The organism is Allobosea sp. GW823-FHT02B03 (assembly GCF_058797755.1).
This window is the reverse complement of sequence record NZ_JBXAJY010000002.1, coordinates 1-54,208: the sequence shown is the minus strand read 5'-3', so window position 1 is coordinate 54,208 and position 54,208 is coordinate 1. Positions and strand designations below refer to the sequence as shown.

At 68.1% G+C, this 54,208-nt stretch carries 58 protein-coding genes (1 of these 58 cut by a window edge); 30 read left to right on the top strand and 28 right to left on the bottom strand.

Annotated elements, in window-relative coordinates:
• The 3 genes from AC1REK_RS05035 to AC1REK_RS05025 form a co-directional block, all read left to right on the top strand.
• Positions 1–137: the 3' end of a YqaA family protein gene (locus AC1REK_RS05035; RefSeq protein ID WP_066467276.1), read on the top strand. It extends 445 nt beyond the left edge of the window; only the last 137 of its 582 coding nucleotides appear in the window; its start codon lies beyond the left edge, outside the window; its stop codon occupies positions 135–137.
• Between the two features lie 154 nt (positions 138–291).
• On the top strand, positions 292–1,242 hold the full coding sequence (locus tag AC1REK_RS05030; protein WP_492270456.1) for a hypothetical protein: 951 nt from the start codon (positions 292–294) through the stop codon (positions 1,240–1,242).
• A gap of 76 nt (positions 1,243–1,318) precedes the next feature.
• Positions 1,319–1,933, top strand: a complete 615-nt coding sequence (locus tag AC1REK_RS05025; protein WP_492270457.1) for an SH3 domain-containing protein — start codon at positions 1,319–1,321, stop codon at positions 1,931–1,933.
• Positions 1,934–1,944: 11 nt separating this feature from the next.
• Here AC1REK_RS05025 and AC1REK_RS05020 read toward each other — a convergent pair whose 3' ends face one another.
• Positions 1,945–2,553 carry a DUF938 domain-containing protein gene (locus AC1REK_RS05020; RefSeq protein WP_492270458.1) on the bottom strand — a complete coding sequence of 203 codons (609 nt, stop codon included), beginning with the start codon at positions 2,551–2,553 and terminating at the stop codon, positions 1,945–1,947.
• 226 nt (positions 2,554–2,779) lie between these two features.
• Between AC1REK_RS05020 and AC1REK_RS05015 the strand changes: the two genes are divergently transcribed.
• From AC1REK_RS05015 to AC1REK_RS05000, 4 genes are all read left to right on the top strand, one after another.
• Positions 2,780–4,045, top strand: coding sequence for a hemolysin family protein (locus tag AC1REK_RS05015; RefSeq protein ID WP_316017116.1), 1,266 nt, complete (start codon positions 2,780–2,782; stop codon positions 4,043–4,045).
• Positions 4,046–4,354: 309 nt separating this feature from the next.
• Positions 4,355–5,185: a chromate resistance protein ChrB domain-containing protein gene (locus AC1REK_RS05010; RefSeq protein ID WP_492270459.1), complete on the top strand. Its 831-nt coding sequence runs from the start codon at positions 4,355–4,357 to the stop codon at positions 5,183–5,185.
• Positions 5,182–6,576: a chromate efflux transporter gene (gene chrA / locus AC1REK_RS05005; protein WP_492270460.1), complete on the top strand. Its 1,395-nt coding sequence runs from the start codon at positions 5,182–5,184 to the stop codon at positions 6,574–6,576. Before AC1REK_RS05010 ends, chrA begins: the two co-directional genes overlap by 4 nt.
• Before the next feature lie 95 nt (positions 6,577–6,671).
• Positions 6,672–7,304: a pyridoxamine 5'-phosphate oxidase family protein gene (locus AC1REK_RS05000; protein ID WP_492270461.1), complete on the top strand. Its 633-nt coding sequence runs from the start codon at positions 6,672–6,674 to the stop codon at positions 7,302–7,304.
• 3 nt (positions 7,305–7,307) lie between these two features.
• On the opposite strand, the gene AC1REK_RS04995 is transcribed toward AC1REK_RS05000, so the two are convergent.
• The 4 genes from AC1REK_RS04995 to AC1REK_RS04980 form a co-directional block, all read right to left on the bottom strand.
• Positions 7,308–7,619 carry a hypothetical protein gene (locus tag AC1REK_RS04995; protein WP_316016974.1) on the bottom strand — a complete coding sequence of 104 codons (312 nt, stop codon included), beginning with the start codon at positions 7,617–7,619 and terminating at the stop codon, positions 7,308–7,310.
• Between the two features lie 72 nt (positions 7,620–7,691).
• A complete protein-coding gene (locus AC1REK_RS04990) occupies positions 7,692–8,882 on the bottom strand; it encodes an FAD-dependent monooxygenase (protein ID WP_492270462.1) in 1,191 nt (396 codons plus the stop codon).
• Between the two features lie 45 nt (positions 8,883–8,927).
• Positions 8,928–9,179, bottom strand: coding sequence for a zinc-finger domain-containing protein (locus tag AC1REK_RS04985; RefSeq protein ID WP_066467298.1), 252 nt, complete (start codon positions 9,177–9,179; stop codon positions 8,928–8,930).
• 110 nt (positions 9,180–9,289) lie between these two features.
• Positions 9,290–10,288 carry an acetyltransferase domain-containing protein gene (locus AC1REK_RS04980; RefSeq protein ID WP_492270463.1) on the bottom strand — a complete coding sequence of 333 codons (999 nt, stop codon included), beginning with the start codon at positions 10,286–10,288 and terminating at the stop codon, positions 9,290–9,292.
• Between the two features lie 450 nt (positions 10,289–10,738).
• Here AC1REK_RS04980 and AC1REK_RS04975 point away from each other — a divergent pair, with 450 nt between their 5' ends.
• Complete coding sequence (locus AC1REK_RS04975) at positions 10,739–11,509, top strand: alpha/beta fold hydrolase (protein WP_492270464.1); 771 nt, start codon at positions 10,739–10,741, stop codon at positions 11,507–11,509.
• A 191-nt stretch (positions 11,510–11,700) separates the two neighbouring features.
• Entirely contained in the window at positions 11,701–12,549 is an 849-nt protein-coding gene (cysE, locus tag AC1REK_RS04970) for a serine O-acetyltransferase (protein WP_492270465.1), read from the top strand.
• Between the two features lie 7 nt (positions 12,550–12,556).
• On the opposite strand, the gene AC1REK_RS04965 is transcribed toward cysE, so the two are convergent.
• Complete coding sequence (locus AC1REK_RS04965) at positions 12,557–13,438, bottom strand: LysR substrate-binding domain-containing protein (protein WP_492270466.1); 882 nt, start codon at positions 13,436–13,438, stop codon at positions 12,557–12,559.
• Positions 13,439–13,562: 124 nt separating this feature from the next.
• Between AC1REK_RS04965 and glyA the strand changes: the two genes are divergently transcribed.
• Positions 13,563–14,888: a serine hydroxymethyltransferase gene (glyA, locus tag AC1REK_RS04960; RefSeq protein WP_492270467.1), complete on the top strand. Its 1,326-nt coding sequence runs from the start codon at positions 13,563–13,565 to the stop codon at positions 14,886–14,888.
• Positions 14,889–15,081: 193 nt separating this feature from the next.
• On the opposite strand, the gene AC1REK_RS04955 is transcribed toward glyA, so the two are convergent.
• The 4 genes from AC1REK_RS04955 to dctP all read right to left on the bottom strand — a co-directional run bounded on the left by AC1REK_RS04955 (position 15,082) and on the right by dctP (position 18,575).
• Complete coding sequence (locus tag AC1REK_RS04955) at positions 15,082–15,516, bottom strand: type II 3-dehydroquinate dehydratase (protein ID WP_492270468.1); 435 nt, start codon at positions 15,514–15,516, stop codon at positions 15,082–15,084.
• Positions 15,517–15,551: 35 nt separating this feature from the next.
• Positions 15,552–16,844 carry a TRAP transporter large permease gene (locus AC1REK_RS04950; protein ID WP_492270469.1) on the bottom strand — a complete coding sequence of 431 codons (1,293 nt, stop codon included), beginning with the start codon at positions 16,842–16,844 and terminating at the stop codon, positions 15,552–15,554.
• Positions 16,841–17,359: a TRAP transporter small permease gene (locus AC1REK_RS04945; protein ID WP_492270470.1), complete on the bottom strand. Its 519-nt coding sequence runs from the start codon at positions 17,357–17,359 to the stop codon at positions 16,841–16,843. Before AC1REK_RS04945 ends, AC1REK_RS04950 begins: the two co-directional genes overlap by 4 nt.
• A gap of 226 nt (positions 17,360–17,585) precedes the next feature.
• Complete coding sequence (dctP, locus tag AC1REK_RS04940; RefSeq protein ID WP_316016966.1) at positions 17,586–18,575, bottom strand: TRAP transporter substrate-binding protein DctP; 990 nt, start codon at positions 18,573–18,575, stop codon at positions 17,586–17,588.
• A 219-nt stretch (positions 18,576–18,794) separates the two neighbouring features.
• Here dctP and AC1REK_RS04935 point away from each other — a divergent pair, with 219 nt between their 5' ends.
• Positions 18,795–19,466, top strand: coding sequence for a GntR family transcriptional regulator (locus tag AC1REK_RS04935; protein WP_327524078.1), 672 nt, complete (start codon positions 18,795–18,797; stop codon positions 19,464–19,466).
• 188 nt (positions 19,467–19,654) lie between these two features.
• Here the strand turns inward: AC1REK_RS04935 and AC1REK_RS04930 are convergent, their stop codons facing one another.
• Positions 19,655–21,028, bottom strand: coding sequence for a serine hydrolase domain-containing protein (locus tag AC1REK_RS04930; protein WP_492270471.1), 1,374 nt, complete (start codon positions 21,026–21,028; stop codon positions 19,655–19,657).
• Between the two features lie 177 nt (positions 21,029–21,205).
• Between AC1REK_RS04930 and AC1REK_RS04925 the strand changes: the two genes are divergently transcribed.
• The gene (locus AC1REK_RS04925) at positions 21,206–21,418 is read left to right on the top strand and encodes a DUF3126 family protein (RefSeq protein WP_066469761.1); all 213 of its coding nucleotides are present in this window, start codon (positions 21,206–21,208) and stop codon (positions 21,416–21,418) included.
• 174 nt (positions 21,419–21,592) lie between these two features.
• Here AC1REK_RS04925 and AC1REK_RS04920 read toward each other — a convergent pair whose 3' ends face one another.
• Positions 21,593–22,318: a hypothetical protein gene (locus tag AC1REK_RS04920; protein WP_492270472.1), complete on the bottom strand. Its 726-nt coding sequence runs from the start codon at positions 22,316–22,318 to the stop codon at positions 21,593–21,595.
• 204 nt (positions 22,319–22,522) lie between these two features.
• Between AC1REK_RS04920 and AC1REK_RS04915 the strand changes: the two genes are divergently transcribed.
• Together AC1REK_RS04915 and AC1REK_RS04910 are read left to right on the top strand one after the other, a co-directional pair.
• Positions 22,523–22,852: a DUF6949 family protein gene (locus AC1REK_RS04915; RefSeq protein ID WP_492270473.1), complete on the top strand. Its 330-nt coding sequence runs from the start codon at positions 22,523–22,525 to the stop codon at positions 22,850–22,852.
• Between the two features lie 54 nt (positions 22,853–22,906).
• On the top strand, positions 22,907–23,437 hold the full coding sequence (locus AC1REK_RS04910; RefSeq protein ID WP_316016961.1) for a gamma carbonic anhydrase family protein: 531 nt from the start codon (positions 22,907–22,909) through the stop codon (positions 23,435–23,437).
• A gap of 205 nt (positions 23,438–23,642) precedes the next feature.
• On the opposite strand, the gene AC1REK_RS04905 is transcribed toward AC1REK_RS04910, so the two are convergent.
• The 3 genes from AC1REK_RS04905 to AC1REK_RS04895 all read right to left on the bottom strand — a co-directional run bounded on the left by AC1REK_RS04905 (position 23,643) and on the right by AC1REK_RS04895 (position 25,915).
• Entirely contained in the window at positions 23,643–24,242 is a 600-nt protein-coding gene (locus AC1REK_RS04905; RefSeq protein ID WP_492270474.1) for a transglutaminase-like cysteine peptidase, read from the bottom strand.
• Positions 24,243–24,662: 420 nt separating this feature from the next.
• A complete protein-coding gene (locus AC1REK_RS04900) occupies positions 24,663–25,277 on the bottom strand; it encodes a PilZ domain-containing protein (protein ID WP_316019726.1) in 615 nt (204 codons plus the stop codon).
• Positions 25,278–25,342: 65 nt separating this feature from the next.
• Complete coding sequence (locus tag AC1REK_RS04895; RefSeq protein WP_492270475.1) at positions 25,343–25,915, bottom strand: PAS domain-containing protein; 573 nt, start codon at positions 25,913–25,915, stop codon at positions 25,343–25,345.
• Positions 25,916–26,305: 390 nt separating this feature from the next.
• Between AC1REK_RS04895 and AC1REK_RS04890 the strand changes: the two genes are divergently transcribed.
• Complete coding sequence (locus tag AC1REK_RS04890) at positions 26,306–27,127, top strand: rhomboid family intramembrane serine protease (RefSeq protein ID WP_492270476.1); 822 nt, start codon at positions 26,306–26,308, stop codon at positions 27,125–27,127.
• 184 nt (positions 27,128–27,311) lie between these two features.
• Positions 27,312–27,743, top strand: coding sequence for a CBS domain-containing protein (locus AC1REK_RS04885; RefSeq protein ID WP_316019723.1), 432 nt, complete (start codon positions 27,312–27,314; stop codon positions 27,741–27,743).
• Positions 27,744–27,926: 183 nt separating this feature from the next.
• On the opposite strand, the gene AC1REK_RS04880 is transcribed toward AC1REK_RS04885, so the two are convergent.
• The 3 genes from AC1REK_RS04880 to folE form a co-directional block, all read right to left on the bottom strand.
• On the bottom strand, positions 27,927–28,889 hold the full coding sequence (locus AC1REK_RS04880; protein ID WP_492270477.1) for a patatin-like phospholipase family protein: 963 nt from the start codon (positions 28,887–28,889) through the stop codon (positions 27,927–27,929).
• Between the two features lie 195 nt (positions 28,890–29,084).
• Positions 29,085–29,489: a phosphoribosyl-AMP cyclohydrolase gene (hisI, locus tag AC1REK_RS04875; RefSeq protein ID WP_492270478.1), complete on the bottom strand. Its 405-nt coding sequence runs from the start codon at positions 29,487–29,489 to the stop codon at positions 29,085–29,087.
• A 148-nt stretch (positions 29,490–29,637) separates the two neighbouring features.
• A complete protein-coding gene (folE, locus tag AC1REK_RS04870) occupies positions 29,638–30,279 on the bottom strand; it encodes a GTP cyclohydrolase I FolE (protein WP_492270479.1) in 642 nt (213 codons plus the stop codon).
• Positions 30,280–30,441: 162 nt separating this feature from the next.
• Between folE and AC1REK_RS04865 the strand changes: the two genes are divergently transcribed.
• Positions 30,442–30,891, top strand: coding sequence for an iron-sulfur cluster assembly scaffold protein (locus tag AC1REK_RS04865; RefSeq protein ID WP_316019719.1), 450 nt, complete (start codon positions 30,442–30,444; stop codon positions 30,889–30,891).
• Between the two features lie 5 nt (positions 30,892–30,896).
• On the opposite strand, the gene AC1REK_RS04860 is transcribed toward AC1REK_RS04865, so the two are convergent.
• On the bottom strand, positions 30,897–31,628 hold the full coding sequence (locus AC1REK_RS04860) for a phosphatase PAP2 family protein (RefSeq protein WP_327524087.1): 732 nt from the start codon (positions 31,626–31,628) through the stop codon (positions 30,897–30,899).
• Positions 31,629–31,731: 103 nt separating this feature from the next.
• On the opposite strand from AC1REK_RS04860, the gene yidD reads away from it, so the two are divergent.
• Positions 31,732–32,070: a membrane protein insertion efficiency factor YidD gene (yidD, locus tag AC1REK_RS04855; RefSeq protein ID WP_492270480.1), complete on the top strand. Its 339-nt coding sequence runs from the start codon at positions 31,732–31,734 to the stop codon at positions 32,068–32,070.
• Here yidD and AC1REK_RS04850 read toward each other — a convergent pair.
• The gene (locus AC1REK_RS04850) at positions 32,052–32,294 is read right to left on the bottom strand and encodes a cysteine rich repeat-containing protein (RefSeq protein ID WP_492270481.1); all 243 of its coding nucleotides are present in this window, start codon (positions 32,292–32,294) and stop codon (positions 32,052–32,054) included. The two genes, yidD and AC1REK_RS04850, sit on opposite strands and share 19 nt — an antisense overlap.
• A gap of 238 nt (positions 32,295–32,532) precedes the next feature.
• Here AC1REK_RS04850 and thrS point away from each other — a divergent pair, with 238 nt between their 5' ends.
• The 5 genes from thrS (at position 32,533) to AC1REK_RS04825 (ending at position 38,804) form a co-directional block, all read left to right on the top strand.
• The gene (gene thrS, locus AC1REK_RS04845; protein WP_492270482.1) at positions 32,533–34,530 is read left to right on the top strand and encodes a threonine--tRNA ligase; all 1,998 of its coding nucleotides are present in this window, start codon (positions 32,533–32,535) and stop codon (positions 34,528–34,530) included.
• Between the two features lie 246 nt (positions 34,531–34,776).
• A complete protein-coding gene (locus tag AC1REK_RS04840; RefSeq protein WP_492270483.1) occupies positions 34,777–36,066 on the top strand; it encodes a DUF2157 domain-containing protein in 1,290 nt (429 codons plus the stop codon).
• Positions 36,063–36,686 carry a GDYXXLXY domain-containing protein gene (locus AC1REK_RS04835; RefSeq protein WP_492270484.1) on the top strand — a complete coding sequence of 208 codons (624 nt, stop codon included), beginning with the start codon at positions 36,063–36,065 and terminating at the stop codon, positions 36,684–36,686. Before AC1REK_RS04840 ends, AC1REK_RS04835 begins: the two co-directional genes overlap by 4 nt.
• A 163-nt stretch (positions 36,687–36,849) precedes the next feature.
• Complete coding sequence (locus AC1REK_RS04830) at positions 36,850–38,037, top strand: OpgC family protein (RefSeq protein WP_327523234.1); 1,188 nt, start codon at positions 36,850–36,852, stop codon at positions 38,035–38,037.
• The gene (locus AC1REK_RS04825; RefSeq protein ID WP_492270485.1) at positions 37,974–38,804 is read left to right on the top strand and encodes an SGNH/GDSL hydrolase family protein; all 831 of its coding nucleotides are present in this window, start codon (positions 37,974–37,976) and stop codon (positions 38,802–38,804) included. Before AC1REK_RS04830 ends, AC1REK_RS04825 begins: the two co-directional genes overlap by 64 nt.
• 19 nt (positions 38,805–38,823) lie before the next feature.
• Here AC1REK_RS04825 and AC1REK_RS04820 read toward each other — a convergent pair whose 3' ends face one another.
• Positions 38,824–39,747 (bottom strand): RgsD C-terminal domain-containing protein, encoded by a 924-nt coding sequence (locus tag AC1REK_RS04820; protein ID WP_492270486.1) that lies wholly within the window; start codon positions 39,745–39,747, stop codon positions 38,824–38,826.
• A 129-nt stretch (positions 39,748–39,876) separates the two neighbouring features.
• Here AC1REK_RS04820 and AC1REK_RS04815 point away from each other — a divergent pair, with 129 nt between their 5' ends.
• From AC1REK_RS04815 to AC1REK_RS04805, 3 genes are read left to right on the top strand one after another with little or no spacing between them, the layout of a single operon-like run.
• On the top strand, positions 39,877–40,446 hold the full coding sequence (locus AC1REK_RS04815; protein WP_316019709.1) for a nitroreductase family protein: 570 nt from the start codon (positions 39,877–39,879) through the stop codon (positions 40,444–40,446).
• An 8-nt stretch (positions 40,447–40,454) separates the two neighbouring features.
• Positions 40,455–41,060, top strand: coding sequence for a flavin reductase family protein (locus tag AC1REK_RS04810; RefSeq protein ID WP_492270487.1), 606 nt, complete (start codon positions 40,455–40,457; stop codon positions 41,058–41,060).
• Between the two features lie 6 nt (positions 41,061–41,066).
• A complete protein-coding gene (locus tag AC1REK_RS04805) occupies positions 41,067–41,255 on the top strand; it encodes a hypothetical protein (protein ID WP_492270488.1) in 189 nt (62 codons plus the stop codon).
• Positions 41,256–41,344: 89 nt separating this feature from the next.
• On the opposite strand, the gene AC1REK_RS04800 is transcribed toward AC1REK_RS04805, so the two are convergent.
• Positions 41,345–42,250: a LysR family transcriptional regulator gene (locus AC1REK_RS04800; RefSeq protein WP_492270489.1), complete on the bottom strand. Its 906-nt coding sequence runs from the start codon at positions 42,248–42,250 to the stop codon at positions 41,345–41,347.
• A gap of 127 nt (positions 42,251–42,377) precedes the next feature.
• Here AC1REK_RS04800 and AC1REK_RS04795 point away from each other — a divergent pair, with 127 nt between their 5' ends.
• Complete coding sequence (locus AC1REK_RS04795; protein WP_492270490.1) at positions 42,378–43,946, top strand: MFS transporter; 1,569 nt, start codon at positions 42,378–42,380, stop codon at positions 43,944–43,946.
• A 12-nt stretch (positions 43,947–43,958) separates the two neighbouring features.
• Here the strand turns inward: AC1REK_RS04795 and AC1REK_RS04790 are convergent, their stop codons facing one another.
• Entirely contained in the window at positions 43,959–44,834 is an 876-nt protein-coding gene (locus AC1REK_RS04790) for an HpcH/HpaI aldolase/citrate lyase family protein (protein ID WP_492270491.1), read from the bottom strand.
• Positions 44,834–45,328, bottom strand: coding sequence for a MaoC family dehydratase (locus AC1REK_RS04785; RefSeq protein ID WP_492270492.1), 495 nt, complete (start codon positions 45,326–45,328; stop codon positions 44,834–44,836). The genes AC1REK_RS04790 and AC1REK_RS04785 overlap by 1 nt, the downstream gene beginning before the upstream one ends.
• Before the next feature lie 137 nt (positions 45,329–45,465).
• Here AC1REK_RS04785 and AC1REK_RS04780 point away from each other — a divergent pair, with 137 nt between their 5' ends.
• Both AC1REK_RS04780 and AC1REK_RS04775 read left to right on the top strand, forming a co-directional pair.
• Complete coding sequence (locus AC1REK_RS04780) at positions 45,466–46,599, top strand: transglycosylase SLT domain-containing protein (protein ID WP_492270493.1); 1,134 nt, start codon at positions 45,466–45,468, stop codon at positions 46,597–46,599.
• On the top strand, positions 46,596–47,810 hold the full coding sequence (locus tag AC1REK_RS04775) for a DUF2336 domain-containing protein (protein ID WP_492270494.1): 1,215 nt from the start codon (positions 46,596–46,598) through the stop codon (positions 47,808–47,810). Before AC1REK_RS04780 ends, AC1REK_RS04775 begins: the two co-directional genes overlap by 4 nt.
• Before the next feature lie 123 nt (positions 47,811–47,933).
• Here AC1REK_RS04775 and AC1REK_RS04770 read toward each other — a convergent pair whose 3' ends face one another.
• The 4 genes from AC1REK_RS04770 to AC1REK_RS04755 form a co-directional block, all read right to left on the bottom strand.
• Complete coding sequence (locus AC1REK_RS04770; RefSeq protein WP_492270495.1) at positions 47,934–48,707, bottom strand: NAD kinase; 774 nt, start codon at positions 48,705–48,707, stop codon at positions 47,934–47,936.
• A 197-nt stretch (positions 48,708–48,904) separates the two neighbouring features.
• Positions 48,905–49,891, bottom strand: coding sequence for an MBL fold metallo-hydrolase (locus AC1REK_RS04765; RefSeq protein ID WP_316019699.1), 987 nt, complete (start codon positions 49,889–49,891; stop codon positions 48,905–48,907).
• A gap of 143 nt (positions 49,892–50,034) precedes the next feature.
• On the bottom strand, positions 50,035–50,448 hold the full coding sequence (locus tag AC1REK_RS04760; protein ID WP_316019698.1) for a hypothetical protein: 414 nt from the start codon (positions 50,446–50,448) through the stop codon (positions 50,035–50,037).
• A gap of 160 nt (positions 50,449–50,608) precedes the next feature.
• Positions 50,609–50,812, bottom strand: a complete 204-nt coding sequence (locus AC1REK_RS04755; protein WP_316019697.1) for a hypothetical protein — start codon at positions 50,810–50,812, stop codon at positions 50,609–50,611.
• A 580-nt stretch (positions 50,813–51,392) separates the two neighbouring features.
• Here AC1REK_RS04755 and AC1REK_RS04750 point away from each other — a divergent pair.
• The coding region (locus tag AC1REK_RS04750; RefSeq protein ID WP_492270496.1) for a beta strand repeat-containing protein at positions 51,393–54,208 on the top strand (2,816 nt) is incomplete at its 3' end.

Here is a 54,208-nt window from a genome sequence, read left to right as displayed (position 1 = left end):
TCGCGATGATCGCGGTGGCGCTGCGCTATTACGGCGACGACATCCGCATCTTCATCGAGAAGCACCTGCCGATGACGGCGCTGGCGCTGGTCGTGGTCGTCGTCGGCGGCTTCTTCGTCCTGCCCATGGTGCTGTGACGGCGGCACCGCCGCGAAAGCGCCGCACTAGCCGACAATCCTCCTGAGAAGCTACGCTGGCCGCGCTATCGGCAGCCGGCGTGGCCGACACCGGCCTGCCGTGCGCGGAAGGCCGGCTGCAGTCTTGGCAGCGGAGGCAAGGAGGCGGCGGGCCATGAGCATGCGGCGCCCCGACCTGACCGGTCGTCTCGATTTCGCGACCTTCGCGCGCGAGTTCAACCGTTGCCTCGAACAGGACCGCACGATCGCCGTGCCCTATTGGCAGAGCATCGTCGCGGCGGTTCCGCCAACCCTGCAGGACTTCCTCTGGCGCGTCGTGGAGACGCGGCTCAGCCCGCGCGCCGAGGCCCGGCTACGTGCTCTGCCGGCCGCGCGCGACCTCTACTCCGAGATCCTGAATGTGCGCTTCCGGCGCCCGGCGGGCCTGCGCCCACAGTTCCGGACCCCGAAGCAGGAGTTCGATTCCTACGCGGCGATCTATTGGCGCTTCGCCTCGCCGGCCGCGCGGTTCGACCTCAATTTCGGGCGGCTGGTGATGCTGTCGCTGCGCACCGAGAGCAGCACGCTCGCCCATCGCGGCAAGGGCTCCTATGACGACACGCTGGTGATCATGCGCCGCTGTGGCCGCTTCCGGCATCTCGCGATCTTCCCGATCTGCACCGAGCCCGGCGCGCAATATTCCCAGCGGGCGAGCACCACCACGGACAAGCGCTACCGGGGCGTGAAGTTCAGCAAGACCGAAGGCAACGACATCGACAAGGACGGGATCCGGGATGCCGGACGCCTGACCGAGGGCACCTACCAGTATTTCGAGAAGAGGGGCGGCCATCTCGGCAACCGCGCCTTCATCGTCGGGATCGACCAGATCGTCGAGCGCGACACGGATGGCGATGGCCGCTTCACAGAGCAGGACAGGAAGCGGATCGATCCGAAGGGGGCCGGCAAGACGATGTATATCCATCAGGGTGGCGCCGACACCGTGCTGGAGCCCAACACCTGGTCGGCCGGCTGCCAGACCATCCCGAAGAACCGCTATGCCAACTTCCTGAAGGCGGTCGGCAAGCCGAACTCCTTCTACTATGTGCTCGTCAATGCCGCGGCCTGAGCGTCGCCCCACGGCCGGGAGGCGCCGGGGCATCGCCATTGTCACGCTGGCCCTGGCTGTGGGCGCCGCCGCGCCGGTGCTCGCGCAGTCCGGCGCACTGTCGCCGCCGGCCGGACAGGCGCGCTGCTCTTTCGGCGCCTTCGTCAACGAGACCGACCCAGAGGGCCTCAATGTCCGCGCTGGTCCCGGCGTCGGACACAAGATCATCGGGCGGCTGCCGCCGGTGACGCAGAGCAAGTCCGATCCACCGATCCGGGCGATGGTCGAGGTCGAGGTCACGGCTGGCAGCGATGGCTGGTTCCAGATCCGCAAGGCACGCGACAACGAGGCGCTGACCGAAGCCGCGGCGCGGCCGATGTTCAAGGGCAGCGGCTGGGTGAGCGGCCGCAAGCTCACCGTGAAGTCACAGGCCGATACCGGCCGCGAGCGGCCGGATGCCAAGGCCCCGGTGATCATCGCGGGGCGGGACGGCATGGCCTTCGACAGCGACGTTTTCATCCAGAACGGGCGCCTGCTCGGCTGCAGCGGCAAATGGGTGCTGGTCGAATACGGGCCGCTGCCGGCCAGCAGCGACGTGCTGGAGGCGCTGGAGGTCAAGCCGCCGGCGCGTGCCGGGCTGGAGGCGGGCCGCTTCCGCGCCTGGCTCGACCGGATCTGCGCGGTGCAGGAGACCAGCTGCGACGGCGGTTGAGGACTGTCCTATCAGCGCTTGCGGAACACCACGCTGAGATTGTTCGCGGGCATTGTCGTGACCTCTGGCGGCCCGAAGCTCGCGGCGGCCGCGAGGGCTGCGACCTCGTCGAGCTCGCGCAGGCCCCAGCGCGGGTCACGGCTGCGCAGGCTTTCGTCGAAGGCGGCATTGCTGGGCACGAGCGGCACGTCGCTCTGGCGATAGGGGCCGTAGAGATAGAGCGGTCCGCCAGGCGGAAGCAGCCGCGCCGACTCGGCGATCAAACCTTGCGTCGCCGCCCAGGGCGAGATGTGGATCATGTTGATGCAGATCACCGCATCGGCGCGGGCGAGCGGCCAGCCCGGCGTCGAGGCATCGAGGGCCAGGGCGGGCAGCAGGTTCGGCAGCGCGGCTTCCTTTGCCCAGGCGTCGATGCTGGCGCGCGCCCCGGCATTCGGATCCGACGGCTGGAAGGACAGGCCGGGCAGGGCGGCCGCGAAGTGCACGGCGTGCTCGCCGGAGCCGCTGGCGATCTCGAGCATCAGCCCGCTCGCCGGCAGGGCCTCGCGGAGAACGGCAAGGATCGGATCGCGATTGCGCTGGGCGGAGGGGGCGAACTGACGGGTTTCGGCTTCGGGCAAGTTGCGGTTCTCCCATCGCGTGCGCCGGAGAATGCTTCAAATCATGCCGCATGGGGGCAGAAGCAATCGAGCGCGAGAAACTGTGATCGACTCGCCAAGCTTAGCGCATCGCCCGTGCGAAAAACCGATACATACATTCTCGCGCGATGCTCTATAAGCGCTGGCGAAGCAGGCCGATAACGAGTGCGGCCCTGCAGCCTTCGAGCTGGTGTTGTTAACCGAGATTTTGATCGTCGTCGTCCTCACCGTCATCAACGGTGTGCTCGCCATGTCGGAACTCGCGGTCGTCTCGTCCAGACCAGCAAGGCTCAAGGTTCTCAGCGATCAGGGCAGCCGCGGCGCGGCGACAGCCCAGCGCCTCGCCGACAATCCCGGCCGCTTCCTCTCCACCGTCCAGATCGGCATCACCCTGGTCGGCGTGCTTTCCGGCGCCTTCTCGGGCGCGACGCTCGGCACGCGACTGTCCGACTGGCTGCGTGACGAGCAGGGCTTTTCCAACGCGGTCGCGGATGGCGTCGGCGTCGGCACGGTCGTCGTCGCGATCACCTATCTCTCACTGATCATCGGCGAGCTGGTGCCGAAGCAGATCGCGCTGCGCGACCCCGAGCGCGTCGCCGCCCGCGTCGCTCCGGCGATGGCGCTGCTCGCCAAGATCGGCTCGCCGCTGGTCTGGCTGCTCGACATTTCCGGCAAGACCGTTCTCGCACTGCTCGGCCAGAAGGGCGAGTCGGAGGAGAAGGTCACCGAGGAGGAGGTCCGCACGATCATCGCCGAGGCCGAGACGGCCGGCGTGCTGGAGCGCGACGAGCGCGAGATGATCTCGGGCGTGATGCGCCTCGCCGACCGTTCGGCGCGGGCCTTGATGACGCCCCGGCGCGAGGTCGAGCATCTCGACCTCGCCGACAGCCCGGCAGAGATCAGGGCGCAGTTGCGCGCGACGCGGCGCTCGCGCCTGCCGGTGCAGGATGGCGAGGCCGACTCGATCATCGGCGTCGTCACGGTCAAGGACATGTTCGACGCGTTCTCCGACGGCGATGGCCGCGAATTGCGCAGCATGGTCCAGCAGACCCCGGTGGTGCTCGACACGACCGGCGCGCTCGACGTGCTGCGCGCGATCCGCGCCTCGCCGGTGCACATGGCACTGGTCTTCGACGAGTACGGCCATTTCGAGGGGATCATCACCTCCAGCGACGTGCTGGAGGCGATCACCGGCGCCTTCCAGGAAGAGGACGACAGCGAGCCGGCCGTGGTGACGCGCTCCGACGGCTCCTATCTGGTCGCCGGCTGGATGCAGGTCGACGAGTTCTCGCACGAGCTCGGCATCCATGTGCCGCGCGATGCCGACTACCAGACGGTGGCGGGCTTCATCCTCGCCGAGATGAACCGCCTGCCGAATGTCGGCGAGAGCTTCGAGAAGGGCCATTGGCGCTTCGAGGTGGTCGATCTCGACGGCCGCCGGATCGACAAGATCCTGGTCACCCGCGTCGACTGAGCGGCGGGCAGGGATTTTTCTTCTGGAGCCCCCTCATCCTGAGGAGCCGCGAAGCGGCGTCTCGAAGGATGTTCCAGGAGGCTCCGGAAGCACTTGGTGCATCCTTCGAGACGCCATTCCCAAGGGAATGGCTCCTCAGGATGAGGGGTGAGACGCAGCGTCCCTACGCGCTGCGAAGCTGCGTTCCAGGGGCCGTTGACGCCCACAGGTCGCCATGGTCTAAATTCCGCAGGGGTTCATTCGCGACGACCCCGTGAGGCGTCAGCCCAAGGATCGCGTCCAGTCTCCTAGATTTCCGGGAGGGACGCCATGTCTTCGAACATTCAAATCAGCGCTGCCCAATTGTCTCGGCTCGTCGGACTGCCCGATGCGCCGGTCCTGATCGATGTCCGCAACGATGAGGACTTTGCCGCCGATGCGCGGCTGCTTCCGGCCTCGCAGCGTCGCCGGCATGACGAGGTCGCCGGCTGGGCCGGGGCCTATGCCGGCAGCAAGGTCGTCGTCTCGTGCCAGCGCGGGCTGAAGCTCAGCGAAGGCGTCGCGGCCTGGCTGCGGCATGAAGGGATCCCGGCGGAAGTTCTTGTCGGCGGCTTCGAGGCCTGGCGGGAAGCCAGCCTGCCGCTGGTCGACGCCGGCAAGCTCCCGGCCCGCGACGACGCTGGCCGGACCGTCTGGGTGACGCGGGCGCGGCCGAAGGTCGACCGCATCGCCTGTCCCTGGCTGATCCGCCGCTTCGTCGATCCTGCGGCCGTCTTCCTGTTCGTGACGGCCTCGGAGGTCGAGGCCGTGGCCGAGCGTTTCGGCGCGACAGCCTTCGACATTGACGGCGTGTTCTGGAGCCATCGCGGCGAGCGCTGCAGCTTCGACACCATGATCGAGGAGTTCGGCCTCTCGCTGCCGGCGCTCGACCGGCTCGCGGCGATCGTCAGGGCGGCGGACACCGCCCGGCTCGACGACGTGCCGCAGGCGGCCGGATTCCTGGCGGCGTCGCTGGGATTGTCGCGGATGTTTCGCGACGATCTGGCACAGCTCGAGGCCGGCATGCTGCTCTATGACGCGTTCTATCGCTGGTGCCGCGATGCCACCGAGGAAACCCATAACTGGCCGTCCGTGCCGGCAGGAGCAGGGGGACGGCCATGACGATCGCGACCGATGAGGCAAGCAGGCCCGCTGCTGCCGAAATCCCCTCGCTCGGCGAGGCGACCCGCGTCTGGGCGAAGATCGGGCTGCTCTCCTTCGGCGGCCCGGCCGGCCAGATCGCGCTGATGCACAAGGAGCTGGTCGAGGAACGCCGCTGGATCGGCGAGCGGCGGTTCCTGCATGCGCTCAACTACTGCATGCTGCTGCCCGGCCCCGAGGCGCAGCAGCTTGCCATCTATGTCGGCTGGCTGTTGCATCGCACGCTCGGCGGCCTGATCGCCGGGCTGCTCTTCGTCCTGCCCGGCGCGCTGGTGATGCTGGGGCTCTCGCTGCTCTACGTGCTCTATCGCAGCGTGCCGGTGGTCGATGCGGTGTTCTTCGGCGTCAAGGCCGCGGTGCTCGCCGTGGTGATCGAGGCGGGCCTCAGGATCAGCCGCCGGGCGCTGAAGAACCGGGCGATGATCGCGATCGCGGTCGCCGCCTTCCTCGCGCTCTTTCTGTTGAAGCTGCCGTTCCCGCTGGTGATCCTCTGCGCCGGGCTGACCGGCTGGCTCGGAAGCCTCTACGCGCCGGCGCTGTTCGAGGCCGGCGGTCATGCCGGCAAGGGGGGCGCGCCCGAGTTCAAGGGCGTCGTCGACCTGATGTTCGAGCGCGGCGAGCTGGAGCACGCCAGGCCCTCGACCGGCCGGGCACTGCGGACGCTGGCGCTCTGGCTGCCGCTCTGGCTCGGCCCGGTGGCGCTGCTCTGGCTGCTGGCAGGCGGGAACAATGTCTTCACGCAGATCGGCAGCTTCTTCAGCGCCATGGCAGTCGTCACCTTCGGCGGGGCCTATGCCGTGCTGGCCTATGTCGCGCAGGCGGCGGTCGAGGGCTATGGCTGGCTCGTCGCCGGCGAGATGGTCGACGGGCTCGGCCTCGCCGAAACCACGCCGGGGCCGCTGATCCTGGTGCTGCAATTCGTCGGCTTCCTCGCCGCCTGGCGGGTGCCGGGCGGGCTCGATCCGCTCGTCGCCGGCAGCCTCGGCGCCCTGCTGACGCTCTGGGTCACCTTCGCGCCCTGCTTCCTCTGGATCTTCCTAGGCGCGCCGTATGTCGAGGCGCTGCGCGGCAACCGGGTGCTCTCGGCCTCGCTGACCGCGATCACGGCGGCGGTGGTCGGCGTGATCATGAATCTCGCGCTCTGGTTCGGGCTTCATGTGCTGTTCGGTATCGTCCGGCCGGTCAGCTTCGGGCCGCTCGCACCGGACCTGCCGGTGCTCTCGACGCTGGACTGGCGGGCCGCGCTGCTTTCGGCGGCGGCGATGCTCGCCATGCTGCGCTTCAAGCAGGGGATGATGACGGTGCTCGCCGGCTGCGCGCTCGCCGGCGTTGCCCTGCGCCTGCTGGGATAGCGACTGTTTCGTTCGGCGGAATTCTGAACTGCCCGGCTCGGAAATTGTGCTCAGGCGAGGGAATGATCATTTCTTTGGGTCTGGAGGCTTGCGCCATGACCCATCGTTTTCTCGAGATCGCGACGACGCCTGCCGTCAGGGCGGCGCAGGAGGCGCAAGGCAGCCGCCGCGCCTATGCCAGGCAGGAGGAGGGCGCGCCGCATCACGATCGGCTCGGCGGCAGCGAGGCCGCCTTCATCGGCGCCCGCGACTCCTTCTACATGGCGAGCGTCTCCGAGACCGGCTGGCCCTATCTGCAGCATCGCGGCGGACCGCAGGGCTTCCTGCGGGTGCTCGACGAGACGACGCTCGGCTTCGCCGACCTGCGCGGCAACCGGCAATATCTCAGCCTGGGCAATCTCAGCACCGATGACCGGCTCTGCCTGTTCCTGATGGACTATGGCAACCAGGCCCGGCTGAAGATCTTTGGGCGCGCCCGCTTCCACGATCTCGCGGCGGAACCGGAACTGGCGCGCCGCCTGATCGTGCCGGGCTACCGCGCCGTGCCGGAGCGCGGCATGACGATCAAGGTCGAGGCCTTCGACTGGAACTGCCCGCAGCACATCACCCAGCGCTTCAGCGAGGCGGAGCTGGCGCCGGCGCTCGCGCCGGTGCGGCAGCGGCTGGAGGAGCTTGAAGCCGAGAATGCCCGGCTGCGGGCCGAGCTGGCCGTGCGCGTCCAGAGCTAGAGGTCAGCGCCGCTCGTTCGTCTCGATGACGCGATATTCGGCGTCGACGATCTCGCCCTGCGCGGCGCCTTGCTGCGGCTGGCCGAAGGGGTTCTGCGGATCGATGCCGGCGGCGCGCATGCGCCGGCGCATCTGCCAGGCGGCGACGGCGCCGCCGATCAGCACGACCGGGATCAGGATCAAGGCGAGGCTGGCCGCCACCAGGAAAAGCAGGACGCCGAGAGCAAAAGCCCCGGCCATGATGAGATAGCTCGCCCAGCGTGGCAGGCGGCCCGTACTCTGGTTGAGGCGGCTGTTCAGGTCGATGCGGATCATGGCTCGTCGTTCGTTCGGTTGGCGCTAATCTAGGAAGCCAATGCGGCGTTGACGAGGGCGGCAGGCGTAATTTCAGCCGGGCAGGGGCCAGTCATAGACCCAGGCATAGCGCTGGCGCAGGCCTTCGGGGCCGAGCCGGCGCAGCACGATGTCGCGGGCATAACTCCAGGGCCGGCCGAGATGGTAGGAGCGGGCATTGTCGCGGCTCGCCTGCTGGACGCGCGTCGCCCGGCCCTGCCGCGCCGCGGCATAAGCGGCGAAGGCGGCGGGAACCGAGGCGGTGCCGTCGGCCTGCAAGGCGCTCGCGAGTTCATGTGCCAGCACGGCCGCATCCTCGATGGCGAGCGCTGCACCCTGGGCCAGGAAGGGCAGGACCGGGTGGGCGGCGTCGCCGAGCAGCGCGATACGGCCCTTCGCCATCGCCGCCGGCTCGCGGTCATAGAGCGACCAGACCTGCCAGGCGGGCGCAGCCTCGACCAGATGGCGCAGCGAAATCGGGGCGCCATTGGCGATGCCGGCGATGTCGCTTGCATTACCCTCGCGCGACCAGCCCGGGCGGGCCTCGCGCGCGGCGCGGATCAGGACGAGATTGATCTCCTTGCCGCCGGCCACGGGGTAATGGACGGCATGGCGGGCGCTGCCGAGGCGCAGCGAAACCGTGGGCTGGCGCAGTTCGGACGGCACTTCCGCCGAGGGAATCAGCGTCCGCCACGCCTCCCAGCCGGTGAAACGCGGCTCGCGGCTGTCGCCGGTGAGCTGGCGGGCCTGCGACCAGAGCCCGTCGGCGCCGATCAGACCCATGGCCTCGACCGTCTCGGTCTGGCCGTTCTCGGCGACGAGCGTCGCGGTGATGCCGGATTCGGTCTCGGCGCAGGCGAGCAGGCCGCGGCCGATCAGCCAGCGGATGTTCGGCAAGGTACGGGCGCCATCGAGCAGGATCTGGTGGAGATCGGCCCGCTTCAGCGCCCGGGAGGGCGTCGCGCCCGGCGCAGGCGGCGCATAGGGCATCTCGAGCAGCGGCGTCTCGCTCCGCCAGCGGCTGATCGCGAGCGATTCTGGCCGGACGGCGGCACGGCGCAGAGCGATGCCGAGATCGAGCGCCTCAAGCACGCGGCCGGCATTGGGCGAGATCTGGATACCGGCGCCGGCCTCGGCGAAGCGGGTGCGCTTCTCGGCGATGGCGACGGGAATGCCGCGGCGCGCCAGCGCAATGGCAGCGGTGAGGCCGCCAATGCCGGCGCCGGCGATCAGGATCGGAGACATCGCTTCAGCCGTTCACGTCCCGCCGCGCCCCCGGCGGGAAGCGCCTCAAGCCGCCTTGGGGGCGTCGTGGTACTCGCATTCGGCCGGCTTGCCGTGACCGGCGCCGAGCGAAGGCTCGTATTTGAACAGCGTCGAGCAATAGGGGCAGATGATCTCGTCATCCGACCCCATGTCGAGGAAGACATGCGGATGGTCGAAGGGCGGCTTGGCGCCGATGCACATCAGCTCGCGCGCGCCGACATGGATGACGGCGACGCCGGGATCGTTGTGGAAATGCGGTGTGCCGTGGTCGGCCATGGTCGCTCTCTGTCGTCTCGATTTGCGGCGCACGATAATCGTTCGCCCGCGGGCGCGCCAGTGCGCGGGGGCGAAATCACGGGCCCGCGGCTTGCGGCGTCCTGTCCCGGTCAGCGGGCCCGGGCGCAGGCGAGGCCGATCTCGCGGGCGCGCTCGGTCTGCTCCGGGGTGAGGGCGTCGGCGAGCACGCGGCTCCAGAGCTCATCACGCTTCAGCCCCTCCATCGAGCAGGAGCAGACGCGCTCGCAGGCCTCCTTCGGCGTACCCGTCGCGACGCAGCTGCGCTGGCAGGCGGCGAGGAAGGGCACGGCGTCGGCGTCCGGCAGCTTGGGGCCGGAGAGCTGCATGAAGAGCATGAGCGCGCCGATGAAGAGCGGCTGGTGGACGAGATAGACGAACAGGCTGTTGCGGCCGCCGAGCGCGACGAGGCGGGCCGGGGCCGATCTGGCGCGCCAGAGCGTCCAGCCGCCTTCGGGCGCCTTGGCCAGGGCGAGCTTGCCCAGCGCCATGCCGGCGAGGACACAGGCGAACCAGGGGAAGAGCGGCACGAAATCGGCGGTGTAGGGCCAGGGGCCGAAGCCGAGCCATGACAGCCATTCGCTCTCGAAGACCTCGCCGCCGAGGATGAAGGGCAGGGCGAACCAGACCGCCGCGATCAACGCCAGAGCGAGGGCTGGCAGCCGCAGGAAGGGCAGCGCCAGCAGGCTCGCCAGCGCGATGTGGTGCAGGATGCCGAAGAAGATGAAGTTCTGCGGGATCGCGAACCAGGTCCCGACCGTGACCAGCAGCGCGGCGCCGGCGACCATGGCGAAGCGCTTCGCATAGGCCTGCCGGTTCAGGCCGTTCCGCGTCGCCAGGATCAGGCTGAAGCCGACGATCGTCAGGAAGGAGCCGGCGATCAGGCGGGCGAAGAGGCGCCAGCCGGGATCGGAGACGACATCGACGCGGATCAGCCGGAAGAAGGAGAGGTCGTAGGCGAAATGGTAGACGAACATGGCGAGCAGGGCGATGCCGCGCGCCAGGTCGAGCAGTTCGATGCGGCCTCGGGCCGGGGTGGAGGTCTTTGCCGGGGTGGAGGTCTTGGCCGAGGCCGTGGCTTGCTCGCTCATGGGGTGAACTCTTAGGCGGTGAGCAGGGGCTGGGGAAGGGGCGTGTACCTGCGGCGCCTAGCTTGTTCAGGTCGTCCCGGTCGGAGCGGAGCGCAGAGCCGGGACCCATGCCGGGACGGTTCAGGCATGGGTCCCGGGTCTCCCTCCGGTCGCCCGGGACGACCGGAGCTTTCCCGCAAGCAAGAGTCGTTCGAGCCCTCATCCTGAGGAGCCGCGTCAGCGGCGTCTCGAAGGATGTTCCAGGAGGCTCCGGAGACCGCTGGACCATCCTTCGAGACGCAGCCTTCGGCTGCTCCTCAGGATGAGGGCTGAAGATGAGGGCTGGAGCTGGGTGGTCGGCGCGCAGCAGGGACGCGGCTGCATGCTGCCATGCCGACGGGTGCGGCTACCAAAACCCGCCCCGCCATGGCACAGCAGACGCGACAATTTGCGAAAGAACGGCGCGACGACATGCAGCGATTCGATTCCGACGGCGTCAGCCTCGCCTATCTCGACCTCGCCCCGACCATCGAGGGCGGTTCCGGCGATCCGATCGTGCTCGTCCACGGCTTCGGCTCGAGCCATATGGTCAACTGGGTGAACACCCAGTGGAGCAAGACGCTGACCCATGCCGGCTACCGGGTGGTGCTGCTCGACAATCGCGGCCATGGCCAGAGCCAGAAGCTCTACGACCCCGAAGCCTACAACTCGAACATCATGGCCGAGGATGTCCGCCGGCTGATGGACCATCTCGGCATCGGGCGCGCCGACGTCATGGGCTATTCGATGGGCGCCCGCATCTCGGCGCATCTGGCGCTGGCGCATCCGGAGCGGGTTCGCGCGCTGCTGCTCGGCGGGCTCGGCATCCATCTCGTCGAGGGCGTCGGCCTGCCGCTCGGCATCGCGGATGCGATGGAGGCGCCCTCGCTCGCCGACCTGACCGACCCGATGCAGCGCATGTTCCGCGCCTTTGCCGAGAACACCGGCAGCGACCTGCGCGCGCTCGCCGCCTGCATCCGCGGCACCCGCCAGACGCTCACGGCTGAGCAGGTCGGCAAGATCGCGGTGCCGACCCTGATCAGCGTCGGCACCAAGGACGATGTCTCCGGTTCCGGGCCGGAACTCGCGGCGCTGATCCCGGGCGCGGAGAGCTTCGACATCGTCGGCCGGGACCATAATCTGGCGGTCGGCGACAAGACCCACAAGCAGGCGGTGCTGGAGTTCCTCTCGCGCCGGGCATGACCCATGGTCCGGAGAATAACGTTCTCCCGCAGGAGAATATTATTCTCCATCAATGACTTGCATGCGACCCTTCGCATTTCGAGTCTTGTCCTTCACGGCTTGATTCAGCTAGAAGGCAGGCCCATCTCCTTCTGCGCGACGCCGTCGTGCCGGAATAATTGCTCGCCGAGCGCACCGTAGCGGAGAACGCCATGCCATCGGGACGCCCGAACGTCGATGCCCGTGATCCCGCTACCGGGCTCGATCGGGTCGATCCCGTCTGGTCGCGGCTGCGCCGCGAGGCCGAGCAGGCGATCGCCGCCGAGCCGGCGATGACCAGCTTCATCCTCTCGACCGTGCTGAACCAGCGCAGCTTCGAGGAGGCGGTCTCGCATCGCGTCTCGGCGCGTCTCGCGCATGGGGCGGTTCCGGCCGAACTGATCGACCAGGCCTTCGAGGAGGCGCTCGCCGCCGATCCCGAGATCAGCCAGGGCTTTCGCGCCGACGTCGTCGCCGTGCTCGACCGCGACCCGGCCTGCTACCGGCTGCTCGAGCCGGTGCTCTATTTCAAGGGCTTCCACGCGCTGCAGACCCACCGCCTGGCGCATTGGCTGCACCAGCAGGGCCGGCGCGATTTCGCGCTCTATCTGCAGAGCCGCTCCTCGGAAGTCTTCCAGACCGACATCAATCCGGCCGCGAAGATCGGCAAGGGCGTCTTCCTCGACCACGCCACCGGCCTCGTCGTCGGCGAGACCACGGTGATCGAGGACAATGTCTCGATGCTGCAGGACGTCACGCTCGGCGGCACCGGCAAGCAGGGCGGCGACCGCCATCCGAAGATCCGCAAGGGCGTGCTGATCGGCGCCGGCGCGAAGATCCTCGGGAATATCGAGGTGGGACAATGCGCCCGCGTCGCGGCCGGTTCTGTCGTGCTGGCGGCGGTGCCGCGCAACACCACGGTCGCGGGCGTGCCGGCCAAAGTGGTCGGCGAGGCCGGCTGCGCCGAGCCCGCCCGCTCGATGGACCAGATCCTGACCAGCGATTGCGGCGGCGGGATCTGACGCGCCGCTAGAGGCTGTCTGCCAACCATTCCATGACCCGTGCCCGCAGCGGGTGCGGCTTGCTGGCCGGCGCTGGCAGGATCGTCAGCTGGTCGCCGCTCGGCATCGCAACAGCGAAGGGCGTGACCAGCCGGCCCTGGGCCAGGAGCGGCGCGACCAGGCTCGCGCGGCCGATCAGGATGCCGGAGCCGCCGAGCGCGGCATCGAGCGCCAACGCATAGAGCGAGTAGGACGGGCCGCGGCCGGCATCGATGCCGGTCACGCCGGCATGCTTTAGCCAGCGGGCCCAGTCGCTGCGCCAGACCGCATCGTGCAGCAGGGTCTTGCCCAGGAGATCGGAGGGCGTGCGCAGCTGCTGCGCCAGATGCGGCGAGCAGATCGGGGTAAGGCTGTCTTCGGCAAGGGCGAGGGCGCCCGGCGGCGGCTCCGCCAGATAGAACAGAGCGAGGTCGAAGGCCTCGCGCGGCCCGCTCGGCGGCGCCTCCATCGCCGAGATCGAAATCTGCAGCTCCGGGAATTCCTGCTGCAAGGCAGGCAGGCGCGGCGAGAGCCAGAGCTGGGCGATGCAGGGCAGGGCGGCGATGGCGAGCGCCCGGCCGGCATGGCTCGCGCGCAGATCGTGCACCGCGAGCGAGAGCGCCTCGAAGGCCGCGCTGAGGCGCGGCTGCGCCTGCCTGCCAGCCTCCGTCAACGCGACACCCTGGGGCAGGCGCCGGAACAGGGGAAAGCCGAGGAATGCCTCGAGCTGTCGCACCTGCTGGGCGATGGCGCCGGGTGTGACGCCGAGTTCCTCGGCGGCGCGGGCGAAACTGCCGAGCCGGCCCGCCGCCTCGAAGGCGCGCAGCGCGTTGAGCGGCGGCATGGGCGGGCGCGGCGGTGCGACAGGCATGGATCGGGTTCGCTGGTTCAGGCCTAGATTTTCTAGGCCTTCCGGCGACGATAACTGGTTTGCGCGGGGCGCGCCAAGCCGTTCCAATGGCGCGACGAAACACAGTTTGGGGCAGGGCAGGCGGATGAGCGCGAAACTGGCGAGGCGGGACTGGGTGCCGGCGGCGAGCGAAGACTATGTCCTGCGTGTCGCGGGAGAGATCGCCGGGCAGGACCGGGCGGCAACGGAGGCGCGACTCGCCGGGCTCATTGCCGAGAACCGGGCGATCCATGAGCGCGACTGCGTCAATCTCAACCCGGCGACCAATGTAATGAACCCGCGCGCCGAGGCCGTGCTTGGCCAGGGCATGGGTGCGCGGCCCTCGCTCGGCTATCCCGGCGACAAATACGAGATGGGGCTGGAGGCGATCGAGCAGATCGAGATCGTCACCGCCGAGCTCGCCGCCGAGGTCTTCGGCGCGGGCCATGCCGAGATCCGGGTGCCATCCGGCGCCATCGCCAATCTCTATGTCTTCATGGCCGCGGCGAAGGCGGGCGACTGCATCATCGCGCCGCCGCCTTCGATCGGCGGCCATGTCACCCATCACGGCGCCGGCGCGGCCGGGCTCTATGGCATCACCACCCATCCGGCCCCGGTCGACGCGCAGAACTACACGGTCGATCTCGACAGGCTGCGGGCGGACGCGCTGCAGCTGAAGCCGAAGCTGATCAGCATCGGCGGCAGCCTCAACCTGTTTGCGCACCCGATCCGCGAAATCCGCGCCATCGCCGACGAGGTCGGCGCCATCGTGCTGTTCGACGCGGCGCATCTCTCCGGCATGATCGCCGGCCATGCCTGGCAGCAGCCGCTGGCGGAGGGCGCCCATGTCATGACGATGAGCACCTATAAGAGCCTGGGCGGGCCGCCCTCGGGGCTGATCGTCACCAATGACGCGGAGATCGCCAAGAAGCTCGATGCCATCGCCTATCCCGGGCTGACCGCCAATTTCGACGTGGCGAAATCGGCCTCGCTCGCGATCACGCTGATGGACTGGCAGGAGTTCGGGCGCGACTACGCGCAGATGATGGCGGCGACGGCCAAGGCGCTGGCAGAGGCGCTGGTCGAGCGGCAGGTGCCGGTTTTCGCCCGCGAGCGCGGCATGACGCAGTCGCACCAGTTCGCCATCGAGGCGGCGCCCTATGGCGGCGGCCAGGCGGCGGCGAAGCGGCTGCGCGCCGCCAACATCCTGAGCTGCGGCATCGGCCTGCCGATTGCCGAGGTGGCGGGAGACGTCAACGGGCTCAGGCTCGGCACGCCGGAGATCGTGCGCTTCGGCATGAAGCCGGAGCACATGCCGGAACTCGCCGGCTACATCGCCGACGGTCTGTCCGGCGCGCGCCCGGCCGAGACGGTCGCGCAGGAGGTCACCGCCTTCCGCAAGCGATTCTCGAGCTTGCACTACATGCGCTGAGGGGTGCCGCACGGTCGGCACGGGTAGAAAAAGCCCCTCATCCTGAGGAGCAGCCGAAGGCTGCGTCTCGAAGGATGCTCCAGCTGCTTCCGGAGCCGCCTGAAGCATCCTTCGAGACGCCATTCCTGTCGGAATGGCTCCTCAGGATGAGGGCTGTGGGAGATGGGTAAGCCAGCTCCGAACGACTGCTCCGCTAGCCCTCTACCAATTCGATCGCCGAGCGGATGGCGGTGGCGTAGCCGCGGGCGCCGAGGCCGGCGATGATCGCGGTCGCGGCGAGCGAGACATAGGATTTGTGATAGTGCGCCTCGCGGCGGTGGATGTTGGAGATGTGGAGCTCGATGATCGGGCCCGGGAACATCTTCAGCGCGTCGAGGATCGCGATCGAGGTGAAGGAATAGGCTGCCGGGTTGATGATGATCGCGCTGCCTTCGTCGATCGCCTCATGGATCCAGTCGACCAGCTCGTATTCGCGGTTGCTCTGCCGGAACTCGACCGGCCAGTCGCCAGCCGTCTCGCGGCACAGGGTCTCGACCTCGGCGAGCGTGGTCTTGCCGTAGATATGCGGCTCGCGCTTGCCGAGGCGATTGAGGTTCGGCCCGTTCAGGACATAGATCGGCTTGTTCACGGCAGCACCTGTTCGTGGTTTCCGTTCATCTGCGCTCAGCCCTGGTAGCCCATCAGGCGGGGCAGCCAGAGCACGAGCTCGGGGATGAAGGTGATGAGGGCCAGCGCCACCAGCATCGCCCAGAGGAAGGGCATGCATTCGCGGACGATGTCGCGCAGCGGGACGCCGGTGATGTTGGTCATGACGAAGAGCAGCAGGCCATAGGGCGGTGTGATCAGGCCGAGCATGATGTTGACGACCACGACGACGCCGAAATGCACCATGTCGATGCCGAGCGCCTTGGCGGTCGGGATGAAGACCGGCACGACGATCAGCAGGATCGCGGTGCCTTCGAGCAGGCAGCCCAGGATGAGCAGGATCAGGTTGACCAGGATCAGGAAGCCGATGGGCGAAAGATCCCAGCCGGAGAGGAAGAGCTTCAGGCTCTCCGGGATGTTCTCGATGGTGACGACGTAGTTGAAGACGAGCGCGCCGGCGATCAGCATGCCGATCGAGGCGGTGGTGCGGGCGCTGTAGGCGAGCGAAGCGTAGAAGGCGCGCAGCGAGACGCTGCGGTAGAGCAGCACCGAGATCGCCAGCGCGTAGGCGGCCGCGACCGCTGCGGCCTCGGTCGGCGTGGTCGCGCCGCCATAGATGCCGCCGAGCAGCACGACCGGCATCATCAGCGCCGGGAAGGCCCGCCAGGTGATGCCCGGAAGCTCGCGCAACGGCACCGGAGCCTCGACCGGGAAATTGCGGCGGCGGGCGGTGGCGCCGATCAGGCTCATCTGCGCCAGGGCCATCAGCAGGCCGGGGATCACGCCGCCAAGGAAGAGGAAGCCGATCGAGGCATCCGAGACCAGGGCGTAGAGCACCATCGGGATCGAGGGCGGGATGATCGGCCCGATGACGGCGGTGACCGCCGTCAACGCCGCGGCGAAGCTCGGCGGGTACTTGCCGTCCTTGGTCATCATCGCCTGCATCATCCGCCCCGTGCCGGCGGCATCGGCGATGGCGGAGCCGGACATGCCGGCGAAGATCACGCTCTGGACGACGTTGACCTGGGCGAGGCCGCCGCGGAAGCGGCCGACCAGCGCATCGCAGAAGCGCAGCAGACGCTCGGTCATGCTGCCGATGTTCATCAGCTCGGCCGCCAGGATGAAGAGCGGCACGGCGAGGATGACGTAGTTGGTGTACATGCCGTTGAGCAATTGCTCGGCGGCGATGGAGAGATCCTGGCCGGCCAGCAGCAAATAGAAGATCGAGCCGGCGATCATGGCGTGGCCGATCGGCAGGCCGAGCAGCGACAGGGCGACGATCGTCGCGATGCAGAGGGCGAAGGGGCTCATACGCCGGAGCCCGCCTTGGTCGGGTCGAAGGCCTCCGGCGCCTTGCCGCGCAGCGCCTGCGTGCAGAGCCAGAGATAGCGCACGATCGCGGCGACCGCGAAGGCGATGTAGATCGAATAGACCCAGTTGAAGGGCAGCTTCAGATAGGCGGTGCGCTCGACCTTCATGAAGGAGACATAGTCGGCCATCGCGGGCAGCGAGATCGTGTAGAGCACGATCAATGGCACGGCGGTGAGGACCGCCATGATGCGCCGGGCCTTCGGGCCGACCGCGCCATAGATGATGTCGAAGCGGATCTCGTCGCTCTCGCGGGTGACGAAGGCGGCGCCGAACAGCACCAGCCAGAGCCAGAGCAGGACGCTGATCTCATGTGTCCAGCCGATCGGAAAGTTGAAGACGTAGCGGAAGACGATCTGCACGAGGAACACGGCGAACATCGCGCCGAGCATCAGCACGAGGACATTCTCGGCGCGGCGTGCAAGCCAGGCTCCGAGCGGTTTCAGCGAGCGCAGCATCGGTCCTCCCTCGAATTTCGGCCCGCCGACCCCTCAATCGGCGGGCCGCGCCGGCCCCAAGAAGCCTGGCGCAGAAACTGGATTGCTCGGCCACTGGCCGAAGGCGGTGACGACAAAGCCCGCGCCGGTCAGCCCGTTGAGCAGGCTGATCGGATCATGCGTTCCCCATCAATGGTTCAAAAGGTGGAGCTGCCGGCCGGACCCGTTTCGACCCGGCCGGATCGGCTCAGAGCGCGTTGATCTTGTCGAGCATGCCCGGCGTCCAGCCCTTGGCGAGGTCGGATTCCAGGTACTTCTTCTGGGCGAAGTCGCGGAAGGCCTTGAGATCGGGCGTGTAGACCTCGAGCCCCTGCTTCTTGAAGAAGTCGGCGAGCTCGACCTCCTTGGCGAGGTGCTCCTTGGTGCTCCAGTCGATCGCGGCGTCGGCGGCGGCCTGGAAGGCGGCCTGCTTCTTGGCATCCATGCCGTCCCAGACGCGCTTGGTGACGCAGAGCAGGTCGAAGCCGACGAGATGCGAAGTCAGCACGATCTGCGAGGAGACCTCGTAGAACTTCATGTTCTGGACGTTGGGCAGCGGGTTGTCCTGGCCGTCGATCGCGCCGCTCTGCAGGCCTGTATAGACCTCGGCATAGGCCATCGGCGTCGGGTTGGCGCCAAGCGACTGGCCAAGGAACTGCCAGGCGTCGCCGCCAGGCATGCGCAGCTTGATGCCGGCCATGTCGGCGGGGGTGTTGATCTTCTTCTTCGGCTTCAGGCCGACCTGGCGGGCGCCGAAATAGGTCGGCCCGAGGATTTTGATGTTGAGCTTGTCCTCTGCCATCTTCTTGAGCTCGGCGCCGACCGGGCTGGCGAAGACCTTCTTGAGATGGTCGGCGTCGCGGAAGAGATAGGCGGAGGTGACGATCGACCAGGCCGGGATCTGGTTCGAGACGTCCTGTGGCGCGATGTTCCCCATTTCGAGGTTGTTGCGCTGCATCGCCACCAGCTCGGTGCCCTGCTTGAACAGGTTGCCGCCGTAATAGGGCTGGAGCGTGAAGTCCTCTTTGATGGCCTCGCCGAACTTCTTCATCATCTCGGCGCGGATGTCCTGCTCGGAGAACACCGCGGAGAAGCGCAGATTGGGCTTGCCCTGGGCCATGGCCGCGCCGGTGAAGCCAACCGTCGCCGCGGCGGCGCCGCCAGCGAGCAGAGCGCGCCTGTCGAGCTTGAATGTCATGCCGATCCCTCCTGCATGGCGACTTATGATGCCGCCTGTCGGGGCGCACTATCGCCACAGCTCGGCGCAGGCGCAACCTCGATTTTTAGTTTCGTATGATGTTTTTGATTTTGCCAGACGATTGTGCAATCTGCCGGGGCTGCGCTAGCATTGGCCGGCGGCACGGGGCGGGAGCCACGGCGCCGGCATGATCCGTTCACCCGCATCGAGGCCGTGAAGATGCTCAACATCGCCCCGCCGGACGCGTCTGTCGGAGAGCTGGCCTATCGCCGCATCCGCGCCGACATCATCTTCGGCAGGCTGGCGCCCGGGCAGAAGCTCAAGCTGGAGGTGCTGCGCGAGGGCTATGGCGCCAGCGTCAGCACCTTGCGCGAATTGCTGAATCGGCTCGCCTCGGAAGGCCTGATCGCGGCCGAGGGCCAGAAGGGCTTCATGGTCGCGCCGGTCTCCGCGACCAATCTGCGCGAACTCGCGGCGATGCGGCTGCTGCTGGAAGGGCATGCGCTGGCCCAGTCCTTCGAAGCCGGCGACATGGAATGGGAGGGGCGCGTCGTCGCGGCCCATCACAAGCTCGCCCAGATGGAAAAGCGCATGCTCGACAAGGACCGGGCCGATGCCGAGCTCTGGAAGCGCTATGACTGGGAGTTCCACCACGCGCTGATCTCGGCCTGCGGTTCGCAGGTGCTGCTCGATACGCATGCCGCGATCTACGACAAATATCTGCGCTACCAGATGGTCGCGGTGATCTTTCGCGGGCAGATCGCCGCCGAGGAGCACCAGATCCTGCTCGACTGCGCGCTGAAGCGCGATCAGGAGCGCGCCGCGGCCGTGCTCGATGTCCACGTCAATGCCTGCGTCGAGCACACGCTGGCGCTGGGGATGCTCGGCTAGGTTTCGACGGCCTGATCGTCGCCTGCGTTGTTCCTCCGTCGATCCGCGCCGTCATCCCGGACAAGCGGCTTCAGCCGCGCCGATCCGGGATCCATACCGGGGCATTTTTTCGGGAAGGCTCAGGCATGGGGCCCGGGTCTCCTCGGGTCGCCCGGGACGACTTCTGAAATCGGTCTGAGCGCTTCGCTTCAGCTCTCGGCCCGGCCATAGCGCTCAAGCATTTCGGCGCGCAGCGCGTCCTCGCCGATCGCCTCGCCGCCGCCGAGCCAGACCGAGGTGACCTTGCCCGCTCCGTCGCGGACGAGCCGCGCCGGCTCGCCCGGGCTGTGGAAGGCCGAGGCCTTGACGATGCGGCCGTGATCGGGAGCCTCGACCGTGATCTCCGGGGCATCGAGGAAGGGCGTGAACAGGGCGGGATTGGCGCAGAGCACCTTGCTCTCGCCCGGTACGAGATCGCCTGCTCCCCAGATCGTCCACCAGCGCCCGGCCCAGTCCCGCGTTACCTCGGAGGGGGCGCCGTGGCCGGAGAAGGTCTTGAGGATGTGGACGACGCCGTCGAGCCAGGGATGGGCGAGGCCGTCGATCGCATTGGTCAGCACCGAGACGGTCAGATCCTGCTCGGGCAGGATGACGGTGCGGGTGATGAAGCCCTGGAAGCCGCCGGAATGGCCGACCCAGTGCCAGTCGCCTTCGCCGCCGGAGATGGTGCCGAGCCCGTAATGCCGGCCGAGGTCGCTCTCGCTGTCCGGCCAGAGCCGGCGCGTCATCTCGCGCCGGCTGAGCGGCGAGAGGATGCTGGTCTCGGCATGCGGCGAGAGCTGCGCGAAGTAGCGGGCGACGTCGGCGGCGGTGGCGACGAAGCCGGCGGCCGCGGTCATTGCGTTGCCGGGATTGTCGGCGGGGATCATCACGCGCCGGCCCAGCGGCTGGGTGCCGCTATGGCCCTTGGCCATCGGGCCGGTCCACAGGCCGATATCGGGCTGCGTCTCGCTCAGGCCGGCAGGGGCGACGATCTCGCGCAGAATCCAGTCGGGATAGGCTTGGCCGGTCACCGCCTCGATCACCAACCCGGCGAGGGCGAAGCCGTGATTGGAGTATTTCAGGCGCTGCGCCGGCGGGTAGACCGGCGGCCGGGCGAGGTCGGCCAGCAATTCGTCGCGGCGGCGATAGGGACGACGATCGAAGAACTGGCTGGAATCGGCGCCGTCGCGAACGAGGCCGGCGCTGTTGGAGAGGAGCTGGGTGAGAGTGACCTTCGCGACGTCCTCGTGCAGGCCCGGCACATAGGCGCCGACCTCATCGTCGAGGCGCAGGCGGCCGGCTTCGGCGAGACGCAGCAGGCCGGCCGCGGTGAAGCTCTTCGAATGCGAGGCGATGCGGAAGCCATGGCGCGGCGTCAAGGCCTCGCCGCTGGAAAGATCGGCCTTGCCGAAGGCCGCCTCGAGCACGATCTTGCCGCCGCTGGCGACGGCTACGGCGCAGCCGGGCTGGTCGTGATGGCGACGCTGGAAGGCGAGCCAGCTCGCGATATAGTCCAGGGCGGGAGGCAACCAGGGTTTCATCGCAAGACCTATCCTTCGAGCCGGTTCAGCGGGAACATGTCACGCGCGGCGCCGTTGCGTCAGGTGCTCCGGCGGATGGGCCCATGCAGGTTGCGCTCGTCCGGGGGAGATGCCGTTTCGCTTGCTCTCGCCGGCCTCGCATGGCATCCGTCCGCCCAACGCAAAAGGATCGCCCACGTGGACAAGACCGAACTCGCCAAGCTCGAAGCCTATCTTCGCCGCACCTTCTCGAACCATCAGATCAGCGTGCGGGCGCGGATGAAGAAGACCGATTCCGCCGAGGTCTACCTCGCCGACGAGTTCATCGGCATCATCCACGTCGACGACGAGGATGGCGACCGTTCCTTCAACTTCACCATGGCGATCCTCGACGTCGATCTCGACGACTGAGGCTCCTAAGGCTCCGTGGAAACGCGATTTTCCGCTGAGCCAAGCTCGTCATTCCGGAGACGCGGCGAAGCCGTGCAGCGCCGGAAACCATCTTCGAACGCCGGAGTCCTGCGATGGATTCCGGCGTTTCGCTTTGCTCGAGCCGGAATGACGGCCTGCTGGTGCCGGGCGGTCCTAGCGCACCAGCCGGTCGACGGCGCGGCGGACGCCGCCGAGCATCAGTTCCCAATCGGCGATGATGGCGCGCGGGAAGCGGATGTTCACATCCATGCCGCGATGGCGGAAGGTCACGCGGCAAAGCTCGTCGAGCCCCGAGGCCGGCACCGCGATCGGGCAGCGCGCCGCAAAGCCGCGACCGTCGGGCACCGAGACGAACAGCTCGTCGCCCTGATAGGGCGAGCCCTTGCGGAAGCCGCGCACCACGAGCCCGCCCGGATTGGACCAGACCGTATTGGTCAGGAAGCGGGCATAGACCGAAAGCTGCGTCGCCGGCTCGTTGACCTTGTCCTGCGGGCTCAGGGTCACCAGCAGGCGGCTGCGCGTCTCCGACGTGACCGGGCCGAGGCTTGGCCAGTCCAGCCGCAGCCGCGCCATGCCGACGAGGCGCCCTTCCTCCGAATCCGCGCCGGTCAGGTTTTCGGGAATCGCCAGCACGGTGTCGCCGACGCGCGTCGCCTGAAGCTCGTGGCCGGTGTCGGCCGGCGTCCGCGTCGCCAGCAGGGCGAGGCCGGTTCCGGCAAGACCGAGGAAGAGCACGGCGGCGGCAAGGCGCAGCAGGGCCCGGTCGCCGCTCGGCAGCACGGGAGCCGGTCGACGCTGCAGACGGTTGCGGATCAGCGTCGCGACATCGGCGGCGCCGTGACCGGGGTAATGGCGTTCCGGGGTGGCGTGCAGGCTCATGATCAAAGCATCCGGGATGGCGGCCGCTGCGGCCTTGCCAAGACTGAATCAGAGCGCGCTTAACGGCGCGTAAACCATGTCGGCCGGGCGCGGGTCTGAGCGGGCAGGGACGTCATGGTTAACCAAAGGTTACGATCCTGCTTTCCGCTTTCGCGCGCTTGCGGCATGGTCGGGCATCGCCAGTAGCGTAAGGTCCGTGTCCCCGTGTCGCTCGAACCCGCAGCCGTCGAGGCGCTGAAATCGCTGTTCATCGGCTTCGCCTTCGCCGGGCTGCTGGCCAGCGCCTTCGAGCTGTTCACGCAGCGCCGCGCCGGCTTCGAGCTGCTCGAGACCGGCGGGGTGAGGGCAGTGGCGAGCGTACCGGTCGTGGTGTTCAGCGCGCCCTTCCTGATCCTGCGCAACACGGTGCGCGGCCGCCGCATCGAGGGCCGGCCCTTCTTCTTCGTGATGGCGGCGAGCATGGTCGCTTCGCTCTGGAGCCTGATCAGCGGGCGCGTGGTGCTCGACCTGCTTCTGTTGCTCGGCGCGGCTTGACGGCAGGGTCGCAGGGCCGGCATTCCTCCTCGCCAGTCAACGAGGAACATGCCGATGCCGCTCTACTCGCTCGATGGAACCGTGCCGGAAACCCCGGCGGAGGGGGAATGGTGGCTGGCGCCCGACGCCCATGTCATCGGCCGGGTCCGTCTCGGCCGCGATGTCGGAATCTGGTTCGGCTGCGTGCTGCGCGGCGACAATGAGTGGATCGAGATCGGCGAGCGCTCGAACATCCAGGAAGGCTGCATGCTGCACACCGATATGGGCTTCCCGCTCAGCATCGGCGCCGGCTGCACGATCGGCCATCGCGCCATCCTGCATGGCTGCACGATCGGCGAGAACAGCCTGGTCGGCATGGGCGCGACCATCCTCAACGGCGCCAAGATCGGCCGCAACTGCCTGGTCGGCGCCAATGCGCTGGTGACCGAGGGCAAGGAGTATCCCGACAATTCGCTGATCGTCGGCTCGCCAGCCCGGGCGCTGCGCTCGCTGGACGATGCCGCCGTAGAGGGGTTGCGCCGGGCCTCTGCGGGCTATGTCAAGAACTGGAGGCGCTTCGCCGCCGGCATGAAGCAGGTCGGCTGAAGGGCAGACACCCGCCAAAAACGAAGCGGGCCGGCCCCCGGGGAAGGGGCCGGCCCTAGACGTCGCCCGGTCGGGGACGGGTGGGTGGGGACGTGACCGGGCCGCGCCATCTTTCCGGCGGGGCCGGCGCCTCGAACGGGCCGCCGCCGCCGTCTTTCTCGACCTCGCCGGACCCTGGTCCCCGTCCGGCGCGGTTTGGTTCAGTTCAGCGCAGCGACGCCACGGTCGGCGTCGACAGGCCGCCAAGCGAAGTCCATCCGACACGGGCCTGGGATTCGCGCTTCACATAGGTGTAGCCGGTCTGGCTCCAGGGCAGGATCGCGTTGCGCTTGTTGTCGAGGATCAGGTCGCCGCGATCGGTGCGGATCATCAGCACGGCATGGCCGGCATTGTCCTCGTCGATCACCACGGTGACGCGCATGGCCCGGCGCGGAACGCCGGCCTCGGCGAGGCGCTTGCGCTTCAGGAGCACGTAATCCTCGCAGTCACCCTTGCCGTCGGTCGGGATGTCCCAGCGATCGACGACGCCCCAGTGATCCTGGTCGGTGACCGCCTCGATCTCGCGGTTGGCCTTGAGATTGGTCGCGACGATCGTCTTCCAGAGCTTCGGCGTCAGCTCGACCGTATCGTCTTCCTGGGTGTTCACGGCGCATTCCGAGGGGGTGCGCTTGCAGAAATCCGTCCAGGCGTAAGGCGCCCTCGCATCGCCGTTGGCGATGATCGGCGCGCTGGCGACCGGCAGCCCGGCGCTCTGCGACTGGGCCTGCGCCGCCGTCGCTGCCAATCCGATTGCAGCGGCGATCAAGCAGCTGCGATATCCCCGAACTTTCGAAAGCATGTCGTCCCCTTTCCTGTCCCGGGGATGACTTTGACTTGCGGCCATAGAGATCGCTTGAAGTGAAAGCGAGCAATTTTATCTAAATCGGCTTTTCTTCTGGCGGCGGATTTCAGTACAAACCAAGTATAAAACTCATTGTAATAATTTTGAGCGCTCGTGCAAGGATTTGTTAACCAGCCGCGGGAGGTCGGCGGCGCGAGGCCGGCACGGCGGAGGCGATCGAGATCTCAGGGGCAGAGGCGAGGCCGCCAGCCGTCGACCGCCGGAGTGCGGCCCGGCGAGGTCGCGCGCGTGGAACGCAAAACGTCCTGCCGGACGCGGCCTGGCGATCTGATGTTCTCTCGGTGGCGGGATTTGGAGCGATGCGGCGCGGCGGGCCGCGGCCGATCAGAGCTCGAGATTCTCGTCGAGCAGGTCGGCGGAGAGCGGCATGCGGAATTCGGCGGCGTAGCCGCCGTCGAAGCGCCGGACGATCTTGGCGGCCGTGTTGCCGAGGCGCACGGGTGCACCCATGGTGAACTGATGGTCGGAGGCGAAGGCTGCGCCGGAGAGCGAGAAGTCGATCACGCGCACGGAGTGCTCGGTGCCGTCCTCCAGCGTCACGACGCAGCGCGGATTGCGCGGCACGACGCGTTCATGGCGGCGATCCTCGGGCAGGCCGAGCTCGTCGCGGTTAGCGAGCCAGGTCAGCTGCGCCGTGAATTTCTCGCGCTTGCGGCTCGTCGCGGTGATCGTCATGGCGAAGCCGTCCGGGGTATTGCGGACAGCGTGGCCCTCAATGCGGCCGAGATGCTCGAGGTAGATGATGACGCGGTCGCCGGTCGCGGGCTTGGCCGGAGCGGTGACGTGCAGGCCGCCGGGAGAAATATCCGTGGTCTGGCAGGGATATTCCATGCGGTTCGGCAGCATGTAGCGGCCGAGCAGCACGACCTTCATGCGCTGATGACGCCTGCGTTCGACAGGCGCGGCCGCTCTCCTCTGATTGTTCGGCGCGGTCAGCATGAGGGATTCCGGTTCTTAACCGGAGTTACCCTAGAGGGTCGCTGGTTAAGAGTTGGTTAGCCTTTTCAGGCACGCCCGCCGGGCAGCAGCATCAGTTTCGGCCGCTTGTCGGCAATAGGCGCCTCGACATGGCGGGGCGACGGGGTGCCCGGCCAGATCATCCTGAGCGAGATCATCCGCATCGAATCCAGCGTGTCGAGGCCGAGCCATTCCGGCGTCACCGCCGGGGAGAGGGCGCCCAGCACGCGGGCATGGGTGCGGCCGCGATAGCGCAGCGGCAGCAGCAGCAGTTCAAGATGCACGCTCGCGCCGCCGATGGTCTCGGCAGAGAGGCCGGCGACCGCGCCTGCGGTCTCGTCCATCACGGTCTGGACCAGGCGACGCATCTCGCCTTGAGTCTCGACATCCGGCCAGAGCGCGGCGAAGGCCCGCCCACGCTGCTCGCGCCCGAACAGGGCGCAGAGCCTGGTGCCGGCGAGCCGGAAGACCGGACCGATCGGCTCGTTCTCCAGAACGAAGGTATCCGCCAGCGCGTGGCGCAGGGCGCCGGGCTCGATCTCGCCGCGCTCCGGGGCGTTGCGCTCGCCGCGCAGCTCGTCCCAATAGTTAAAAACCAGGCGGGTGCTCGGGTTCTTCATAGCATTGTCCAGTCGGGTCCTGCGTCCTCCGATTTGTGCGGGTTACGTCCCAAATCGGGGCGCATCCGTACGAATCAGAGACGTTTGAGTCCTTGGCTGAGCGAGGGACGCAGAGTGCGTGCCGTCTGGCCATCGTAGCGTGGCGAGATCGGCCGGTGGGGGTCTGTTAGGGTTAATAAAGCGTTAGGATTGTGGATAACCGTGTAAAATGCGATCTATCTTGCATGCGGAATTCGCCGTCGCGCGGTGCGTGTCGGCATCCGGCTGACGGGGTGGCGTGGGGACGCGACCGGCCAGGGGGCAGGAAAGGGGAGGGCTCGCGCTCTCCCCTTTTCCTTTGCCGACCTTTCCGATTGCCTGGAGCCCGCGCTTGAGCCAGTGAAGGGCCCGATGTCCGTGAACCCAGACGACCGTCTTCGGCCCCCTCCGAGCGAGCCCATCCTCAACCTGCCGGCCGCCGTGGTCTGGCTGATCGCGGCGCTCGTTCTGGTGCAGGGCGCTCGCGAGCTGCTCAGCGCCTATGACGACTTCGTCGTGATGTCCTGGCTCGCCTTCGTACCGGCGCGGCTGACATTGTGGCTCTCGCCGGAGCGTCTCGACGAACTCGCCCAGTCACTCGGCACCGCCGGCAGCGTCGAGTTCGGCCAGCGCCTGCAACTGGTGCGGCTGCTGCTCGCCGATGGCGGCGCGCATCTGTGGACCCTGCTGACCTACGGGCTGCTCCATGGCTCCTGGCTGCACCTGATCTCGAACGTCGTCTGGCTCGCCGCCTTCGGCAGCCCGGTGGCGCGCCGGCTCGGCACCGGCCGCTTCCTCAACCTGATCGCGCTTTCGACCATCGCCGGCGCGCTGCTGCACTGGTGGTCGCGCGAGCTCGACGTGCTGCCGCTGGTCGGCATCTCGGCCGGCGTCTCCGGGGCGACGGCGGCGGCGATCCGCTTCGTCTTCTCGCCCGGCGTGCATTTCGGCGGGCTCGGCCATGACGAGGCGGTGCGGGCGATCCCGGCCGAGCCGCTCGGCAGCCTGTGGCGCAATTCGCGGGCACTCCTGTTCATCGTGATCTGGTTCGTCACCAACATCCTGTTCGGTGCCGGGCTGGTGCCGATCCTCGGCGAGGAGACAAGCATCGCCTGGGAGGCGCATATCGGCGGCTTCGTGGCCGGATTGCTGCTCTTCCCCTTGCTCGACCGCGGGCCGGTCCGCCGACGCTGAGTCCTGCAACCCCTGCGGGTGTGCGCAGGACCGCCTTGCCGTCGCCGCAGAGTTCGCTCACATTCGAACCGATCCAGCGTAGCGCCGGATCGCAGATGGGGGCGACCTGTCGGCTGGCGGCGTTGCAGTGGTTCCAGTGGCCTGTGCGCGCCCTTTGTGGCGCCTATCGTCGGAGGAATACTCGATGAACGTCGCTCACATCCTCGGAAACAAGGGTCACGAAGTCGTCTCGCTCCAGCCTCATCGCACGCTGGGCGAAGCTGCCGGCACGCTCGCCGAAAAGCGCATCGGCGCCGTGGTGGTGACCGGGGCCGATGGCAGCCTGCTCGGCATCCTCTCCGAGCGCGACATCATCCGGGCGATCGGGGCCAGCGGCGCCGAGGCGCTGGCGAGCCCGGTCTCGCGCGCCATGACCGCCAAGGTGGTGACCTGCCGGCGCGAGACCAGCATCGACGAGCTGATGGAGATCATGACCTCGGGCCGCTTCCGGCATGTGCCGGTGATGGAGGAGGGTCGCGTCGCAGGAATCGTCTCGATCGGCGACGTGGTCAAGCACCGGGTGGCCGAGATCGAGGCCGAGAGCAAGGCGATGCGCGACTATATCGCGATGGCCTGAGGGGCGCGGCTCCCCTTCTGATCGAAGGCTCCTGATCGCTGCCGCCGTGGGTCGTCCCGGGCGACCGTAGGGAGACACGGGCCCCATGCCCGAGCTTTGATCGGAAAGGCTCCGGAATGGATCCCGGATCTCCGCTTCGCTGCGTCCGGGATGACAGTGAGACAGCGCCTTGGCTGTGAAGCCTCAGGACAGCGGCACCCGGTTCGCCGCGATCACGGCGGCGATCTCGTCGAGCGCGCGCTCGGTCGCCTGGCGCCCGAGCGCGATCGCCTCCTCGGCGCGGTGAAAGTCGAACAGGCCGACGCGGCCGAGCTTGGGACCGATCATCACATCGGGCGGGTCGCCGGCGAGGCGCGAGCGCGAGATCCGGTCCTGGGTGATGTTGAAGGCGTCGATCATCACGCCGGCGAGTCCGGGCTGGTCGTTGTTGCGGCCGACGAAGCCGCGCACCCGTTCCTTCATGCCACCGAACCAGCCGGAGACCGGCGGCGGCTGCTCGGGATCGAAGGTCTCCGGGTCCGGGTCGGCGCCATGCGACTGGATCACGGTGCCGCGCCCGCCCATGTCGGTGTTCAGGTTGACGCAGAGCACGACATCGGCGCCGAGCGCGCGCGCCGCCGAGACGGGCACGGGATTGACCAGCGCGCCGTCCATCAGCCAGCGGCCGCCGAGCTTGACCGGGTCGAATACGCCGGGAAGGGCGTAGGAGGCACGCAGGGCGTCGACCAGCGAGCCGCGCGTCAGCCAGATTTCGTGGCCGGTGCCGAGCTCAGTCGCGATGGCCGCGAATTTCTGCGGAAGATCGGCGATCTGGATTCCGGAGAGATCGCGCTCGAGGAGCCGCTTCAGCCTGCCGCCGCCGATCAGGCCGGCGCCGCCGATATGGAAATCCATCAGGCCGACGACGCGCCTTTTGGTCAGGCCGAGGGCGAATTCGGTGAGCTCATCGAGCTTGCCGGCGGAAAAGCAGCCGCCGACGACCGCGCCGATCGAGGTGCCGGCGATCACATCCGGCGCGTATCCGGCTTCAGCGAGCGCCCCGATCACGCCGATATGGGCCCAGCCGCGCGCCGCGCCGCCGCCGAGCGCCAGTCCGATCCGCGGCCGGCCATAGCGCAGCCCGGGTTCGATGGTGAGATCGTTCATCGCAGCTCCACCGCCGCCCAAACCGAAAGCACGCCTGGCGATGTTCTCCAGTATCATCGGCACGGTCCTCCGTGGAGGTTCCAGAATCGTGCCAGCCGATGAGCGCAAGGTGAACGGCGCCGAAGATCACAGCGGCTATCGCCCGCTTTTGAAATAAATATGAAAGCTTGGTTTAAGGATTGCCAATACCCAGCCTCAGGCGAAGGCCAGGGGCGCGCCGGCTTCATGGCGCAGGGGCACCGAGCGATAGAAGCAGCTGCGCCGGTGGGTGTGGCAGCAGCCGCCGTCGCCACCGACATTGACCTTGATCCAGAGCGCGTCCTGATCGCAGTCGACGCGCATCTCGACGATGGTCTGGACCTGGCCCGAGGTGTCGCCCTTGTGCCAGAGCTCGCCGCGCGAGCGCGACCAGTACCAAGCCTCGCCGGTCTCGATGCTGCGCTTCAGCGACTCGGCGTTCATATGGGCGACCATCAGCAATTCGCCGGTCTTCGCATCGGTCGCGATGCAGGTGAGGAGGCCGTCGCGGTCGAATTTCGGCGCGAGCACGGCGCCTTCCTCGATCTCCCGCTTGTCGGAAAGGCTGGGGTAGGCGGTCATGCTGGGTTCCTGGGTGGGCTGGCTCTGTCGCGGTCGCCGTCATTCCGGGCGAGCCGCGCAGCGGCTACGATCCGGAATCCATCAAAGGGCGGCGGCACTCTACGATGGATTCCGGGACTGCGCTGCGCTTGACCGGAATGACGGGAGGTCAAAGCCCTGGGGACTTCACCATGGTGAAGAAGCGGACCTGTTCCGCCGCGTCGCGGAAGCGGCCGGTATACTGCGTCGTCAGGGTCGAGGAGCCCTGCTTCTGCACGCCGCGCATCGACATGCACATGTGCTCAGCCTCGACGAGAACGGCGACGCCATGCGGCTTCAGCGACGTCTCGATCGCATGGGCGATCTGGGCGGTCATCGTCTCCTGCGTCTGAAGGCGCCTTGCGAAGACATCGACCACGCGGGCGAGCTTCGACAGGCCGACGACGCCGCCATTCGGGTAGTAGCCGACATGGACCTTGCCGACGAAGGGCACCATGTGGTGCTCGCAATGCGAATGGAACGGGATGTCGCGGACCAGGACCATGTCCTGGTAGCCGTCGACCTCCTCGAAGACCCGGTCGAGAATAGCGCCGGCATCCTCCTGATAGCCGCGGTAGAGCTCGCGATAGGCCTTGGCGACGCGGGCCGGGGTCTCGAGCAGCCCTTCCCGCGACGGATCGTCGCCCGCCCAGAGAATCAGGGTGCGGACCGCATCCTCCGCCTGGGCCTGCGTCGGCTGCTTGATGATGAACTTGCCTGCGGAGGGGCTGATCGCCCGCTCTACGGACAAGGACTTAACCACATTGTCCATGTGGAGCCTCCCGTTACGGTTTTGCCGGCCTGCTCATGCGGGCCGGCGTGACAGACAAGTTCGCCCTGCTCGTCCAATAGACCGGACGCCCTCCCGGAAAGAGCGCCGGCACTCTATATTGGGTGCGAAAGCCGGCAACTCCAGACCCGGCCGGGGCGGCCGATGCTGAACGAAGTCTATAACAAGCGTATCCTGGAATTGGCAGGAAACATTCCGCTGCTCGAGCGGCTTCCGGAACCGGACGCGACCGCGACGGCCCATTCGCGCCTGTGCGGCTCGACGGTGACGGTCGATCTCACCATGGCCGGCGACGTCGTCACCGGCTTCGGCCACGATGTCCGCGCCTGCGCGCTCGGGCAGGCCTCATCCTCGATCATGGCCCGGCATGTCGTCGGCTCGACGGCGGCGGAGCTGCGCGAGATCCGCGAGCGGGCGCGGGCGATCCTGAAGGAGAATGCCGAGCCGCCGGACGGCAAATGGGGCGACCTTGCCGTGCTGGTGCCGGTGCGCGAGTTCAAGGCCCGCCATGCCTCGACCATGCTGACCTTCGACGCGGTGGTCGACGCGATCGGCCAGATCGAGGCGAAGCGGCGCGAGATGGCGGCGGGTTGAGCCGGCTATTTCAGGCCGAAGGCGAGGCGGATCTCCGGCAGCGTCTCATTGTAGCGCACGCGGAAGGTCGGGTCGGCGAGCAGGGCCTTGCCGACGACGCGGCCGATCTTGTCGCCGGCCTCGAGGTCGCTGCGGAAATGGAAACCGCAGACGAGCCGGCTCTCATTATAGGATTTGACCCGCGCCTCGAACTTGTCGGCGAGCTCGGGCACCGCTTCCGAGAGCAGGGTCGCATAGAGGGCGGCGGTCGCGGCATGAGCCGAGGGGAAGGAGGTGCCGCTCGGGCGCCCGCCCGGGCAGGGCTTGATGCGGACCTTGCTCCACATCAGGAAGGGGCGGGTGCGGTTGGTCAGGCGGTTGACGCTCTTCAGGAGGATGCTGAGCTCGATCTGCGCCTCGCGCATCAGGAGCCGCACCTCGCGGTGGGTGTTCTCGACATAGGCGTGGTCGATGCCGTTCAGGAACGCGTTGAGTGTCTGGTACTGGTCGGCGATGGCCGCCTTCTCGCGCTCCGGCGTGCGGGCGGCGGCGATGGCCTGGACCTCTTCGAACTCGGCCTTGGCTTCGGGGCTGTTCTGGCCCGGCGGCAGGCCGATCACCTTGGCGACGTCGATTTTGGCGGCGTCGAGCCAGATCAGGTAAGGTCGCTGCTGGGCTTGCGCCGGTGCGGCCGCGGCCAGGGCAAGCATCAGCCCGGAGAGGGCGAGGGTGTTTGCGAAGGAGCGAGCGCGCATCATGACCACTATTACGGAAGGCGGAATCGGGTGACGGTGAAGCCGCTTGAGGCAAGCCATGTCATACTTGCCTAAACATGCTGAAAAAAGCCTTTCATGGCGACGCATGATTGCGCGAGCCCCGAGGCGAGGCGCGCACCTGCTGATCCGGGGCTACCAGCTCAGCCTTTCCATGCTGGTCGGGCGGGGTTGCCGGCACTGGCCGAGCTGCTCGAGCTATACCGACGAGGCGATCCAGCGCCACGGGCTCTGGGCCGGCGGCTGGGTCGGTTTTGCGCGGATTTGCCGCTGCACGCCGCTCGGCACCTCCGGCATCGACCTGGTCTGCGAGGAGCTGCCGCCCCAGGGCGCCTGGTACAAGCCCTGGGCCTATGGCCGCTGGCGCGGAGTGAATGCGCCACCAGTCGAAACCGCCGAAGACGGCGATCAGTTGCCGCGCCGCTGAGTCTTTGCGATCTGCAGCGTCGCCACGCAGTCGGCGGAGAAGGTGGCCTGCTTTGCCCTGAAGCAGGCGGCGAGGCGGCCGCCTCCCGGCTGGACGCCCTGGCAGTGCTTCTGGAAATCGGCTGCACAGGCGTCCCGGATCGCCTTGCGAGCCGGGGCCTGGGCGAAGGCCGAGCTCGGCGCCAGCATGGCGAGGGCGAGAAGCAGGACGAGGCTACTGGGCATGGCGCGGGTTCCGGTTTGGCGGGGCCGCGATGCTGGGCGAGCCTGCTTTGCCGCGACCTGACCGGAATGTGACGAAACGGACAGCTTGGGCAGGAAAAGCCATTCGGCGATTGCCTGCCTTCTCCCGCTCGTATAGGCGAGGCCGGCGCGCGCCGATCCGGCTGCCGGCCGCGCCCCTCAAAGGCAGCCGGCCTTGACTTACGGGGCTCGTATCCCCGAGTGAGCAGGAGCGCGATCGATGACGATCTCCCTGACTTTTCCTGACGGCGCCAAGCGCGAATTCCCCTCCGGCATCACCGGCAAGGAGCTCGCCGGTGGCATTTCCCCCTCGCTGCTGAAGCGCACCGTCGCCATGGCGCTCGACGGCACGATCGTCGATCTCGCCGATCCGATCACCGCCGATGCCAGGATCGAGTTCCTGACCCGCGAGGATCCGCGCTCGCTGGAGCTGATCCGGCATGATTGCGCCCACGTCCTCGCCGAGGCGGTGCAGGAGCTCTATCCCGGCACGCAGGTCACCATCGGCCCGGTGATCGAGAACGGCTTCTATTACGACTTCTTCCGCAACGAGCCGTTCACGCCGGAGGATTTCGCGCCGATCGAGAAGAAGATGCGCGAGATCATCGCGCGCGACAAACCCTTCACCAAGGAAGAGTGGAGCCGCGACCGGGCGAAGCAGTTCTTCCGCGACAAGGGCGAGGCCTTCAAGGTCGAGCTGGTCGACGCGATTCCGGAAGACCAGACGCTGAAGATGTACGCGCAGGGCGACTGGATCGACCTCTGCCGCGGCCCGCACATGACTTCGGTCGGCAAGGTCGGCAACGCCTTCAAGCTGATGAAGGTGGCCGGTGCCTATTGGCGCGGCGACTCGAAGAATCCGATGCTGACCCGCCTCTACGGCACGGCCTTCGCCAAGCAGGAAGACCTCGACGCCCATCTCAAGCAGATCGAGGAGGCCGAGAAGCGCGACCACCGCCGCATCGGCCGCGAGATGGACCTGTTCCACTTCCAGGAGGAGGGGCCGGGCGTCGTCTTCTGGCACTCCAAGGGCTGGCGGCTGTTCCAGGAGGTGCTGACCTATATGCGCCGGCGCCTCGCCGTCGACTATGAGGAGGTCAACGCCCCGCAGGTGCTCGACAAGTCGCTCTGGGAGACCTCGGGGCACTGGGGCTGGTACCAGGACAACATGTTCGCGGTGAAGTCGGCCTCGGCCTTCGAGAACCCGACCGACCAGGAGCGCGACCACAAGGTCTTCGCCCTGAAGCCGATGAACTGCCCGGGCCATGTCCAGATCTTCAAGCACGGGCTGAAGAGCTATCGCGACCTGCCGATCCGGCTTGCCGAGTTCGGCAATGTCCATCGCTACGAGCCGTCGGGCGCGCTGCACGGGCTGATGCGCGTGCGCGGCTTCACCCAGGACGACGCGCACATCTTCTGCACCGAGGAGCAGCTCGCTGCCGAGTGCATGAAGATCAACGACCTGATCCTCTCGGTCTACGAGGATTTCGGCTTCACCGAGGAGCTGGTGATCAAGCTCTCGACCCGGCCGGAGAAGCGTGTCGGCTCCGACGCGGTCTGGGACCACGCCGAAGACGTGATGACCAGGGTGCTGGAGACGATCGCGAAGCAGTCCGGCAACCGGATCAAGACCGAGATCAATCCGGGCGAGGGCGCCTTCTACGGGCCGAAGTTCGAATATGTCCTGCGCGACGCCATCGGCCGCGACTGGCAGTGCGGCACGACGCAGGTCGACTTCAACCTGCCGGAGCGCTTCGGCGCCTTCTATATCGGCTCGGACGGCGAGAAGAAGCAGCCGGTGATGGTCCACCGCGCCATCTGCGGCTCGCTGGAGCGCTTCGTCGGCATCCTGATCGAGCACCATGCCGGGCATTTCCCGCTCTGGCTGGCGCCCGAACAGATCGTCGTCGCGCCGATCACCTCGGACGCCGACGCCTATGGCGAGGACGTCACCATGGCGCTGCTCTCGGCCGGCCTGCGCGCCCGCGCCGACCTGCGCAACGAGAAGATCAGCTACAAGGTGCGCGAGCACTCGCTGGCCAAGGTCCCGGTGATCCTCGCCGTCGGCAAGCGCGAGGCCGAGGAGAAGACGGTGACCGTGCGTCGCCTCGGCAGCCAGGCCCAGACGGTGATGAGCCTCGAGGCCGTGATCGCGGCGCTGACCGAAGAGGCGACGCCGCCGGATCTCGCGCGCATCAAGAAGGCGCGGGCGGGCTGAAGCCAACCGCTTGATCGTTGTCGGCCTTCTCCCCTTGCGGGAGAAGGTGCCGGCAGGCGGATGAGGGGTCGCGCGTCGCTTGCAAGCGGGCCGTGGCGATCTCGCATCCGGATGGGGCGGCGCGACCCCTCATCCGCCCCTTCGGGGCACCTTCTCCCGCAAGGGGAGAAGGGAAGAGCCCGCGCGCTTGGCGCTCCATGCGACCGCCCTCGCCAAACCACCTCTGACCGTGCCAAATGGCTGGCGATGCTGACAGGTTCCTATCGCAAGCGGCTCGATGCCGATCTGATCCGCTGGGTGGGCGAAGGCCTGGTCAGCGCCGAGAGTGCCGCCACGATCCGCCGTTCGCTGGCGCAGGAGGGCGGTGGCTTCCGGCTTCCTGCCTTGCTCGGCCTGTTCGGCGGCCTGTTGATCGCCGCCAGCGTCTCCGCCTTCGTCGCGGCGAACTGGGAGGAGATGCCGCGGCTGGTGAAGCTCGGCCTCATCCTTTTCGGTCTCGCGGGTTCGTTCGCCGTCGCCGCCCGGCTGGAGAGCCGCGGCTCGACCGGCGGGGCCGATGCGGCCGCGACCTGTGGCACGCTGATCTTCGCGGCCGGCGTCGCGCTGGTCGGGCAGATGTACCATCTGCCGACCGACTGGCCGGGCGGCGCCCTGCTGATCGCCATCGGCGCGCTGGTCGCCGCCTTCCTGCTGCGCTCGAACGGCGCGCTGGTCATCGCCCTGGTCGCGATCTGCGCCTGGGCCGGCGGCCGCTGGTTCGAAGGCGACGGCCAGGTCCATTTCGGCTTCTGGCTCGCCTTCCTGCCAGCCTTGTGGCTGGCCTGGACGCGGCAGAACCGGCTCGTCCACCATGCCGCCGTGCTTGCGGCGCTGCTCTGGTTCGCCTCGCTGCCCGGAAGCTCCAGCTTCATCCTCTTCGATTACGGCCTGCTCGCCTATGGGCTCGCGCTCTCCGTGTTGTTCGTCACGCTCGGCGCCTTCGCGCTCGACCGGGGCGGGCCGGGCCTTTTGACCGCCTGCCTGCCCTGGGGGCTGATCGGCCTTCTGGTCACGCTCAATGTCGAGCTGGTGCGCATCCTCGATGCGCATGAGGCGCGGCCGGGCACGGCGATCTCGCTCAACTACTTCGCCTATGCGCTCGCGGTCCCGGCGCTGACGGGGCTTGCGCTGCTCGGGCGCGAACGGCGCTTCGTCTGGCCGCTTTCGCTGGCGCTGCTGCTTTCGCTGATGGTGCCGGTGGTGTTCTGGAGCGGCAGTGTCGTCGCGCTCCTCGGCAAGATCGCGATCGCGACGCTGATCCTGGTGATCGCCATCGCGCTCGTGCTCGCGGGGGCCGGCGGCGGGGTGCGCCGGCTGACCATCGCCGGCTCCGGGCTGTTCGCCGTCGCCGTGCTGATCCTGCTCTGGCAGACGATCGGCACGCTGCTCGACCAGTCGCTGTTCTTCCTCGCCGCCGGCGCGATCCTGATCGGGCTCGCCAGTGGCGCGCGCCGGCTGCTCGCCAAATTCGCCAAGCCGACGGAGGCGATGCCGTGATCCGCCTTCCTGCCGCAGACCAGCTCGTCGGCCGCGCGCCTGTGCTCTGGCGGGCGCTCGCCGCGATCCTGATCCTCGGCGGCCTGATCCTGCTGCTGGTCGAATCGCGGGCCCGCATCCTGCGTTCGGGCACCGAGGTCCGGCTGGCGACCGCGCCGGTCGACCCGCGCGATCTGTTCCGCGGCGACTATGTCATCCTGAACTACAAGATCAGCACGCTCGACCCGGCGGCGCTCGACGGCGAGAAGGCGCTGACGCGCAACCAGATCGTCTATGTCCGCCTGGCGCCTGGCGCCGACGGTTTCGCCGAGGCGAAGGGCATCTATCTTGCCAAGCCGGCGCTGGTTCCGGGCGAGAGCGTGATCGAAGGCCGCGTCACCTCGACCGGAAGCTGCCTCGCCCGCGCCGATGGCGAACCGGACTGCAATCTCGGCACCCGCGCCATCCGCGTCGCCTACGGGCTCGAAAGCTATTTCGTGCCGCAGGGCGCGGGGCTCGCGATCGAGCGCACCGATCGCAAGCGAATCGAGATCATCGCCGCGGTCGCTCCCTCGGGCCAGGCTGCGATCAAGCGCCTGCTGATCGACGGCAAGCTGGTTCACGCCGAGCCGCCATACTGACAGCGCGCCGGAACGCTCCGGCGGCCCCTGCGTTCATCTCCCCAAGCACAGTGTTGTGAACGCCGCCGGCGGAGCCTTGGCGGTGACACAATGTTAAGATGAACGTCAGATGAACGAGGCGCTGACGGCCTCCCGATTCAGCCTGTGACGGAGCGGTGTTGACGTGAGCGGTTTCTGGCGCCTGATGCTGTTCGGAAAGGGGCCGCGCGAAGCAGCTCTGCCCGGGCGCGATCTGCGCATCGACGCCATTCGCGGCCTGATCCTGCTGATCATTTTCGTCAATCACATGCCGGGCAACGTCGTCTCGGGATGGATGCCGTATAATTACGGCTTCTCCGACGCCGCCGATATTTTCGTGCTGCTCGCCGGCGTCTCGGCCGCCTTCGCCTATGGCCGTCTGATCGACCAGCGCGGCATGCTCGTCGGCTCGCTCAAGGTCGGCGCCCGGATCTGGACGCTCTATATCGCGCATCTGGCGCTGTTCGTGCTGGTCTGCGGCATCATCGCGACCGCGATCGTGCGCACACAGAACTCGCTCTACATGGAAGCGATCAACATCCAGCCCTTCTTCAGCGACACGCCGGCTGCGGTGATCAACGCGCTCGGGCTGACCTACCAGCCCTATTATCTCGACATCCTGCCGCTCTACATCGTGCTGCTGGCGCTGTTCCCGCTGATCTATGTCGCGGCGCGCACGAGCCCGCTGCCGACCGTGATCTTCTCGCTGGCGATCTGGCAGGTCGCGACGCATTTCGGCCTGAACCTGCCGAACCATCCGGGCGAGGCCGGCTGGTTCTTCAATCCCTTCGCCTGGCAGGTGATCTTCGTTCTCGGCGTCGTGCTCGGCCGGCTGGCGCTGGTGGGCGCGACGGTGCCGCGGCTCGTCGTGCTCGACCTCCTGGCGGTTGGCGTGCTGGTTTTCGCCGCGGCGGTGAAGCTTTCCACCAGCAACTTTCTCGCCGGCGTCCCGGTGCTCGGCGAGTGGGTCGACGGACTGCAGATCGGCATCGACAAGACCAACCTCGCGGTGGTGCGGGTCGTCCACCTGCTGGCGCTGGCCTGGCTGGTGCTGCGCTATCTGCGGCCGGGCGCGGCGCTGCTGCGCAGCCGGATCGGCGGCGGGCTCGCCGTGATCGGGCGCCATTCCCTCGAAGTCTTCTGCGCCGGCATCGTGCTCGCCATCGCCGGACAGATCATCCTGGCCGAGACCTCCTTCGTCCTGTGGGTACAATTGCTTGTAAACTTCGCAGGGATTACGATCCTGGCCGGGCTAGGAATGTTTCTGTCGTGGTACAAGACGCTTACGGCTCGCGCCGCCGGCGCCCCTCGCGAGCAGCCTGTCGCGGCCTGATCGCCGCCGCCTTCGCACTTGCCTTCGCGCCGGTGCTCGCGGCGCCGAAGCCGCTTGCCCCGGCGAATGATGCGCGCTGCCGGGCCGGCGCCAGCCAGCACCCGTTCGCACCCGTCCTGCCCGCGGCGAAGCGGGCCCTGACCGAGACCAACCAGCTCGTCATCGTCGCTCTGGGATCCTCGACCACCGCCGGCTCCGGCGCGAGCGAGGCCAACAACAGCTATCCGGCCGTGCTGGAGGCGGAACTGCGCCGGCGCCTGCCGGGCCGCGAGATCAAGGTGATCAACAAGGGCGTCGGCGGCCAGTCGGCCTATGACATGCTGCTGCGCATGGAGAGCGACGTCATCGCCGAAAAGCCCTCGCTGGTGATCTGGCAGACGGCGGTGAACGATGCGATCCGCGATATCGGCGAGGAGAAGCTGGCGAAGATCCTGAAGAAGGGCATCCGCCAGGTGCAGGGCGCCGGGATCGACCTCGTGCTGATGGACCTGCAATGGCTGCCGCGCGAGGGCCGTTATCCGAAATACGACGATTACCGCGCGGTGCTGGCCAAGACGGCGGCCGAGAACAATGTCGCGGTCTTCCCGCGCTACGGCATGATGCGGACCTGGTCGCGCAGCAAGCAGTTCACGCCAGAGGAGCTGGTCGGCATGGATGGCGACCTGCATCTCGTCGATGCCGGCTATCGCTGCCTCGCCGTCCGTTTGGCGGACGGGATCGCGGCGGCCCTGACCGGGATGCGGCCGGACGGCAAGCCGACCAATTGAGGCCGCGGCGAGCCCGCGATCAGCGGGCGATCACCTCGATGTCGCGGTCGCGCCCGGCCTCGACCTTGAACTCCCGCGAGAAGACCTGTCCCTCCTGGCGGGCGATCAGCACATAGTCGCCTTCCGCCAGGATGACCTGCGGGAAGGCGCCGATCGCCTCGCGGATGACGTCGCCACCGGGGGTGAGCACGCTGAAGGCGGTGCCGGCGAAGGCCTCGCCGCCCGGCCCGGCGACGAGCTTGAGCGTTACCATCGCGGCGCGGTGATGCAGCGTCGCCTGCGTCACCTTGCCGGATTCGACCCGGACGTCGGAGCGCTGGATGGCGTTGGAATCACCATAGGTCGAGACAATGTGATAGGTGCCCTCGGGCAGCCGGATCAGCTCGCCGGCCTTGGCGTTGTTGACGACGAGGCGGCCTTCCGAATTGCCCTGGAGCGGCACGAAGATCGAGAAGGTGAGCTGGGCCGGCGGGATCGGCGTCTCCCCGATCGAGCCGGCGAGGGACAGGGCGCCGGCGCTGATGCTGATCCTGTCGCTCAGCCCCTGCGGGCCGAGCGTGACGCGCTTGGTGCCGCTGGCGAAGCCATAGGCGGCGTGCAGCAGATAGACGCCGGGCTCGAGCTGGAACACCGGCTCGGCATCGTTGGAGCGTGCGACGATGCGCGGCGGGGTGCCGTCCGCGGTCTCAACCAGGACACGCCAGACCAGGCCGGAGCGGATCGGCTTGCGGTCGGCCGAGAACTGCGCGCTCAGCGCCAGCGCCGCCTGGCCGGCGCGCGTGCCGAGGAAGCTGTTCGCGGCCGGAGCCGGAGCGGTGGCGGGCGGCGCAGGGGCCTGCGCCTGCGCGAGCGCGGGCAGGGCGACGAGAGCCGTGAGCAAGGCGACCGCGCAGCTGCGGGCAGCCCGCCGGCCGCCAAATTTGAACTCTTCGGTTTGAAACATGCGCCGTGCCGTCATCGTCCTTGCGCCGGAGAAGGAGCAGGCTCGCTTGTCCTCATCATGGCAAAACCTTAACTCAGGAGCGGCCGCCAGCGGCGTTCGCCCTGCCATCCTCTCCTGCCTGGATCGTTCATGACCGACACGCTCGCCCTGCTCAAGCTCCGCCGCTCGGTTCCGCCGCAATTTCTGGCCGCACCCGGCCCGGATCAGCGCCAGCTTTCCGAACTCCTGACCATCGCGGCGCGGGTGCCCGACCATGGCAAGCTCGTGCCCTGGCGCTTCATCGTCTTCTCGGGCGAGGCCAAGGCGAAGGCCGCGGCGCTGGTCGGCGAGATCTTCCGCAAGCGCAATCCCGATGCGCCCGAGGACAAGGTCGCTTTCGAGGCCAAGCGCCTCGCCCATGCGCCGGTCGTCATCGCCGTGGTCTCGCGCGCCCGCCAGCACGAGAAGATCCCGCTCTGGGAGCAGGAACTCTCGGCCGGCGCGGTCTGCTTCAACCTGCTCGTCGCCGCCGAGGCGATGGGCTTTGCCGGCTCCTGGCTGACCAACTGGTTCGCCTTCGACCGCGACGTGCTCGACGCCTTCGGTGTCGCGGCGGACGAGCGCATCGCCGGCTTCGTCCATCTTGGCACGGCCGACACGAAGCCCGCCGATCGCGAGCGGCCGGACCTTGCCGCCATCGTCAGCCATTACGGGCAGTGAGCGCGGCGATGATCTATTCGAGCAGCGGCGAGCCGCATGACCTCAAGCACGACCCGTTCAAGGCGATCGTGGCGCCCCGGCCGATCGGCTGGATCAGTGCGGTGAGCGCCAATGGCGAGGTCAATCTCTCGCCCTACAGCTTCTTCAACGCGATCTCCTCACGTCCCAACATCGTGATGTTCTCCTCGGAGAACCGGAAGGATGCGGTCGCCTTCATCGAGGAGACCGGCGAGTTCACCTGCAGCCTCGTCACCCGGGCGCTTGCCGAGCAGATGAACCTGACCTCGGCGCCGCTGCCGCGGGGGGAGAGCGAATTCGCCCATGCCGGGCTCGCAATGGCGCCGTCGCGTTTCGTCAGGCCGCCGCGCGTCGCGGCAAGCCCCGCCGCGCTCGAATGCAAGCTGCTCTCGGTGCAGCAGCTGCGCGATCTCGACGGGCAGGAGGTGCCGCGCTGGATGGTGCTCGGCCAAGTGGTCGGCGTCTTCATCGACGAGGCCTATGTCCGCGATGGCCGCTTCGACACGGCCGGCGCCAATCCGATCGCGCGCTGCGGCTATGCCGACTACGCCGAGGTGACCGAGCTGTTCTCGATCGCGCGGCCGCCCGGAGGCTAGGCGGGCATGACGCCGCCGCCCGATGACGAGCAGGACCCCGACTGGCGCATGACCGTCAACCTGCTCGCCATCGTCGCGGTGCTGGCGCTGCTCGGCCTCGGCTTCTGGCTGCTGCGAGAGCTGCATCAGGCCGGGAAGGCGCAGGACTGCCTGTCCTCGGGTCAGCGCAGCTGCCGCCAGATCAGTACGCCGTGACGGCCTGCCGGGGCAGGGCGAGGCAGGGATCGCAAGGCCGTGCCGCGATCGCCAAAGCCTGAATCTTCGGAATCGTTTGGCGCTCGCGCTTAATCCGCCTTGCCAGCCCGCGCGGCCGGCCGCAGCCGGCGTAGCGTCGCGCCGCCGGGACCTTGCGCGGCTTCGCTGATCAGCCGCCCTAGCTCGCGGGCGCAGGGCGTCTTGCCTCCGGGCGACCAGATCAGCGCGAATTCCAGGTCCGGCAAGGGCGGCAGGCCATAATCGGACCCGAGCACCTTCATGCCGGGTTCCAGCTCGTCATCGGCGATGATGGAGGCGCCGAGCCCGGCCAGCATCGCCGCGCGCAAGCCGTGCAGATTGGCCGAGGTGAAGCCGGTGTGCCATTCGACGCCGGTATCCGCGAGGGACTCGATCGCGACCGCCCGGCAGAGGCAGGGTGGATTCGAGAGCGCGAGTGGCAGCGAGGCGCCCGGCGGGACGGCGAAGTCATCGGAAGCGGCCCAGACGAAGCGCTGCCGCCGCAGCACGGTCCCGCCGCTCTCGCCGGCCCGGCGCATCGCCACCGCAAGGTCGAGCTCGCCATTGTCGATCCTGGCGCTGAAATCCTGGCAGACGCTGACCGAGGCTTCGAGGCGCACGGCCGGGAAGGCGCGGGCGAAGCGGCACAAGAGCTGGGGCAGCTCGTCGCCCAGGAAATTCTCCGGCACGCCGAAGCGGATCGAGCCGGCGAGCGCCGAGATCTGGAAGCGCTGGGCCAAGGCGGCATGAGCCTGCAGGATCTGCCTGGCATGGCGCAGGAAATCCTCGCCATCCTCGGTCAGCGCCAGCTTGCGCGTCGTCCGCACGAGAAGCGGGCGGCCGACCTGCTCCTCCAGCCGGCGGATCTGGTGGCTGACGGCCGACTGCGTCAGGTGCAGGCGCTCGGCGGCGCGGGTGAAGCCGCCGGCCTCCTCGACTGCGACCAGGGCGCGCAAAAGCTCGGGAGCGAAATCCATGATGGAGATTTATTATCATAGTCACTGAAAGGCGAGAAATTAAATCATTTCTGTCATGTCAAGGCTGCCCCTAGACCAGTGCCTCCATCGATCCCGCCGCTGCGGCGGATCGCGAAAGGTGCTTGCGATGACGATCTCCTCCAATGCGCGAGACAGGGCGGCGCTGGCCGGCGTCTGTCTCGCCTCGCTGATGTTCGGCCTCGAGATTTCCAGCATCCCGGTGATCCTGCCGATCCTGGAATCGACGCTGCCGGCCGATTTCCGCGCCCTCCAATGGATCATGAACGCCTACACCATCGCCTGCACGGCGGTGCTGATGGCGACCGGCACGCTCGCCGACCGCTTTGGCCGCAAGCGCGTCTTCATGGCGACCACGGCGGCCTTCGGCCTGACATCGCTGGTCTGCGGGCTGGCGCCGAACGCGCCGATCCTGATCGCCGGCCGGTTCCTGCAGGGCATGGCGGGCGGTGCGATGCTGACCTGCGCGATCGCGATCATCTCGCATCAATTTCCGGACGGGCGCGAGCGCGGCCGCGCGTTCACGCTCTGGGGCGTCGTCAGCGGCGTCGGCCTCGGCTTCGGCCCTGTGGTCGGCAGCATGCTGACGGCGCTGGCGGGCTGGCAATGGGTCTTCCTGATCCACGTGCCGCTGACCGTGCTGGCGCTGGTGCCGGCCGCGATCGGCATCCGCGAATCCAGAGATGCCGAGGCGAAGGAACTCGACCTTGCCGGCATCGCGACGCTGACGTTGGCGGTCTTCGGCTTCGCCTTCGTCATCACGCAGGGAACCGAACTCGGCGCTGCCGTGGCATCCGGCCTTGCCGGCCTCGCTTTGGCCAGCTTCGTCGCCTTCCTGTTCGTGGAGAAGCGCGCGCCGCAGCCGATGTTCGATTTCTCGGTGTTCCGGATCCGCCGTTTCAGCGGCGCGATCATCGGCTGCGCCGCGATGAATTTCAGCTACTGGCCCTTCATCATCTACCTGCCGATCTACTTCCAGAGCGGGCTCGGCCTCAGCGCCGAGGCGACCGGGCTGCTGCTGCTGGCCTATACCGTGCCTTTCATGGTGATGCCGGTGATCTCGGACCGCCTGCTGCAGCACCATGGTCCGCAGCTGGTCGTTCCGCTCGGCATGCTCACCATGGGCGCCGGCTTCATCGCGATGTGGCTCGGTAGCGGGAGTGCCCAGCCGGGCTGGCTGACCGTGCTGCCGGGCGCGCTGCTGGCCGGGATCGGGCTCGGCCTGACCAATACGGCGGTGACCAACACCACAACCGGCGCGGTGCCGAGCAACCGAGCGGGCATGGCCTCCGGTATCGACATCAGCGCCCGCCTGATCGCGCTGGCGATCAACATCCCGGTGATGGGGCTGATCCTGGTCGAGGGCATCCGCCGGTCGCTGCCGGCGGGGCTGTCCGGCGTCCTCGACGCTTCGCAGCTGCAGGCGCTGGCGACCTCGGTCGCCGCCGGCAATCTCGGCGCGCTGCCGCAGAGCTATCCGGTCCTGGCCCTGCACGATGCGTCCGGCGCCGGGGTCCATGCGGCACTGGTCGACGGCTTCGGCTGGGTGATGCTCTATGGCGGCATCAGCGCCGGCGTCCTGGCAGCGGTCAGTCTGCTGATCTTCGGCGGCGTCCGGCTCCGGGCGGAAGGCGGCGCGGTCGTCACCTGCGCCGCCTCCGCCGAGCCGGAGGGCTGACCCGGCTTCGGGTCAGCCCAGCTTGTCCGCGCGCGCCTTGAGCCTGCGCGCCCGCATCAGATGGGGGCGGTCGAGCATCTCACCATCGAGGCCGATGACGCCGAGGCTGGGATCGGCGTCGAACAGGGCAATGATCGCCTCGGCGCGGGCCAGCGCCTCGGGCGAGGGCGAGAAGACCTCGTTGATCACCGCGACCTGGGCCGGATGGATCGCCATCTTGCCGGTGAAGCCGTCGCGCCGGCCGGCGAGGCATTCGGCCCGCAGGCCGGCCTCGTCGCGGAACGCCGTGAAGACCGTGTCGATTGCGTCGACCTGCGCGGCGGCGGCGGCGAACAGGAGCAGCGAGCGCGCCATCCGGTAGGGATCGGCATAGTCGCCATTCTCCAGACGGTTCGTCTCGGCGCCGAGGTCGGCCGAGAGATCCTCGGCGCCCCAGGTCAGGCCGGCGAGCCGGTGGCTCGCGCCGGCATAGCTGCCGAGCGCGAAGATGCCCTTTCCGGTCTCGGTGGCGATCGCGATGATCCGGGTCGCGCCGTCGGCAAAATCGGATTCGGCCTCGCGGACCGCGATCTGGGCGGCGAGATGGGTGAGGTCCGGCCCGCCCTCGGCCTTGGGCAGCATGATCGCGTCCGGCGCGCCGGGCATGACGGCGTCGAGATCGGCTTCGGTCAGGCCGGTCGAGAGGGCGTTGACCCGCACGATCAGGCGCGGGCGGTGCGCCAGCGCGCCGGCCTCCTTCAGGAAGTCGCAGGTCAGCGCGCGCGCCTGCGGCTTGCCGTCAAGCGCGACCGAGTCCTCGAGATCGAGGATCAGCGCATCGGCGCCGCTCTCGAGCCCCTTCTGCAGCTTCTTCGGGCTGTCGCCGGGTACGAACAGGAGGGACCGCATCAGACCTGCTCCCCGTCGACCGGCCGCTTCTTCATGAAGGCCTGGCGGCGGCACTGCGCCACCAGCGTGCCATCCTGCTTGTAGGCGCGGTGATGGAACTCGACGATGCCGGCCTCGGGACGCGAGCGCGACTCGCGCTTGGCGACGATCTCGGTGACGCAATTGATCGTGTCGCCCTCGAAGAGTGGGGCGGGGAAGGTCACGTCGGTCATGCCGAGATTGCCGATCGTGGTGCCGACCGTGGTGTCGTTGACGGAAATGCCGATCATCAGGCCGAGCGTGAACAGCGAGTTCATCAGCGGCTTGCCCCATTCGGTCTCGGTCGCGCAGAAATGCGCATCGATATGAAGGGGTTGCGGGTTCAGGGTCATGTTGGAGAACAACATGTTGTCCATCTGCGTGACCGTCCGGGTCAGCCCATGCTCGATCGAGGTGCCGACCGTGAAGTCCTCGAAATAGAGCCCGCCGCGCCGGTGTCGTTTCGGTTCCGTCATCATCCTGCTCCCAAGGCGTTTTCTGCGTCCGCCAGCCGGCTCACGGCCGGCATTTTAACGGTTCGCTTACCATAATTGGTCCAGTCTTCTCAGGTGCTTCCGCCCGACCGGAGCGGCAGCAGCCCGAGTGGTTCTTCATGTTCCTTTTCAGCACGCCGAGCGCCCGCGAGACAACGCCTGCCAATCCGGTCGTCAGCGCCATCAAGGAGGGCGCCGACCGGACAGGTGTCGGTTTCGACTATCTGCTGAAGACGGCGCAACGTGAATCCTCGCTCGAACCGGATGCCAAGGCGCGCACCTCGAGCGCGACCGGCCTGTTCCAGTTCATCGAGCAGACCTGGCTCTCGATCATGCGCCAGGAAGGCCCGAAGCAGGGCATGGCCAATTATGCCGGCGCGATCAGCGAGGGCGAGAACGGCCGCCTGACCGTCGCCGACCCCGCCATGCGCGAAAAAATCCTGCAGCTGCGCAACGATCCGCAGGTCGCCGCCGTGATGGCCGGCGCCCTGACCCAGAAGAATGGCGAGCAGCTCGGTGCGGCGCTCGGCCGCCAGCCGCATGCCGGCGAGCTCTATATCGCGCATGTGCTCGGCGCGCGCGGCGCCAGCGACCTGATCCGGAGCGTGGGCAGCGATCCCGGCCGCTCCGCCGCCAGCCAGTTTCCGGAGGCGGCCGCTGCCAACAAGGCGATCTTCTTCGACAAGAGCGGCCGGGCGCGCAGCGTCCAGGAGGTCTACGGGGTGCTCGCCGCCAGCCATGCCAATACCCAGGTCGCAGCCTCGACCGGCGCGATGCTGGCACAGGCCCGTCCGAATGGGACGAGCGCGACGGCCTACGCGTCGGAGCCGGCGGTGGTGCCGATTGCCGCCGCGCTGGCGCCGGGGCGCGCCAAGGGGCTGATCGGGCTGTTCTCGACCGAGGGGCCGCGCACGCCGGTCTCGAAGGCGGTCGCCAATCTCTGGACGACGCCGCGCAGCGGCGAGGCCTCGCGCGCCGTCGATGCCGATCCTGCCGCCCGCTATTTCCCCCGCCGCGGCGCTGCGGCGGAGGCCGAAAGCGCCGCCAAGCCGGTCGCTGCCGGCGCGACCCAGGCTTCTGCCCAGCCACCTGTCGCGATGCGCGCGCCATTGCCGCCGGCACGGCCACGCGAACTCGCCGCCGACAGCCAGCCGGCGGTCGCGACGGTCGCTGACAAGCCGGCTCGCGCCTCGTCACCCCGCCGCGGCCCGCTCGATCTGAGTGCTTTCATGACGCATGGCAGGCGCGGATGATCGTTCGTCGCTTCCTTCTCTGGGCTCGTACGGCTCCGGCCGAGGCGCGCGCCGCCGGCGCTGCGGCCCTGGCCGGCGCCTATCTCCGCTCGGCGATGTCGCCCGAGGACCGGCGCGAGGCCGAGACGGCGCTGATCTCGCTGGTCGACGATCCCTCGCCATTGGTGCGACGGGCGCTCGCTGAGGAACTTGCCGGCGCGAGCGGTGCACCGCGCACCCTGGTCCTGGCGCTGATCGCCGAGCAGAGCGACATCGCCGCCCTGCTGCTGGCGCAGTCGCCCGTGCTCGGCGAGGCCGATCTCGTCGATGCGGCAGCGGTCGGCGACGGGCTGGCGCAGCGCGCCATCGCGCAGAGGCCACATCTGCAGGTCAGCGTCGCGGCGGCGCTGGCCGAAGTCGGTGTCGAGGAGGCGCTGCTCGCGTTGCTCGCCAATCCGACGGCCGAGATTCCTGAATTCTCGCTGGAGCGCATCTTCGAGCGCGAGGGCGAATCCGGGGCGGTGCGCGAGGCGCTGCTGGCGCGGCTCGACCTGCCGGCCGGCCTGCGCCAGTCGATCGCCGCCAAGGTTTCGGACGCGCTTGCCGCCTTCGTCAGCGGCTGCGGCTGGCTCACCGAGGAGCGCAGCGCGAGGCTCGCCCGCGAAGCGACCGAGCGCGTGGCGGTGGCGCTCGCCGCCGGCGGCGAGGACAGCGACGCGCCTGCGATCGTCGAATGCCTGCGCGAGAACGGAAGGCTGACGCCGGGCGTCATCCTGCGCTCGCTGCTGAGCGGCGAGCCTGCTCTGGCGGAAGCCGCGTTCGCGACGCTCTCCGAGCTGCCTCTCGGGCGCGTTCGGGCGCTGCTCTGGGACAGGGGTGGCTCGGGGCTGAAGGCGCTCTATCGCAAGGCTGCGATGCCGGCCGTGCTGCTGCCGGCCTTCGCCGCGGTCGTGGCGGCGCTGAAGCGCGGCGACTACGCCGCCGCCTCCGGTGCGAGCGGCATCAACCGGGCGCTGCTCGCCGAGGTGCTGATCGCCTGCGATGGCCTCGAAGGCACCGAATCGCATGCATTGATGGCGCTGCTGCGCCGGCTCGATGCGGAAGCGGCGCGCGAGGAGGCGAGGGGGCTGGCCGATTCGCTCGCCGACGACGCCGCCCTGGCGCTGCTGGTCGAGGCCGACCCGCAGTTCCTGGTCGAGCTCGACCTCGGCGATCTGCGCGAGGTCGCGTAGCTGCGAGCGCGTCACGCTCGGGCCTGACCCGAGCATCTCAGGCCGGAAGTGGCTCCGGCCTGCGCCTTGCCTTCCCGAGACACCCGGGTCTGCGCTGCGCTTCGCGCGGGAATGACGGCAGCCTCAATACCCGAACTGTTCCCGCAGGATGCGCTCGTCCAGGCTGTGGCCGGGATCGTGCAGCATGACGAGGTCGAGCGAGCGGTCGATCGCGATCGCGACCGAGGCGACGTTCTCGATCTGGATATGATCGGCGACGGCGCTGACCGGCCGCTTCTCCGCCTCCAGCACCTCGATCGTCACCTGCGCCTGATCGGGCAGCAGCGCACCGCGCCAGCGCCGGGGTCGGAAGGGCGAGAGCGGCGTCAGGGCAAGGAGCGGCGCGTCGAGCGGCAGGATCGGGCCGTTGGCGGAGAGGTTGTAGGCGGTCGAGCCGGCCGGCGTCGCCAGCAGCACGCCGTCGGCGACGAGTTCCTCCAGCCGGACCTGGCCGTCGACCGAAAGGCGCAGCTTCGCCGCCTGATAGGAGCGGCGCAGGAGCGAGACTTCGTTGATGGCGCGGGCCTCGACCTTGTGCCCGTCGCGGTCGATCGCGGTCATCACCAGCGGATGCACGACGCTGCGCTGCGCCGCCTCCAGCCGCTTGCGCAGGCCGCGCTCCTTGAACTCGTTCATCAGGAAGCCGACCGAACCGCGATTCATGCCGTAGATCGGCTTGGCGGTGCCCATGAAGCGATGCAGCGTCTGCAGCATCAGCCCGTCGCCGCCGAGGGCGACGACGATGTCCGCCGCCGCCGGCTCGGCGTCGCCATAGCGCTCGACCAGCTTGGCGAGTGCGGCCTGGGCCTCCGGCGTCTCGCTGGCGACGAAAGCGATGGTTCCGCTACGCTCGGTCATCGCTGGATCATTGCAGTAGGGCGCAAGGCCTGCGCGAAAATCCGTGCCATTCCTCGCGCCATCCTCCCGGTCGCTGGTCGAGCCCGTGCCATAGCACGGGCCGGTCCGGGATCGCGAGCCATGGTGCCAAAAGAAACGGCCGGGGCGCTGGCCCCGGCCGGGAAGCTTTGGCCGGACCTGGCCGGCTCTCGGCGATCTCAGATCGCGCTGCTCCACTGCACCGGAACCAGCTCGAAACCGTTGCCGTCCCGGGCGATATGGCCGGTGGCGGGGAAGGGCGCGTGGTAGAAGGCGACCTGCATCTTATCGGCCGAGACCATGTCGAGCAGCTTGCGGCGCGTGGCGGCAGCCTGCGGGCCGTCCATGTCGAAAACCGCCGACCAGTCGGGGTTGCGCACGAACAGCGCCGGGTGGTTCGTGGTGTCCGACATGATCATCAGCTTGCCGGAGCCGGAGGCGACGGCGAAGACGGTGTGGCCGGGCGTATGTCCGGGGGCGGCGACCGCCGTGATGCCGGGCAGGATCTCCTTGCCGGCCTCGAACTGCTTCACATCCTTGGCGACGGGGCCGAAGACGCGGCGCACACCGGCGAAGGCGCCCTTCATCGCGTCCGGGGCCGCATTCATCTTGGCGTCGTCCATCCAGAACGCCCATTCGGCCGCCGGGACCATGACCTCGGCATTGGGGAACATCGCGGTTCCGTCCTTGAGCCGGAAGCCGTTGATGTGGTCGCCGTGGAAATGGCTGAACACCACCGAGGAGACGTTCTTCGGGTCGAAGCCGGCGGCGCGGAAGTTCTTCAGCCAGGCGCCGGAGGTCGGCGCGCCGGAATCGCCATTGCCGGTGTCGATCAGGGTGAGCTTGTCGCCGGCCTGGATGGCGAGGGTGGTGAAGGTGATCGAGAGCGCGTCGCTCGGCAGATAGGCCTGTTCCATGGCCTTCTTGACGTCGGCGAGCTCGGCATTGCGCACGAAGCCTTCGAGCGGGCGCCTGGCGAAGCCGTCATTGATGGCGGTGACGGTGATGTCGCCGACCTTGTAGCGATAGAAGCCGGGGTTCTGGTTCACGGGGGCTCCTTGGGCCTGGGCCGGGGCGATGCCGAGGGGCAGATCGAGCGAGGCCGCTGCTGCGAGCGCGCCGGCACCCGCCATCAGGGTGCGGCGCGAAAGGTCCAAACGGGTCATGATCGGGCTCCAACCGGTGGGCGAGGATGCGCTGCCCCGGTGACGCTGCCCGCCAGCCGGTATCACATCCTGGGCTGGGCTCAGCCTGTGCAGCAAACTAGCGGGCCGGGCGATGGCTTCAACCGTCGCCGGGTGGCGCAGGGTCAACTTTCCGTGATTTTGCCGCCACGGGCCGCAAACGCCTTGAGCAGGGCGGCGCAGAGCGCGAGCGAGGCGAGCGCACCGTGGCCGCTCGAGCCGGCGACGAGCGCCTCGAAGGACTGCTCCTCGGCGACGATGGAATGCAGGCTCCAGTTCCAGTCGGGCGCCTTTTGCCGGAGTACGCTGACGGCGACGTCGATCTCGGCGCTGATCTTGCCGATCGCCTTCCAGAGCGCGCCCTGCTGATAGATGCCGCCGGGTGGCGTGCGTGGGCCGGCCAGAAGCGTGGGCTTGCGGCGGACGGTGAAGCCCAGCGCCTCGTAGATCTCGGTGTCGAGATTGCGGTCGGGGCGACCGGTGGTTTCGCATTGCTGTGCGAGAGCCAGGAGCTTCTCGCGCCGCTCGGCAGAGGTCATCGTTTCGAGCGCTCCGTTCTTGCCGCGCCAGGGCTGTGTCGGCCGAGCAAGTTCCGGGCCGATTCAGCTGGACCCTATGGCCCTGCGGCTGGCGCGCCAAGCCGCGGCTTCGTCGATTGCGCGATTCCGTGAACGCGCCGCGCCTGCAAGGCGAAGGTTGTCAGCCCTTGTCCGCTGCAGCCTTCTCGAGCACGGCGACGACGTCCTCCAGGCTTTCCTTGACGCCGAGCATGAAGTCCTTGCCGAAGCCGATAATGGTGTCGGCTGGCACGCCCTTGTGGACATAGACGACGCTGACCCGGGCCGGATTGACGTAGACGGGCTTGCCGTCGATCGGCGAGGTGAACTTGCAAAGCTTCGGCATGGATCGGTCTCCGGGCGATTCGAGCGGCAGAGCTATACGACGGCGCGCCTTGGCAGCGAACTTTGGCAGCCCCGCGATGAAGTCCTGTGCCGCATGCAGGGGTGCCCCGACGACCGAACGAGGCATGCGCCGAGGTACCCATTCCTGTTCCGGATGCCGCCCCGCTACCCCGTTAGAGCCGTCGGGGATGCTGTCGGCGCCGTGGTGATCGTATTGGCCAATCCGGGCAGAGAAATCATGTCGTGCCCTGCGTTATCGCCGAGGCAATTCGGTGCTGCGGATGCTTCCAGGGTGCCGTTTTAGGAAGATGTAAATTTTTCCTGTTACCTCCAACGAGGGGGTTCCGTTATTCGATCGTCCTACTATCGTGAATAGTCATCGGGTTCCCGGAGGTCGTCTCGCTCTAATCCTGTGCAGCTGAACGGTCGACGTCGCTGCCTTACCCTACGCATGAGGGCTATTCGCAACACTGCGCAAGCAATTGCGCGGCGTGCTGTTTTTACGGTTGCGTCAAGGTCGGGCGCTGTCGGAGAAGTAAGTATCAGGAGGAGCGCCCATGCCTTCAACTCGATCGAATCGCATGCTTCGTCGCAAGGAGCTGCGGCTCGTGCTGTTGGCGGGAACGGCGTTGAGCCTGGCGCCGATACAGGGCGCCCAGGCGCAGAACGCGACATGGCTGGCCGCTCCCGGTACTCCGGAACTGTCGACCGGGACGAATTGGAGCCCGGCTACGGTTCCGACCGGCACCGGAATTTTTGACACATCGAACGCGACGGCGCTCACCAACGCTGGCAACACCACGCTCGGCGGCTTCACCTTCAACGCCGGGGCCGATGCCTATACGATCACCAACAACAACAGGCTGATCTTCACCGGCGCGGGCATCGTCAACAATTCGGCCCAGACGCAGAACTTCGTCAACCCCACCGTCGGCGTCAGCGTCATGGAGTTCCAGGTGGCGGCCAGTGCCGGCACCGCGGTCATCACGAGTGGTGGGAATTTGAACTTCCGCGGCACCGCAACGGGCGGAAATTCGAACATCACCAATACGGGGACGATGCACTTCGTCGACTCGACCACGGCCGGCAGTGCCACCATCAACAACCAGCAGTTCGCGGATTTCTATTTCTCGAGCAATGCCGGGAATGCGAACATCACGAATTCGGGCGTCATGATCTTCCATGACACCAGCAGCGCGGCGAACGCGACCTTCACCATCACCGGCGCGGGCCACCTGCAATTCGATCAAGCGAGCACGGCCGGTAACGCCACGATCACCAACGGGTTTTTTCTCACCTTCTTCACCAACAGCACTGCCGGTAACGCGCAGATAACCAACAACGCTGGCCAGACCGTTGCGTTTCGCGACAACAGCACCGCCGGAAACGCAGTCATCGTCAACAATGGCGGCCTGAATTTCGTCCAGTTCGCCACGGGCGGCAATGCGACCCTGGTGACCAATGCCGGCGGGATCACCGATTTCTCGCCCAGCACCGGACCGAACAATGACGGCAAGCTGAGCGCGGGCTCGATCGCGGGTGCGGGTTCCTATGTGCTCGGAACCAACGAGCTGACGGTCGGTGGCAACAACAGCTCGACCACGGTCAGCGGCGTGATCAGCGGCAACGGCTCGCTGGTCAAGACCGGCACCGGCACGCTGACGCTTTCGGGCACCAACACCTATGCGGGTGGGACCACGATCACCGGCGGGGCCGTCAGCATCGCGGCCGATGCCAATCTCGGCAACGCGGCCGGAGCGCTGACGCTGAACGGCGGCGTGCTGCAGGTCACCGGCACGACGCTGACGCAGCTTGCGCGCAACGTCGTCCTCGGCACCGCTGGCGGCGGCTTCGACATCGCCGATGCCGGCAACAGCTTCACGGTGACGCAGCCGCTCTCCGGACCGGGCGCGCTGTCCAAGGCTGGGGCGGGCACTTTGGTCCTAAGCGGCGCCAATACCTATGCCGGCGCGACGACGGTCGCGAGTGGAACGCTGCGGGCGGGCGCGGCCGGCTCCTTCTCGGCGGCCTCGGCTGTCACGGTCGCCTCGGGTGCCACGCTCGACCTCGCGGGCTTCAACCAGAGCGTCGGCTCGCTCGCCGGCGCCGGGGCGGTGACGCTCGGCGCGGGCACGCTGACCACCGGTTCCGATGGCAGCTCGACCGCCTTCTCCGGCGCGATCAGCGGGACCGGAGGCCTGACCAAGGCCGGGGCCGGCATCTTCACGCTGAGTGGTGCCAACGCCTATGGCGGTGCGACGACCGTTACCGGCGGGACGTTACGGGCCGGGGCTGCCGGCGCGTTCTCGGCCGCGTCGGCCTTCACGGTCGCCGCTGGGGCGGTTCTCGATCTGGCAGGGTTCACCCAGAGCATCGGCTCGCTCGCCGGGGCCGGCTCGGTCACGCTCGGCGCGGGCACGCTGACCACCGGTTCCGATGGCAGCTCGACCGCTTTCTCGGGCGCGATCACCGGCACGGGCGGCCTGACCAAGGCGGGGGCGGGCACCTTCACGCTGAGCGGCGCCAACAGCTACACGGGGGCGACGACCGTTGCGGGCGGGACGCTGCGGGCCGGGGCGGCCGGCACCTTCGCTGCGGGTTCTGCGTTCACGGTCGGGGCCGGCGCGGTGCTCGATCTGGCGGGCTTCAACCAGACGGTCGCGTCCTTGTCCGGCGCCGGGACGGTTGCGCTCGGCGCGGGCACTCTGAGCACCGGCGGCGATGGCAGTTCCACCACCTTCTCCGGGGCGATCAACGGCACAGGCGGCCTGACGAAGGCCGGTTCCGGGACCTTTACGCTCAGCGGAACCAGCGGTTATTCCGGCGCGACGACGATTGCGGGCGGCACGCTGGTGGTGAACGGCTCGATCGCCAATTCGGCGGTGACGGTGGGCGGCGGCATTCTCGCCGGTACCGGCACGGTTGGCGGCATCGCGGTCGCCGGGGGCGGCACGGTGGCGCCGGGCAATTCGATCGGGACGCTGAACGTCGCCGGCAATGTCGCTTTCGCGTCTGGCTCGACCTATCAGCTCGAGATCAACGCCGCCGGCCAGGGCGACCGGATCAATGCCAAGGGGATGGCGACGCTGTCGGGCGGCACGGTCCAGGTGCTCGCCGCGGCCGGGAATTATGCGGCGGCCACGAGCTACACCATCCTCACCGCCGCGGGCGGAGTCAGCGGTCAGTTCGCCGGCGTGTCGTCGAACTTCGCCTTCCTGACGCCGACGCTGGTCCACGGCGCGCAGGATGTGGTGCTGACCATGACCCGCAACGATACCGGCTTCGGTCCGGACGGCGGCAATCGCCCCTTCGTCGCGGTCACCCGCAACCAGGGCTTCATCGCCAATGCGGCGGAGCGGCTGGGCGTCGGCAACCCGATCTACGACACGCTGGTCTC

Excerpts from the sequence above, each read along its gene's own strand:
- AC1REK_RS04760 (WP_316019698.1), bottom strand. The coding sequence starts at position 50,448 with ATGACCTCTGCCGAGCGGCGCGAGAAGCTCCTGGCTCTCGCACAGCAA.
- AC1REK_RS05000 (WP_492270461.1), top strand. The coding sequence starts at position 6,672 with ATGACCCATCGTTTTCTCGAGATCGCGACGACGCCTGCCGTCAGGGCG.
- AC1REK_RS04990 (WP_492270462.1), bottom strand. The coding sequence starts at position 8,882 with ATGTCTCCGATCCTGATCGCCGGCGCCGGCATTGGCGGCCTCACCGCT.
- AC1REK_RS04860 (WP_327524087.1), bottom strand. The coding sequence starts at position 31,628 with ATGATGCGCGCTCGCTCCTTCGCAAACACCCTCGCCCTCTCCGGGCTG.
- thrS (WP_492270482.1), top strand. The coding sequence starts at position 32,533 with ATGACGATCTCCCTGACTTTTCCTGACGGCGCCAAGCGCGAATTCCCC.
- glyA (WP_492270467.1), top strand. The coding sequence starts at position 13,563 with ATGAGCGCGAAACTGGCGAGGCGGGACTGGGTGCCGGCGGCGAGCGAA.
- folE (WP_492270479.1), bottom strand. The coding sequence starts at position 30,279 with ATGGACAATGTGGTTAAGTCCTTGTCCGTAGAGCGGGCGATCAGCCCC.
- AC1REK_RS04950 (WP_492270469.1), bottom strand. The coding sequence starts at position 16,844 with ATGAGCCCCTTCGCCCTCTGCATCGCGACGATCGTCGCCCTGTCGCTG.
- AC1REK_RS05030 (WP_492270456.1), top strand. The coding sequence starts at position 292 with ATGAGCATGCGGCGCCCCGACCTGACCGGTCGTCTCGATTTCGCGACC.
- AC1REK_RS04910 (WP_316016961.1), top strand. The coding sequence starts at position 22,907 with ATGCCGCTCTACTCGCTCGATGGAACCGTGCCGGAAACCCCGGCGGAG.
- AC1REK_RS04815 (WP_316019709.1), top strand. The coding sequence starts at position 39,877 with ATGACCGACACGCTCGCCCTGCTCAAGCTCCGCCGCTCGGTTCCGCCG.
- AC1REK_RS04965 (WP_492270466.1), bottom strand. The coding sequence starts at position 13,438 with ATGCCTGTCGCACCGCCGCGCCCGCCCATGCCGCCGCTCAACGCGCTG.
- AC1REK_RS04755 (WP_316019697.1), bottom strand. The coding sequence starts at position 50,812 with ATGCCGAAGCTTTGCAAGTTCACCTCGCCGATCGACGGCAAGCCCGTC.
- yidD (WP_492270480.1), top strand. The coding sequence starts at position 31,732 with ATGATTGCGCGAGCCCCGAGGCGAGGCGCGCACCTGCTGATCCGGGGC.
- AC1REK_RS04780 (WP_492270493.1), top strand. The coding sequence starts at position 45,466 with ATGTTCCTTTTCAGCACGCCGAGCGCCCGCGAGACAACGCCTGCCAAT.
- AC1REK_RS05010 (WP_492270459.1), top strand. The coding sequence starts at position 4,355 with ATGTCTTCGAACATTCAAATCAGCGCTGCCCAATTGTCTCGGCTCGTC.
- AC1REK_RS04930 (WP_492270471.1), bottom strand. The coding sequence starts at position 21,028 with ATGAAACCCTGGTTGCCTCCCGCCCTGGACTATATCGCGAGCTGGCTC.
- AC1REK_RS04765 (WP_316019699.1), bottom strand. The coding sequence starts at position 49,891 with ATGACCCGTTTGGACCTTTCGCGCCGCACCCTGATGGCGGGTGCCGGC.
- AC1REK_RS04995 (WP_316016974.1), bottom strand. The coding sequence starts at position 7,619 with ATGATCCGCATCGACCTGAACAGCCGCCTCAACCAGAGTACGGGCCGC.
- AC1REK_RS04775 (WP_492270494.1), top strand. The coding sequence starts at position 46,596 with ATGATCGTTCGTCGCTTCCTTCTCTGGGCTCGTACGGCTCCGGCCGAG.
- AC1REK_RS04900 (WP_316019726.1), bottom strand. The coding sequence starts at position 25,277 with ATGCTGACCGCGCCGAACAATCAGAGGAGAGCGGCCGCGCCTGTCGAA.
- AC1REK_RS04980 (WP_492270463.1), bottom strand. The coding sequence starts at position 10,288 with ATGAGCGAGCAAGCCACGGCCTCGGCCAAGACCTCCACCCCGGCAAAG.
- AC1REK_RS04935 (WP_327524078.1), top strand. The coding sequence starts at position 18,795 with ATGCTCAACATCGCCCCGCCGGACGCGTCTGTCGGAGAGCTGGCCTAT.
- AC1REK_RS04920 (WP_492270472.1), bottom strand. The coding sequence starts at position 22,318 with ATGAGCCTGCACGCCACCCCGGAACGCCATTACCCCGGTCACGGCGCC.
- chrA (WP_492270460.1), top strand. The coding sequence starts at position 5,182 with ATGACGATCGCGACCGATGAGGCAAGCAGGCCCGCTGCTGCCGAAATC.
- AC1REK_RS04810 (WP_492270487.1), top strand. The coding sequence starts at position 40,455 with ATGATCTATTCGAGCAGCGGCGAGCCGCATGACCTCAAGCACGACCCG.
- AC1REK_RS04865 (WP_316019719.1), top strand. The coding sequence starts at position 30,442 with ATGCTGAACGAAGTCTATAACAAGCGTATCCTGGAATTGGCAGGAAAC.
- AC1REK_RS04790 (WP_492270491.1), bottom strand. The coding sequence starts at position 44,834 with ATGCGGTCCCTCCTGTTCGTACCCGGCGACAGCCCGAAGAAGCTGCAG.
- AC1REK_RS04795 (WP_492270490.1), top strand. The coding sequence starts at position 42,378 with ATGACGATCTCCTCCAATGCGCGAGACAGGGCGGCGCTGGCCGGCGTC.
- AC1REK_RS04840 (WP_492270483.1), top strand. The coding sequence starts at position 34,777 with ATGCTGACAGGTTCCTATCGCAAGCGGCTCGATGCCGATCTGATCCGC.
- AC1REK_RS04800 (WP_492270489.1), bottom strand. The coding sequence starts at position 42,250 with ATGGATTTCGCTCCCGAGCTTTTGCGCGCCCTGGTCGCAGTCGAGGAG.
- cysE (WP_492270465.1), top strand. The coding sequence starts at position 11,701 with ATGCCATCGGGACGCCCGAACGTCGATGCCCGTGATCCCGCTACCGGG.
- AC1REK_RS04985 (WP_066467298.1), bottom strand. The coding sequence starts at position 9,179 with ATGGCCGACCACGGCACACCGCATTTCCACAACGATCCCGGCGTCGCC.
- AC1REK_RS04820 (WP_492270486.1), bottom strand. The coding sequence starts at position 39,747 with ATGTTTCAAACCGAAGAGTTCAAATTTGGCGGCCGGCGGGCTGCCCGC.
- AC1REK_RS04880 (WP_492270477.1), bottom strand. The coding sequence starts at position 28,889 with ATGAACGATCTCACCATCGAACCCGGGCTGCGCTATGGCCGGCCGCGG.
- AC1REK_RS04770 (WP_492270495.1), bottom strand. The coding sequence starts at position 48,707 with ATGACCGAGCGTAGCGGAACCATCGCTTTCGTCGCCAGCGAGACGCCG.
- AC1REK_RS04885 (WP_316019723.1), top strand. The coding sequence starts at position 27,312 with ATGAACGTCGCTCACATCCTCGGAAACAAGGGTCACGAAGTCGTCTCG.
- AC1REK_RS04895 (WP_492270475.1), bottom strand. The coding sequence starts at position 25,915 with ATGAAGAACCCGAGCACCCGCCTGGTTTTTAACTATTGGGACGAGCTG.
- AC1REK_RS04805 (WP_492270488.1), top strand. The coding sequence starts at position 41,067 with ATGACGCCGCCGCCCGATGACGAGCAGGACCCCGACTGGCGCATGACC.
- AC1REK_RS04945 (WP_492270470.1), bottom strand. The coding sequence starts at position 17,359 with ATGCTGCGCTCGCTGAAACCGCTCGGAGCCTGGCTTGCACGCCGCGCC.
- dctP (WP_316016966.1), bottom strand. The coding sequence starts at position 18,575 with ATGACATTCAAGCTCGACAGGCGCGCTCTGCTCGCTGGCGGCGCCGCC.
- hisI (WP_492270478.1), bottom strand. The coding sequence starts at position 29,489 with ATGACCGCCTACCCCAGCCTTTCCGACAAGCGGGAGATCGAGGAAGGC.
- AC1REK_RS04890 (WP_492270476.1), top strand. The coding sequence starts at position 26,306 with ATGTCCGTGAACCCAGACGACCGTCTTCGGCCCCCTCCGAGCGAGCCC.
- AC1REK_RS04785 (WP_492270492.1), bottom strand. The coding sequence starts at position 45,328 with ATGACGGAACCGAAACGACACCGGCGCGGCGGGCTCTATTTCGAGGAC.
- AC1REK_RS04850 (WP_492270481.1), bottom strand. The coding sequence starts at position 32,294 with ATGCCCAGTAGCCTCGTCCTGCTTCTCGCCCTCGCCATGCTGGCGCCG.
- AC1REK_RS04975 (WP_492270464.1), top strand. The coding sequence starts at position 10,739 with ATGCAGCGATTCGATTCCGACGGCGTCAGCCTCGCCTATCTCGACCTC.